Genomic DNA, 56,404 nt, shown 5'->3' with positions numbered 1-56,404 from the left:
GAGCGTAGTCGGTACCGACCACGAACAGCCACGGGTTGCCCGTACCGCTGTTCTTGAACTGTTGGTAGTAAGCCGTACCCGTCAGCGACAGAGCCGGAGTAGCTTGGTAACCCAGGCCAGCCCAGTACAGGTTCGAACGCAGGTTGCCGTTGCCAGCAACAGTTGCGTAGTTAGCCTTGTACCAACGGTAGCCAGCGTACAGCTTGGCCGGGCCGAAAGCGTACGTGCCAGCGATCGTGGCGCGTTGTTCGCGGTTGTCGCTACCAACGGTCGTCGAGTTGGTCTGGTCGTACACTGCGCCGATACCCAGCGGGCCGCCAGCGTAGTTAGCACCCAGGCTCCACTCGCGGCCGGTCTTGTTGCTGCCAGCCACTTCGTTGCCGTTGTAGTTGAACGAGTACAGACCGGAGACGCTCAGGCCACCGAACGTGCCCACGTACTTGACGGCGTTGTCAGCACGACCAGCGAAGAACGCGTCTTGCGAGGCCAGCGAGTAACGCGTGGCGATTGCCATCGGGTCATACATCAGCGAGAAGTCATACAGCAGGTTTTGCTGACGACCCAGGGTCAGTTGACCCCACTGGCCTTGCAGACCGACGTAAGCGTTACGACCGAACAGACGGCCACCTTGAGCCGACGTACCCGTGTCCAGGTTGAAGCCGCTTTCCAGGTTGAAGATACCCTTCAGGCCACCGCCCAGGTCTTCAACGCCACGCAGGCCCCAACGCGAGCCCGACAGGCCGCCCGAATCCAGGCCAAAACGCGAGCCGCTCGAACCAGCGGTTGCGCCCGGAACCTTGTTTGCGTAGGTCAGACCAGCGTCGACCACGCCGTACAGGGTCACGGAGGATTGTGCATAGGCGCCACCGGCGGCCAGAGCTGCAACAGCAGCTGCAAACAGTTTCATCTTCATATCGACACTTTCCTTGTCAACTGATTGGGAAATCTTGACTGTCCTTATGGACGACGCAGATACCTCACGTCTGACCGCATTATGTGCCAGCGTTGACTGATTCCGGAAACCCTTTCTGGCTCTGGGCCGCGATTTGCGGCCAAGTTGTTGCTCATGGGCAACACGCGCCAGACCCCGTTAAGAGGGGGGCGCGACCCGCTTTTTGCGCGGTGGCACTGGGGTTGGCGGGCGATTGTCACCCTCTCCCCACCCAACAAATTTGGGGAGTCTGTGACGGTTCTGGATTGTCGCCTTCGCACCACGTTACAGCAAAAGTGATCGCTTATTCTCTTTTTATCGACCGAGTGCTGCGTGCCATCGCTTTAGGAAATCGACACGACGGAGCTGATCTTGATGGGCGAGTAAACCCGGGCCGACGGGAATGGGCCGGTGCGTATTTCCAAGTTCGGCGAGCAGGCGCTTGGCAGTGAGCCCGGTCTCGACGTCCTGGCGCAGCGAAAACAGGAATGCGCGGTCTGCCATCACGCTCTGACCATCACGCGAAAGCATGAAGTCGAGCCAGAGGCGCGCAGCGTTCGGGCGGGCAGCACGCCGCGCGATGAAGGCGACGCGCGTAGCCACCAGCGTGTAGTCGGTGGGCATCTTGATGGCGAGCGCCGGGTTGCGATCGGCGTAGCGCGCGGCGTATGAGCCGATCACGTTGTACGCGAGCAGGCTTTCGCCGGAAGCGACGCGCTCCAGCATCGCGGCCGTGGTGATGTACAGATTGACGTTGACGCCACCCAATGCCTTGGCAACATCCCAGAACACCGGCGTGGTGCGCGCGTCTTCGGCGGCGAAGAGGAAGGCAGAGCCGGAGTGCTCGATGTCGTACGAGGCGACGCGGCCGCGCAGCAAGTCACGATGGCCATTCAGAATGCGGGCGAAGTCGGCGTGGGTGGAAGGGATCAACTCCGCCGGCAACTGGCGCGTGTTGTAGACGAAGACGACCGGCTCGTAGCTCGTGCCGTACGCCTCGTTCTTCCAGATGGCCCATGACGGCAGGTACGGCCGTTCGGGCGATGCGTACGAGAGTGCGTGGCCGTCGTTCACCAGCTTGAACTGCTCGGGCATGGCCGAACTCCAGACCACGTCGGCGCCCGGCGACTTGGCGGCGAATTCAGCGAGGAAACGCCGGTAAATGTCGTCGCTGTTTTGCTCGCGGTAGTCGACGGTGATGCCGGGGTAGCGCGTTTCGAAGGCGCGGATAAGCGGGTACGCGGCGGAGAAATCCGTCGTGGAATACACCGTGACACGGCCTTCGCGACGCGCGGCGTCGATCATCGCGCCGTAATCGCGCGGGTAGTACGACGGCAGCTCCGGCGCCGGACGGGCCAGCCACTGCGCCTGCGCCCCGCGCGCGACGACGCCGCTTGCAGCCAGCAAGGCGGCGGTCTGACATAGCCAACGGCGACGGGAATTGAGGATGGACGACATGCCTGTTGAAGCGCAACTGTGCTGCGCATCAGGTGGACGGTGTGATCGGCGATGTGGCCGAGATCAGGGCGCCACGCATTATCATGAAAAAGTAGCCAGAACGATATTGAGAGACACCCGATGCGGATTTTGCTGGTGGAGGACGAGGAAGAATTGGCCGCATGGCTGGCGCGCGCACTGGCGCAAAGCGGCTTCGTGATCGAGCGCGCGGCCGATGGCGTCATCGCGGAAGCCTTCCTCGGCTCTGGAGAATTTGACGCGGTGGTGCTGGACCTGCGCTTGCCGCGTAAGGATGGCTTTGCCGTGCTGGCCGACATGCGCGCGCGCGACGACCGCACGCCGGTGTTGATCCTCACCGCGCAGGGCGCGCTGGACGAGCGCGTGCGCGGCCTCAATGCCGGCGCGGACGATTTCCTCACCAAGCCGTTCGCGTTGTCCGAGCTGGAAGCGCGGTTGATGGCGCTCATCCGCCGCAGCCGCGGCCGGGCGTTCCCGCGTCTGCGTTGCGGGCCGCTGGAGTTCGACACCGGACGCAAGGCATTCCTGCTGTCCGGCGAGCCGCTGTCGCTCACGCCGCGTGAGCACGCCGCGCTGTCGGCGCTGTTGCACAAGACCGGCCAGCCGATCAGCAAGGTGCATCTGTTCGACAAGGTCTTCAACCTGGACAGCGATTCCAGCCCCGATGCAGTGGAGGTGGTCGTGCACCGCCTGCGCAAAAAGCTGGCGGGCACGGGCGTGCAGATCGTCACCGTACGCGGGCTGGGCTACATGCTCGAAGCCGGCGATGGTGAAACGCCTGCCGCCGGCGATAGCAGCGCATGATGCAGCGGCTCGCCTGGCTTCGGCTGCCGCGCAGCCTGAAACTCACGCTGCTCTGGTTGCTGCTGCCGGGGCTGGTGGGTGTGCTGGCCATCGACATCGTCTCCGCGTACCAGGCACTGCGTAGCGCGACCGATCGCGCGTACGACCGCGCCCTGCTCGGCTCGGTGCGCGCCATCGAGAACGGCGTGACGATCGAGCGCGGGCAGGTCCAGGTCAACGTGCCGTATGTGGCGCTGTCGATGTTCGAATCGACCGCGCAGAGCAATGTTTATTACCGCGTCGCTTTCGAGTCCCTGCCCGGCAAGGCGCCTGAAGCCGCGCTGACCGGCTACGACGATCTGCCGCTGCCCGTCACGCGGCTGGAAAACGACACCCCGCTCTTCTACGACGCGGTGTACCACGACGAGCCCGTACGCGTGGCCGCCGTGGCCAAGCCGCTCTACCAGCCGGGGCTGCCGGCACGCATCGTCATTCAGGTGGCGGAAACCATCGAGACGCGACGCGCGCTGCAACAGGCGGTGTGGCGCGGTACGCTGCTGCGCGATGCGGCGCTGGTGGCGGTCAGCGCCGCGCTGTTGTGGCTCGGCGTGACCGTCGCGCTGCGCCCACTCAATCGCCTGGCGCGCAGCATCGGCGTGCGGGCGTCGGATGACCTGCGTCCGCTCGACGCCACGGACGTGCCTGCCGAAGTGCGCCCGCTGGTCGACGCGATCAATCACCACATTCATCGCTACGCCGAACTTGCAGAGGCGCAAAGCCAGTTCCTTGCCGATGCGTCGCACCAGTTGCGCACGCCGCTGGCCGTGCTGCTCACGCAGGCCGAATACGCGCTGCGCGAAACCGACCCGGCGCGCGTGCGCGAAAGCCTGTCCGCCATCATCGCGCGCCTGCAGTCGACGAATCGGCTGACAACGCAATTGCTCGCCCTCGCCCGCGCACGACATGCCGGACAGGATGCGCCGGCCGAAATCTTTGACTTTGGTGAATTGGCGCGCGACGTGGTGGTAGACGCACTGCCGCTGGCGCGCGAAAAGCAGCAAGACCTCGGGTGGGATGACGGCGGCCTCGCCATGGCGCTGCCCGTCATCGGCTATCCGGCCTTCCTGCGCGAGGCGCTCTCCAACCTCGTGCACAACGCCATCCGCTACACGCCGGCGGGCGGACGCATCACCGTACGCGCCATGGCCGAAGGCGATGCCGCACTGGTCTGCGTAGACGACACCGGGCCCGGCATGAACGCCGACGAGCGCGCACACGCGTTCCAGCGCTTCCGCCGTGCGCACGAGGGCGGAAGTCGCTCGGGTAAACCCAAAGTCGCGCCTAAAGACGCCCGCTACGCCGCCGAAGGTTCGGGCCTCGGTCTGGCAATCGCACGTGCCTATGCTGCGCGTAGCGGCGGGCAAATCGAGCTGGCCGACGGCGAGCCGAACGAGCACGGTGGCGTCGGTTTATCGGCGCGGATTCGCGTGCCGCTGGCGACTGCGGCCGCCCCCTTTGAACATGCTGCGATGCAGCAGCCGCAATGAAAGCGTGGCGAAAGCGCGCGATTTCTATAATCCGCCGCACCTGGGGCCATCCGTCCGAGCTACGAGCAACAAGCCATAAGTAGCCGGCCTCACGCCATCACAAGCAAACAGGAGACAAACTCATGCTTCGTGGACGCTTTACGCCTGCGCACGCCGCTCTCGCTTCGATTGCAGCAACCGCCCTGACCCTCAGCGCCGCCGCCTTCGCACAAGTCCCGGCCGGCTACCCCGCCAGCTATGCCGATACCATTGCCGCCGCCAAGAAGGAAGGCAAGGTGGTGGTGTATGCGACGACCGACACCAAGGCTGCAGATCCGCTGATCAAGGATTTCGAGTCGCTCTACCCGGGTGTGAAGGTCGAGTACAACGACATGAACAGCAGCGAGCTGTACAACCGCTTCATCAGCGAGCAGGCAGCCGGCGGCGCCTCGGCTGACATGATGTGGAATTCGTCGATGGACTCGCAGCTCAAGCTCGCGCAGACCTACGCGATGAAGTACGACTCGCCCGAAGTGCCGAACCTCCCGAAGTGGGCGGTCCACAAGGGCATCGCATACGGCACGACGTATGAGCCGGCCGTGTTCCTGTACAACAAGCGCCTGATCAAGGATTCGGAAGTGCCGCAAACGCACGCCGATTTCGCCAAGCTGGTCGCCAGCCAACCCGAGCGCTTCAAGAACAAGGTCACGACGTACGACATCGAGAAGTCTGCCGTGGGCTTCATGATGGCCGCGCAAGACAATCTGGATTCGCCGCAGTACTTCGACTTCGTCAAGGCGGTGGGCCCGAACCTCGTGCTGCAGTCCTCCACCGGCACGATGATGGAGCGCGTGGCCTCGGGTGAAAACCTGGTGGCGTACAACATCCTCGGTTCGTACGCGATTGCACGCGCCAAGAAGGATCCGTCGATCGGCATCGTCTATCCGAAGGACTACACGCTGGTGGTGTCGCGCGTGGCGATGATCGCCAAGAAGGCGAAGAACCCGAACGCGGCCAAGCTGTGGCTGGACTACATTCTGTCCAAGCGCGGCCAGGAAATCCTCGCCAACAAGTCGGATCTGCACTCGCTGCGTGAAGACGTGACGGGCGAAGCCACCGCCGCCGGCCTGAAGAAGATTCTCGGCAACAGCATCAAGCCGATTCCGGTTGACGAATCGATCCTGGCCTTCCTGGAACCCAAGAAGCGTCTGGACTTCATCAAGCAATGGCGCACCGCCGCCGGCCGTTGATCTGATCCGCTGATCACCGGCACCCCTCTCATCTGACCGACCCGCCGGCGCCATCCGTATCTGGCGCCGGTTCCTCCTGGAGGCACCATGCGTTCTCTAGCGCAAGACCGTGCCGCCGCTCGCCAAGTCACCCTCAAGCGCTCGCCCTGGACGCGTGTGGGACAGGCTTTGCCGCGCGGCGTGGTCATTCTGCTTACCGCGCTGGCGATTTTCACGCCGCTGGCGCTGATCTTCTACCAGAGCTTTCTGTCCGCGCCGTTCTTCATGCCCGACGCGCTGGCGGGGCTGGATGCGTATCGCTTCATCTTTACGGATTCGGATTTCTGGCAGGCCTTTGAGAAATCCACGGCGCTCGCTTTCGGCCTGGCGGTGATCTCGGTACCGCTGGGCGGCATCCTGGCGTTCCTGATGGTGCGCTCGGACTTGCCCGGCCGACGCGTTCTCGAACCGCTGCTGATGATTCCGGTGTTCGTCTCGCCGATGGTGCTGGCGTTTGGCTACGTGGTCTCCGCCGGCCCCGTGGGCTTCTACACCGTGTGGTTCAAGAACCTGTTTGGCGGTGCACCGTGGAACGTGTATTCGTTCACAAGCATCATCATCATTGCCGGCCTGACGCACGTGCCTCACGTGTATCTGTATGTCTCGTCGGCGCTGCGCAGCCTCGGTTCTGACGTGGAAGAAGCCGCCCGTATCGCGGGGGCATCGCCGCTGTCGGTGGCGCTCAACGTGAGCCTGCCGATGGTGCGCCCTGCCCTGCTGTACGCCGCCGTGCTGGTGACGTTCCTGGGCTTCGAGGTGTTCGGCCTGGTGCTCGTGCTGGGCGATCCGGAAGGCCACCTCGTGCTGGCGACGTATCTGTACAAGCTGACGAACAAGCTCGGCACGCCGGCGTATCACCTGATGGCGGCCGTGGCGGTCTGCCTCGTGATGGTGACGTTCCCGCTCGTGCTGCTGCAACGCTACATGCTGAAGTCGGCCAACCGCTTTGTCACGGTCAAGGGCAAGGTCACGCGCAGCCGTCCGCTGCCGCTGGGCAACTGGCGCTGGCCGGCGTGGGCGGTGGTGGTTCTGTGGTTTTTCGTAACGGTGGTGGTGCCGCTCTCGGGTATCGCGCTGCGCGCCTTCGTGTCGAACTGGGGTGAAGGCGTGTCGCTGGTCGAGGCATTCTCGACCACGGCGTTCCAGCAGATCTTCGAGCAGCCGCAGTTCCTGCGTGCGATGGTCAACACGGTACTGATCGGCGTGATCGGCGGCGCGCTGGCGGTGGGCTGCTACACATGCATCGGCCTGGCCATGCACCGCAAGCCGGATGGCTGGACGCGCTTCCTCGATTACAGCGTGCTGGTGCCTCGTGCCATTCCGGGTCTACTGGCTGGCCTGGCCTTCCTGTGGGTGTTTCTGTTCGTGCCGAACTGGATCGAGACCGGCCTGACCGACAGCGGCCTGCCATTCGCCAACTGGATCATCGAGAACATCGTGCCGAGCCTGCGCGACCTGCGCAGCACGATCTTCAGCGTGTGGATCGCCTACACGGTGGTGTGGCTGGCCTATGGCCTGCGCTTGATCTCGGCCGCGCTGCTGCAAGTCGGTCCGGAGCTGGAAGAAGCCGCGCGCTCGGTGGGCGCCACCCGTGCCCGCACCACGCGCGACGTGACCGTGCCGCTCACGCGCTACGGCCTGCTGGGCGCTTGGCTGCTGATCTTCCTGATTTTCGAGCGCGAGTATTCGACCGGCGTGTACCTGCTGTCGCCGGGCACCGAGACGATCGGCTCGATGCTGGTTTCCCTGTGGGCGGGCGGCGCCATCGATATCGTTGCCGCGCTGTCCTTCGTCAATATCGTGCTGGTGGCCGTCGGCCTCGGCATCGCACTGCGTTTCGGAGTGAAGCTCCATGATTGAACTCACTGTCAACGACCTGCACCTGCAATACGGCAACAACCCGGTTCTCAAGGGTGTCTCGATGCAGCTGCAGAAGGGCGAGGTCGTCTCGCTGCTGGGCCCGTCGGGTTCGGGCAAGACCACGTTGCTGCGTGCTGTCGCCGGCCTCGAGCAAGCGAGCCAGGGCACTGTCCAGATCGGCGATCGGGTCATGTTCGACGGCGCCAAGAAGCTCGACGTGCCGGCCGAAGGGCGCAACCTGGGCCTGGTGTTCCAGTCGTACGCGCTGTGGCCGCACAAGACCGTGTCCGAGAACGTCGCCTACCCGCTCAAGCTGCGCAAGACGCCTGCCGCGCAGATCAAGGAACGCGTGCAAGCGGTGCTGCAGCAACTGGGCCTCGGCCATCTGGGCGAGCGTTTCCCGAGCCAGCTCTCCGGCGGCCAGCAGCAGCGCGTGGCCATCGCCCGCGCGCTGGTCTACAACCCGCCCGTGATCCTGCTCGACGAGCCGCTCTCGAACCTCGACGCCAAGCTGCGCGAAGAAGCCCGCGCCTTCCTGCGCGAGCTGATCGTGCGCCTGGGCCTTTCGGCCCTGATGGTCACGCACGACCAGAGCGAAGCGATGGCCATGTCCGATCGCATCCTGCTGCTGAACAATGGCGTGATCGAACAGCAAGGCACGCCCGAGCAGATGTACGGCGCGCCCGAAACACTCTTCACCGCCGAGTTCATGGGCAGCAACAACCGCATCAACGGCAAGATCGCCGAAGTGCGTGACGGCATGGCCCGCTTGGTGGACGAGACTGGCGGCTGGTCGCTGTGGGGTGTGGCGCGCGGTGATTTGAAGCCCGGTGCATCAGCGCACGGCGTGATCCGCCTCGAGCAGGTGCGCGTGGGTGTCGACAACGCCGACAACACCATCCACCTGCCGCTCGCAACACGCATGTATCTGGGCGATCGCTGGGAATGCCTGTTCCGCGCCACCGACGACAGCGGCGCGACCGGCACAGGGCTGCGCGCCTACTCCGCCAGCGCCCCGAGCGACGGCAAGTACGCACTGACCTTCCCGCGCGAACAGTTCTGGCTGTACGCGGCTTGAGGCAACAGCAGCAACTGCGGATTCATCGGCAACAAAAAAGGCAGCCTCGGCTGCCTTTTTCTTTGGCTGACGCTGGGTCGGCGAGTCAGTCCTTCACCACCGGCAAGTGCTCAGGATTGTTCTCCGCAGCCGTGGCCTGACGCAGGAAAATTGCCGCCAAGATCAGCCCCAGCTCGTACAGCAACCACAGCGGCACGGCCAACAGTAGCTGCGACATCACATCCGGAGGTGTTACGACCGCGGCAATCACGAACGCCCCCACGACCACGTATGGCCGCGCCTGCCGCAGCTTATCCAGGCTCACGATGCCAAAGCGCACCAGCACCATCACCACCACCGGCACCTCGAAGGTGATGCCGAAGGCAAGAAACGTGGTCATCGCAAAGCTCAAATACTTGTCGATGTCGGTCGACATCTCGGCTCCCAGCGGCGCGTTGTAGTGCGCCATCACCTTGAACACCGTTGGGAAGACCAGGAAATACGCAAACGCCACACCGCACAGGAACAGCACATAGGTGCTCACGACCAGCGGCATGATCATCCGCTTCTCGTGCGTATACAGCCCTGGCGCCACAAAGCGCCAGATTTGGTACAGCACCCACGGCAGTGCAATCAGGAAGGCGGCCAGCAGCGTCACCTTCATCGGCACGAAGAACGAGCCGGTGACGTCAGTCACGATCATGTGACCGTTCTTGGGCAACGCCTGGATCAACGGCCGCGAGAACAGGTTGAAGATATCCGGCGCCCAGTAGACCAGGCCCAGAAAGACCAGCAGCACGCCTGCACCTGCCTTGACGATGCGCTCGCGCAGCTCGACCAAGTGCGAAATGAAGGTTTCCTGCGCGCCGTCCTCGGGCGACTCTTGCGGATCGAGCGGAGCGGCACTCATGTCGGGTAGGAAAAAGGGAAGTCAGGACGCGGCACCGCAGAAACGGCCCGCGCCCGAAAAATCATTCGAAGAAGGAGCGCGCACGCGACTGTGCGGCAACGATGGGCGGACGATGACGCTTGACGCGTGCCGCACCCGATTGCGCCCACATGCGCACGCCTTGCTTCTGGCGGTACCACTTGGGCATCGAGAGTTGCTTGTTGCGCCAGCTGTTGCGGCCATTGCGCGACTTGCCCGGTGCCGGGCGCCAGTCTGGAGCGGAGGTCGCCGTTTGCGCGGGATCACCAAGCGCCTCGTTCAGGCGTTCGTTGATCTCGGTCGTGTGCTTGCTGACCTCCTGGTGGATGGTCTGCTCGACATTGCGCGCGGCCTGCTCGAAGTCGGTGCGCATCTTGCGCAACTCCTCAAGCTCGATTTCGCGGCTGACCTCGGCCTTCACGTCGGCGATGTAGCGCTGTGCGCGGCCAAGCAACGCGCCAGCGGTGCGCGCCACCTTGGGCAGACGCTCCGGCCCGATGACGACGAGCGCCACCATGCCAATCAGCGCCAGCTTGGAAATGCCGAGATCGATCATCGGTCAGCGCGCGCCGGTTCAGCCTTGCTTGGACTTGTCGCGCGCTTCGACGTCGATCGTCGTCGCATCGTGCAGCTCGCGCGGCGGCTGGCCGGCGGTCTGTTGCGGTTGTTGCGAATCTGCGGGCTTGTCTTCCTGCCCTTCGCGCATGCCGTCCTTGAAGCCCTTCACGGCGCTACCCAGATCCGAACCGATGTTGCGCAGCTTCTTCGTGCCGAACACCATCATGATGATGACCAGCACGATCAGCCAATGCCAAATGCTAAAGGAACCCATGTCCTACTCCCACGTAAATACGGCTGGTGGCGTCGCAACGGTGGCGGCGCCATTGGTTGATTTTACGGATTTGCGTACATCGGTTTGCTGTCATTCAGATACAGCCAACCTTTCACAATACGATACAGCATCCAGATGCCCAGAGCCCACAGGACGGCAAAGCCGATGAAGGCCACGGGAATGAGCAGCACGCCGATCACACCCCACAGTACGCACCACCAGAACGAACGGATTTGCCAACGGAAGTGCGACTCATACAGCGTGCCCCGCACATCGTCGCGCTTAACATACCCGACGATGATGGCAATCAATGCGGTGATACCGCCGGTCAGCCAAAAAATGGCGTAGAGCGCATACAGAATATGCGTCAGGCGACGCAGTCCGGCTAGGCGCTCCGCGTCGTCCGTCACCACCATTGCCGCTCCGTATTTGTCCACGCTGCCTCCCTGCGACGATTCGTCACCGTAGTCAGTCACCCGCCGCGTCGCGCGCCTGCGACTTGCGCAGCGCCTTCTCTTCCAGACCGGAAAGCCCTTCGCGGCGCGCCAGTTCACTGACGACGTCGTCCGGCGTGAGGTTGAAGTGCGACAGCAACACCATGGTGTGGAACCAAAGGTCGGCCACTTCGTAGACGACCTTGCTGCGCGCCTCGTCGGTCATGCCTGCGGCGCGGGCGTCCTTGGCGGCCATGACCGTCTCGGTGGCCTCTTCGCCGATCTTCTTGAGGATGGCATCGTCGCCCTTGTTGAACAGGCGGGCGATGTAGCTCTTTTCCGGGTCGCCGCCGTTGGCGAGCTTGCGGGATTCGAGCACCTCGCCCAGGCGGCGCAGGGTGTCACTCATGATTGTGGCCGGGCTTGCCGGCGTAGATGTCGTCGGGGCTCTTGAGCACGGGCTCGACGGTGTGCCAGTCGCCGTCCTCCACATTGCCTTCGAACTTCTGGAAAAAGCACGCGTGGCGCCCAGTATGGCAGGCGATGCCACCGATTTGTGTGACGCGGAGCAAGACTACGTCTTCGTCGCAGTCCAAACGGATTTCGTGCACCTTCTGGATGTGACCGGACTCCTCGCCCTTGTGCCACAAGCGCTTGCGCGAGCGCGACCAGAACACGGCCTCGCCGGTTTCCACGGTCTTCTGCAGCGCCTCGCGGTTCATAAAGGCGAACATCAGGACATCATTGCTGCCCTGCTCCTGCACGATCACAGGCACCAGGCCGTTGTCGTCCCAGTGGACCTTGTTCAGCCACTTCTTGCTCATAGTCCGATCCGTACTGGGATGCCATGCTCCGCCATGAATTGCTTGGCCTGGCCGACGGTGTATTCGCCGTAATGGAAGATGCTGGCGGCCAACACCGCATCGGCGTGACCTTGCTGGATGCCGTCTGCCAGATGCTGCAGGTTGCCGACGCCACCTGAGGCGATGACCGGCACCGGCACTGCGTCCGACACGGCGCGCGTGAGTTCCAGATCGAAGCCGGCCTTGGTGCCGTCCCGGTCCATGCTGGTGAGCAGGATTTCGCCGGCGCCACGCTGCGCCATTTCACGTGCCCACGCCACGGCGTCCAAGCCCGTGCCTTTGCGGCCGCCGTGCGTAAAGACCTCCCAGCGCGGCGCCTCGCCTTCGCCCGACACCTTCTTCGCGTCAATGGCCACGACAATGCACTGCGCGCCATGGCGGGCGCTGGCGTCCGAAACCAGTTGCGGATTCGACACAGCCGACGAGTTCATGCTGATCTTGTCCGCACCGGCATTGAGCAGCCGGCGCACATCTTCCAGCGCGCGCACACCGCCGCCCACCGTCAGCGGAATGAACACCTGCGAAGCGACTGCTTCGATGATGCCCAGCATCAGGTCACGCCCGTCCGACGTGGCCGTGATGTCGAGGAAGGTGATTTCGTCGGCGCCCTGCTCGTCGTAGCGGCGTGCGATTTCGACGGGGTCGCCTGCGTCGCGCAATTCGACGAAGTTGACGCCCTTGACCACCCGGCCGTTGGTCACGTCCAGGCAGGGGATGATTCGTTTGGCTAGCATGATGAGTCGGGCGCCGGAGCGCCCGTTGTGCACGGCTGGATCAACGATCAGGCCGCGCCGAGTTTGTCCGCGAGGGCTTGCGCTTCCTTGAAGTTCAGGTCGCCGGAGTAGATCGCGCGACCACAGATCACGCCCTCCACGCCATATTCTTCGACCGCGCAAAGATGGTCGATGTCCTTCAGGTTCGACAGGCCGCCACTGGCAATGACCGGAATCTTCACCGACTGCGCCAGCTTGACGGTGGCATCGATGTTGATGCCCTGCAGCATGCCGTCGCGGCCGATGTCTGTGTAGATGATGCCTTCGACGCCGTAGTCTTCGTACTTCTTAGCGAGGTCAACGACTTCGTGGCCGGAGAGCTTGCTCCAGCCGTCGGTCGCCACCTTGCCGTCCTTGGCGTCGAGCCCGACGATGATGTGGCCGCCGAACGCCGTGCATGCGTCCCGCAGAAAGCCCGGATCCTTGACCGCCGCCGTGCCGATGATCACGTACGACAAACCATCGTCGAGCCAGCGCTCGATGGTGCCCAGATCGCGGATGCCGCCGCCGAGTTGCACGGGAATCTCATCGCCCACCTCGGCGAGGATGGCTTTGACGGCCGCCTCGTTACGCGGCTTGCCCGCGAAAGCGCCATTCAGATCGACAAGGTGCAAGCGGCGCGCACCCTGCTCGACCCAATGCCGCGCCATGGCTGCAGGGTCTTCCGAGAATACGGTGGCTTGATCCATATCGCCTTGTTTGAGGCGCACACACTGACCGTCCTTCAGGTCGATGGCCGGGATGAGCAACATAAGCGTGACGACAGAGTTGAGGGGAAAAGATTAAAAAGGGCGAAAAATGGATTCGATTGCGACGCCACGGCGGGTGTCACGGATTCCAGTGCACGAAGTTCCGGTAGATCTGCAGGCCGGCTTGCGCACTTTTTTCCGGGTGAAACTGTGTTGCAAAAATATTATCCCGGGCGATGGCGGAGGTAAACCGCACGCCGTATTCGGTCTCTCCGACCGATTCGTCGGCGTTGGCAGGCCGGGCGTAGTAGCTGTGCACGAAATAGAAGTAGCTCTGATCCGCCACACCTTCCCATAGGGCGTGGGCACGACTCTGGTGCACGCGGTTCCAGCCCATCTGAGGCACTTTGTACCGTGAACCGTCCGGCTGCAACTGGCCGTCCAGGTCAAAGCGGACCACATCGCCTTTGATGAGGCCCAACCCTTCGGTGTACTGCTGCCCCGGGCGCGCCTCGGCGCTGCGCTCGAGCAGCATCTGCTCGCCCACGCACACGCCAAGCATCGGCTTGCTGCGCGATGCCTCCAGCACAGCGTCACGCAAGCCGGACTGGTCGAACGCGGCCATGCAATCGGGCATGGCGCCCTGCCCCGGCAGCACCACGCGGTCGGCCGAACGAATTTCATCCGCTTGCGCACTGATGCGCACATCGGCCTCTGGAGCAACGGCCATCAAGGCTTGCGCTACCGAGCGCAGATTGCCCATGCCGTAATCGACGATTGCGATCTTAGTCATGACTTAACTTAGGCCCTAAGTACGGGCAACAGGGTTTTCAGCCCGTCAACAATGAATTCCACGGCCAGCGCCGCCAGGATCAAGCCCATCAACCGTGTGCCGACGTTGATGCCGGTGCGACCGATCACACGGGCGATCGGCTCGGCCGCGCGCAACACGATCCAGACCACGACTGCGATCGCAACACCGACCCCAGCCAGGAGAAACAGGTCCCACCAATGCTTGGTCTTGCCGGCATAGACGATGACCGTGCTGATCGAGCCTGGGCCCGTGAGCAGCGGAATCGCCAGCGGCACAACGGCAATGCTGGCCTTGGCACCGGCCTCGTCCTCTTCTTCGGGCGTGGCCTTGGTGCGGCTGGTCTGCGCATTGAGCATGTTCAGCGCGATCATGATCATGATGATCCCGCCGCCGACCTGCAGCGAACCAACCGAGAACCCGAAAAAGCTGATGATCTGCTCGCCGAGCAACGCCGACAGACCAATCACGATCGCCACCGAAATCGACGCGACCTTGATGGTGCGGCGCTTCTCTTCATCCGTCTGGCTCTCGGTCAGGCTGATGAAGAACGGGATCGCCCCGATCGGGTTGATCAGCGCGAGCAGCGAGAAAAAGCTTTTTGTCAGATCCATCGGATCGGCGGCCGGTTTGGGAGTCGGGTAGGCGCGGCCAGGCCGACGCGGTGATTTACAGGGCGCCCTTGGTCGACGGAATCGTGCCGGCAGCGCGCGGGTCGATCTCCACCGCCATGCGCAGCGCGCGTCCAAAGGCCTTGAACACGGTCTCGATCTGGTGGTGCGCGTTGACGCCGCGCAGGTTGTCGATATGCAGCGTCACGCCGGCATGATTGACGAACCCGCGGAAGAATTCGATGGACAGGTCCACGTCAAAGCTGCCGACGCGCGCGCGCGTGAACGGCACGTGGAACTCCAGGCCCGGACGGCCGGAGAAATCGATAACCACGCGCGACAGGGCTTCGTCCAGCGGCACGTAGCTGTGGCCGTAGCGCACGATGCCCTTCTTGTCGCCGATGGCTTTGGCGACGGCCTGGCCCAGCGTGATGCCGACGTCTTCCACGGTGTGATGATCGTCGATATGGGTGTCGCCGGTGGCCGAGACGTCCAGGTCGACCATGCCGTGGCGGGCGATCTGGTCGAGCATGTGGTCGAGGAAGGGGACGCCGGTGTTCAGCGTTTGCTTGCCCGTGCCGTCCAAATCAAGGGCGACGCGGATCTGCGTTTCAGAGGTGTTGCGAGTGACCTCGACACGGCGGCTCATGGGGCTTCCTGCATCGATGCGGCAAAGGCATCGATAAATTGCGCGTTTTCTTCGGGATTGCTGACCGTCACGCGCAGACAGTTGGCCAACAACGGGTGCATTTTACTGACGTTTTTAATCAGAATCCGCCGATTGAGCAGGCGCTCGAACAAAGCGGCGGCATCGGGCACGCGCAGCAGGATGAAATTTGCCGCGCTCGGGAAGACCGTCACACCCGGTTGGGCCGACAGCGCATCGATCAACTTGGTGCGCTCGGCGCGCAGGGTCGCTGCCTGGGCATCCAGTACATCCACGTGTTCGAGCATGAACTGGGCAGTCGCCTCGGTCAGCACATTCACGTTGTACGGCGGACGCACCTTGTCCAGCTCGGCGATCCACTTCGGGTGGCCGGCCACGTAGCCAAGGCGGATGCCCGCCAGGCCCAGCTTCGAGACCGTGCGCATCACCAGAAGGTGATCGAAATCGCGCAGGCGCGGCATCCAGCTATGTTGCGCAAACGGCTGGTAGGCCTCGTCGACCACCACCAGGCTCTGGCACACCGGGCCGCGAGCGGCGCGGATGATCGCGTCCATGTCGGCCGCGTCGAACAGGTTGCCGGTCGGGTTATTCGGATACGCCAGGTAGATGACGGCGGGCTGGTGCTCGGCCATGGCGGCCAGCATGGCCTCACGGTCGAGCGTCAGGTCCGCCTTGAGTGGCACGCCGACGAATTTCAGGCCCAGCAACTGCGCCGACATCGCGTACATTACGAAACCCGGCACGGGCGCCAGCACGGTCGCGCCTGGCTTTGCCGCCGCAATGGCGATCAGGCTGATGATCTCGTCCGAACCGTTGCCGAGCAGTACCTCGGCGCCGGCCGGCACGTGCATCACCTGCTTGAGCTGCGCCTTGAGCGCGTCGGCGGTCGGCACCGGGTAGCGATTGAGCGCGACTTCGGCCAAGCGCTTGCCCAACGCGTCGCGCAGCATCGCCGGCAGCGAATACGGGTTCTCCATCGCGTCCAGCTTGACCATGCCGGTCGCGTCGGGCACGTGGTACGCACCCATGGCGCGAACGTCGTCGCGCACGATGCGGGCGAGCAGGTCATCCAAAGAGGCTTTTGCCGGAGCGGTGGCGGTCATCGTTGTGCGGCGCGTGTTATTCGGAGGCGGGGCGTTGCAGGCGATATTCAGCGCTGCGGGCATGCGCCTGCAAGCCTTCGCCGTAGGCCAGCTCGGCAGCAATCTCGCCCAGCATCTGCGCACCGGCTTCGCTCACTTCGATCAGGCTGGAGCGCTTGATGAAGTCGTACACGCCCAGCGGCGACGAGAAGCGCGCCGTGCGCGAGGTCGGCAACACGTGGTTCGGACCCGCGCAGTAATCGCCCAGCGATTCGCTGGTGTACTTGCCAAGGAAGATCGCGCCCGCGTGGCGGATGCGCTCGGCCCATTGGCGCGGGTTCTCGGCCGAAATCTCCAGATGTTCGGGAGCGATGTCGTTGGCGATGTCGCACGCCTCGTCCATGTCGCGTACTTTGACGAGCGCGCCACGGCCCGACAGCGATTCGGCAATCACGCTGCGGCGCGGCATGTCTTCGAGCTGACGGTTGATGCTGGCTTCCACCTGCGCGATGAACTCGGCGTTCGGGCACAGCAGGATCGACTGGGCCAGCTCGTCGTGCTCGGCTTGCGAGAACAGGTCCATCGCCACCCAATCCGGATCGGTCGTGCCATCGCAGATGACGAGGATTTCCGACGGACCGGCAATCATGTCGATGCCGACCGTGCCGAACACGCGACGTTTGGCAGCGGCCACATAGGCGTTACCCGGGCCGACGATCTTGTCGACGGCGGGGACGGTGTCGGTGCCATAAGCGAGCGCACCCACGGCCTGCGCGCCGCCGATGGTGAACACGCGGTCCACACCGGCAATGCAAGCCGCAGCCAGCACCAGTTCATTGCGCACGCCGCCGGGCGTGGGCACCACCATGATGATTTCCTTGACGCCGGCCACGCGCGCCGGAATCGCGTTCATCAGCACCGACGACGGGTATGCCGCCTTGCCGCCCGGCACGTAAATGCCCACGCGATCGAGCGGCGTCACTTTCTGGCCGAGCACCGTGCCGTCGGCTTCGGCGTATTCCCAGCTGTGCGTGCCGCACTCGATCTTCTGCTTCTCGTGATACGCGCGCACGCGGGCAGCAGCAGCTTCCAGCGCCGCGCGGCGCTTGGGCTCCAGGCCATCGAGCGCAGCCTGCAGCGTGGCGGGCGACAGTTCCAGGGCGGCCACGCTGTCGGCTTCGATACGATCGAAGCGGCGCGTGGCTTCCAGCACGGCGGCGTCGCCGCGCGCCTTCACGTCAGCCAGGATCTGCGCGGCGGCGCGATCAATGGCTTCGTCTTCACTCGCTTCGAAAGCGAGCACCTGGCGCAGTTGCGCCGCGAATCCGGCTTCAGCCGAATCCAGCTTACGGATGGTCAGGCTCATGCGGCTTCCCCAACGCGCGCGTCCGTCGCGGAGGCGCGCTCGAAAGCGTCGAGGATCGGCGCCAGCCGGTCGCGCTTGAGTTTCAGCGCAGCCTGGTTGACGACCAGTCGGGAAGATATCTGCACGATCTCTTCCACCTCGACGAGGTTGTTCGCGCGCAGCGTGCCGCCCGTGCTGACCAGGTCGACGATGGCGTCAGCCAGGCCCACCAGCGGGCCCAGCTCCATCGAACCATACAGCTTGATCAGGTCGACGTGCACGCCCTTCTTGGCGAAGTGCTCGCGCGCGGTATTCAGATACTTCGTCGCCACCGACAGGCGCGCACCCTGGCGCACCGCGTTGGCGTAATCGAAGCCCTTGGGCACCGCCACCGACATGCGGCAGCGGGCGATGTTCAGGTCGATGGGCGCATACAGGCCCGCCATGCCGTGCTCCATCAGCACGTCGCGGCCGGCTACGCCGAAGTCCGCCGCACCGTATTGCACGTAGGTCGGCACGTCGGACGCGCGCACGATGATCACGCGCAGCGCCGGATCCGACGTCGGCAGAATCAGCTTGCGTGAGGTTTCCGGATCTTCGGTCACCTCGATGCCGGCGGCCTTCAGCAGCGGCAGCGTCTCTTCAAAGATGCGCCCTTTGGACAGCGCCAGCGTGAGCTGGTTGGAGGCGGACTGGAATGCGTTCATGGCCGGCGGGTTCCTTACCTTACGCTTGAATGCGGCGGATCTTGGCGCCGACAGCGGACAGCTTGTCTTCAATACGGTCGTAGCCGCGGTCGAGGTGATAGATGCGGTCGACCAGGGTCTCGCCCTGCGCGATCAAGCCGGCAATCACGAGGCTGGCCGAGGCGCGCAGATCGGTCGCCATGACGGTCGCACCCGACAATTGCTCGACGCCCGTCACCACCGCCGTCTTGCCATCGATCACGATATTGGCGCCCAGGCGGTTCAGTTCCTGCACGTGCATGAAGCGGTTTTCGAAGATGGTCTCCGTCACCGTGGCAGAGCCTTCGGCAATGGCGTTGAGCATCATGAACTGCGCCTGCATGTCGGTCGGGAACGCCGGGTATTCCGACGTGCGGAAGCTCACTGCCTTGGGGCGGCCTGTCATCTGCACACGGATCCAATCGTCGCCTGTGGTGAGCGTCACTCCGGCTTCGCGCAGCTTGTCGAGCACGGCATCCAAAATGCCTGGCAGCACGCCGCGCAGCGTCACGTCACCGCCGGCCGCAGCCACGGCGCACAGGAACGTGCCAGCCTCGATACGATCGGCAATCACCGTGTGGGCGGCGCCGTGCAGCGCTTCCACACCTTGGATCACAAGGCGGTCGGTGCCGATGCCTTCGATGCGCGCGCCCATCTTCACGAGCAAGTTGGCCAGGTCTGTAACCTCGGGCTCGCGTGCGGCGTTTTCCAGCACGGTTTCGCCGTCTGCCAACGCAGCGGCCATCAGCAGGTTTTCGGTGCCCGTGACCGTCACCATGTCGGTGACGATGCGCGCGCCACTCAGGCGCTTGGAGCCTTCAGGCAGCTTGGCTTCGATGTAACCGTGCTCGATGACGATCTCGGCGCCCATCAGTTGCAGGCCCTTGATGTGCTGATCGACCGGACGCGCGCCGATGCCGCAACCGCCCGGCAGCGACACACGCGCATGGCCGAAACGCGCCAGCAGCGGGCCCAGCACCAAGATCGACGCACGCATGGTCTTCACCAGGTCGTACGAAGCTTCCGGCGTGTGGATGGTCGCGGCGTCGAGCGTGAGGTTGTGACCGTCGAGCACGCCTTCCACGCCCATCTGGCGCAGAAGCTTGAGCATCGTGCGCACGTCCTGCAGGTTCGGCACGTTGGTCAGCGCCAGCGGCTCGGCCGTCAGCAGCGCGGCACACATGATGGGCAGCGCAGCGTTCTTGGCGCCAGACACGCGGATTTCGCCCGACAACGGGCCATTGCCTTCGATCAGCAGTTTGTCCATGAGCGAGACGTCTCGTCGATCACTTTGAGAGGGGCGCTCGGCGAGCGCAAGGTCGGAATCGGTTGAAACGGTAACCGGGGTGGGATCAAGCTCGGCCATCAGGACTGCCACTCCGCCGGGGTGAGCGTCTTCATGGAAAGCGCGTGGATTTCCGCGCGCATCCGCTCACCCAGCGCTGCGTAGACGAGCTGGTGACGCTGGATCAACCGCTTGCCTTCAAATTGCGCGCTGACGATGGTGGCAAAAAAATGCTGGCCGTCGCCCTCGACTTCGAGATGCTCGCACGGCAGGCCGGTTTCGATGTACTGCTTGACTTGTTCGGGTGTGGGCAACATGGCCTTCCCTTCTCCAAAAACGTTAGGGTGGTGCGTCGTTGTTGTTTTTAGAGATCGCTGCAAAATGAAGCGAAGCGGTTCAGACGGTTCAAGGCCGATGCAGCCGCCACATGCAGTACGGCAAGGAGGCCCTGGGCCGTCAGAATCATTTTTCAGCGGTCTCTTATCGACGCATCAATGGCGCAGCTTGTAGCCCGTGCGCAGCATCTGCAGGGCCACTCCCCCCACCACGACCAGCGCGATCAGCATCACACCGAGGCTCGTCGTCACCGGCACGTCGGACACACCGAAGAAGCCGTAGCGGAAGCCGTCGATCATGTAGAAGAACGGGTTGGCGTGGGACACCGCCTGCCAAAACGGCGGCAGCGAATGAATCGAATAGAACACACCCGCCAGGAAAGTGGCCGGCACGATCAGAAAGTTCTGGAACGCCGCAAGCTGGTCGAATTTTTCAGCCCAGATGCCTGCGATGAGCCCCAGCGTGCCCAGCACGCTTGCGCCCAGCACGGCAAACACGATGATCCACAGCGGCTGCGCGAAGTGCAGATGCGCAAACAAGGTCGTCACGATCAGCACGCCCGTACCCACGGCCAGACCGCGAATCACAGACGCGCACACGTACGCACCAAACATCTCCCAGTGCGACAGCGGCGGCAGCATGATGAACACCAGGTTGCCGGTAATCTTCGACTGGATGAGCGACGACGAACTGTTTGCGAATGCGTTCTGCAGCACACTCATCATCACCAGACCGGGCACCAGGAAAGCGGTGTAGCTCACCTGGTCGAACACCTTGACGCGGTCTTCCAGCACGTGCCCGAAGATCAGCAGATACAGAAGCGCGGTCAGCACCGGCGCGGCCACGGTCTGGAAGCTCACCTTCCAGAAGCGCAGCACCTCCTTGTAAAGCAGCGTGCGGAAACCGACCCAACGGCCCGGCAAGCTCTCAGGAATGGCGTTCATGCGGCGGGCTCCAGCGCAGAATCGGGAATGGCGGGCGTTTGAGGCCCGACCGGCAAGCCACCTTCGCGGCGCATGATCTGCACGAACACATCTTCCAGATCAGCCTTGGCGACTTCCATGTCGTCGATCTCGCAGCCGGCGAGGCGGCACGTGGCGAGAATCTGTTCGACCTCGCCATAGCCCGACAGGCGCAGGCGCACACCGCGCTCGCCGTGGTTGCCCGGCAGGCGCAGGCCTTCCAGCGACGCGGGCAGCGCTCCCCTCGCAAAGCTCAGCACCAGTTGCAGTCCGGCAAATTGCGAGAGCAGATTCGCCGTGCGATCGAGCGCCACCACTTCGCCAAACTTGAGCATGGCGATGCGGTCGCACAGGGATTCGGCTTCTTCCAGGTAGTGCGTGGTCAGCACGACGGTATGGCCTTCCCGGTTCAGGCGCGAGATGAATTTCCACAGCGTCTGGCGCAACTCGACGTCCACGCCGGCGGTCGGCTCGTCCAGCACGATCACGGGCGGGCGGTGTACCAGGGCCTGCGCCACCAGCACGCGGCGCTTCATGCCGCCCGACAGCGCACGCATGTTGGCGTCGGCCTTGCTGGTGAGGTCCAGGTTGGCCATGACCTCGTCGATCCAGTCGTCGTTCTTGGTCAGGCCGAAGTAGCCCGATTGCAGGCGCAGCGTTTCGCGCACCGTGAAGAACGGATCGAACACCAGTTCCTGCGGGACCACGCCGAGCTTGCGGCGCGCCGTGCGGTAGTCGGAAACAACGTCGTGACCGAGCACGCGTACGTGGCCGGAATCGGCACGATTCAGGCCCGCGAGGATGGAGATCAGCGTGGTCTTGCCCGCGCCGTTGGGGCCCAGCAGGCCGAAAAACTCGCCCTGCTCGACAGACAGGCTCACGCCCTTGAGCGCTTGCAACGACTTGTAGCGCTTGCGGACGTCAGCGATTTCGATGGCTTTCATGGCCGACAAAGTGAACTACTCTGCGCATCTCGAGACCGTGGATCGACAAGATCATGACGGCCGCGGACGCCGCACATGGCGGCGGCAGAGCGACAAACCCAGAATTATAGGGGAACTGGACCAACTCACGTCGCCACAGCTGACGACGCCAAACCGCGAATGCCAAGGCGCGCGCGACGCCTCGGCCGGAGCGCGGCATCGCGATGACGGGTTCGGGGCAATCACCCCGCGCCCGCACCGGACGCCGCCTCAATGTCGAGCGTGATGGTCGGCTGCGGGCGCCGGCGCGACGGCCAGCAAAGACTCCACGCCGTACAGCGTGGCGAGGTTGGACAGCGCTTGCGGAGCGCCTGCGATATCGAGCGCGATACCGGCATCCTGTGCCGTGCGCTGCCACGACAGGAGCACCGCCAGCGCAGACGAATCGACCTGTGACAAGCCAGCGCAATCGACATGCAGCGCGGCAATGCCGGCTTCGCGCGCTTGGCCGAGCTGAGCCTCGCCCTCGCGCAGAACGCGCGGCGCTTCGCGGTGAGTCAGCGGGCCGGACAAGGTCAACATGGTGAAAGTGGATGCGTCAGAAAAAGAAACAGCGGCCAGAGTTGACCGCTGTGTCGATTCTACCGGAAGGCTGCTTACTTTGCCGGAGCCTTCTCGAGCTGCGTGTTGCGCTCGTTCAGGAAGCTCACCAGCCCGGCCACACCGCCCCGCTTGCTGATGACATCGGCAAACTGGTTCTTGTACGTTTCCGACAGCCACAGGCCGCTGATATTGATGTCGTACACCTTCCAGCCACCGGCCGTCTTTTCCAGACGGTAGTCCAGGGCCACCGGCTCGCCGTTGTTGTTCACGGTCGAACGCACCACCACGTCGGTGTCATCGGCGGCCGCACGGAACGGCTTGTACGAAACGGTTTGATTCTTCACGTTCGACAGCGCGCCGGCGTAAGTGCGGATCAGCAACGTTTTGAAGCTTTCCTGAATCTGCTGCTGTTGCTCCGGCGATGCCTGGTTCCAGAAGCGGCCCATGGCGATCTGCGTGGTGCGCTTGAAATCGGCGCGCGGCACGATCTTCTGGTCGACGAGCTGGTACACCTTGGTCATGTTTCCGCCACGCAGCTCCGGATCGCCCTTGATGGTGGTGAGCACGTCGTCCACAGCCGTCTTGACGGTGGCCTGTGCATCCGCTTCCTGAGCGTGGACCGGCGCGGCTGCCACGGCAGCTGTCAGCGTGAGACCGGCGAACAGGGAGCGGAGAAGCTTCTTCAACATATCGCGTCCTTATAGTGTGATTTTCGGGTCGCTTGCAGCGCATTTGCCGCAATCTTGTTGGCGATTAGAACAGACCGCCCGCAGGCAAGTTCGTGCGGGCCGGCCAGTTTTACGCCTTGTCACCTTTGAGGCGACCTTGTTACGTGTACCGATCAGCGACGGAACACCGGCCAGTTGGGGGTGAAGCGCTGGTACGGTGAGACCGTGGCGTCACCGGCATCCGGCGATGTCTTGTTGTCCTGATCTTCCGGCAGGTTGCCGTCATAGATCAGGTAGCGGCGGCGCTGCAGATAGGCATCGCGCAGGAAGGTGTACTTGTCGACAGCGGCCTGTTCGAGCACATTGCTGGCCCCAAGCAGGTTCGCGCGCACGTCAACTACGCGCAGCGCGGCCAGCGAGTAGGTGACCGCGCTGTCGTGCCAGTACGTGAGTGGATCCATCTGCCAGTCCACCAGGAACCCCACGGTGTCACGCGCGGTGCTCGGGCCGAGCAACGGCCAGACGACGTACGGACCCGACGGCACACCCCACACACCCAGTGTCTGGCCGAAGTCTTCCTTGTGCTTGGGCAGACCGGCGTCCGACGCGATGTCGATCAGACCACCCAGACCCAGCACCGTATTGATCGCCACACGCATGGTGTCTTCCAGCGCGGCCGTGCCCTTCAACTGCAGCAGGTTGTTGACGGCCGAATAGACATCGCCCGCGTTCGAGAAGAAGTTCGACACCGCCGTGCGCGCCGGCGACGGCACCACATCGACATACGTTTGCGCAACCGGCTTCAGCACGCCCTTGTCGAGGTCCTCATTGATGCGGAAGACTTCGCGGTTGAACGGCTCGATCGGATCGGCCGGATTGGCATTCGGCCCGGTGGCACAGCCGGCCAGCAGCGAGGCGCTTGCAGCCACGGCCAGCGCAAAGCCGCGCAGTGTACGGATGGATGTTGTTGTTTTCATGGTTTATTTGCTCCCACTGCCCTCGGCCGGCTTGGCTCCGCCGGCACTGCCATTAGCGCTGCCGGCACCTGCATCCGCGGCCTTGCTGTAAAGGAACTGGCTGATCAGGTTTTCCAGCACCACCGCCGACTGCGTCATCGTGATCTTGCTGCCGCTGGCAAGCATGGCCGAGTCGCCGCCCGGCTCGATACCGATGTATTGCTCACCCAGCAGACCCGAGGTCAGGACCTTGGCCGAACTGTCTTTCGGAAACTGATAACGCTGATCCATATCGAGCACAGCGATTGCCTGGTAGCTCTTGTCGTCGAAGAGGATCTGCGACACACGGCCGACGACTACCCCCGAACTCTTGACCGGAGCCCGCACCTTCAACCCGCCGATATTGTCGAAGGCCGCTTTCACCTGGTAAGTCTTGGCAAACGAGACCGAACTCATATTGCCCGCCTTGAGCGCCAGGAATAGCAGCGCAATGATGCCCACCAGAACGAACAGGCCGACCCAGAAATCGAGGACGCTTTTACGCATGATCTTTTCTCGTTGAACGCTAACGACAACCGGCGGCTCAGCTGAACATCAGTGCCGTGAGCACGAAATCCAGCGCCAGTACGGTGAGCGACGCGATCACCACCGTCCGGGTAGTCGCGCGCGAGACGCCTTCCGGCGTGGCCTTGGCCTCATAGCCCTGATACAGCGCAATGAAGGTGACCGCCACGCCAAACACGACACTTTTGATGACGCCGTTGAGCACGTCGTCCATGACATCCACGCCGGCTTGCATCTGCGACCAGAACGCGCCAGGGTCTACGCCAATCAGCCCGACCCCGACAAAGTATCCGCCCAGAATACCGACCGCACTGAAAATCGCCGCCAGCAGCGGCATGGCGATGAAGCCCGCCCAGAAGCGCGGCGCCAGCACGCGGGCCAGCGGATCCACGGCCATCATTTCCATGGCGATCAGTTGCTCGCCGGCTTTCATCAGGCCAATCTCGGCCGTGAGCGAGGTACCGGCGCGACCGGCAAACAGCAGTGCCGTCACCACGGGCCCCAGTTCGCGCACCAGCGACAGCGCCACCAGCAAGCCCAGAGCCTGCTCGGAGCCGTATCGGTTAAGTGTGTTGTATCCCTGCAAGCCAAGCACGAAGCCAACAAACAGCCCCGATACGGCAATGATGATGAACGAATCATTGCCGACGAAGCGCAGTTGCTCGATCACCAGGCGTGGGCGACGCAGCACGTCGCCAGAGGCGCCAATGAGCGAAATCAACGTGCGCGCTGCATAGCCGAAGCGGCTGATCAGCGTCAGAACAAAGCGGCCGATGGCGGAGATCATCGTGCACCTCCGCTCTTGCCCAGACCGAAGTCATCGGCCAGCGGCGCCCCGGGATAGTGGAACGGCACGGGGCCGTCCGCCTCGCCGTGCACGAACTGGCGCACGAACGGATCGGTCGACGCGGTGAGCTCAGCCGGCGTGCCCTGCGCGGCAATGCTACCGTTGGCAATGAAGTAGACGTAATCGGCGATGTGGAACGTCTCCTGCACGTCGTGCGAGACGATGATGCTGGTCGCGCCCAGCGCGTCGTTCAGCTTGCGGATGAGCGAGGCGGTCAGGCCCAGCGAGATCGGGTCCAGCCCGGCGAACGGCTCGTCGTAGAGGAGGAGCGACGGATCCAGCGCGATCGCCCGCGCCAATGCCACGCGCCGCGCCATACCACCGGAAATCTCTGAGGGCATCAGGTCGCGCGCACCGCGCAGGCCGACGGCGTTGAGCTTCATCAGCACCAGATCGCGGATGAGCAGTTCGGGCAGTTCGGTATGTTCGCGCAGTGGAAATGCCACATTGTCGAACACGGACAGATCGGTAAACAGCGCCCCGAACTGGAACAGCATGCCCATCTGGCGGCGTGCGGCGTACAGCTCACGCTTGTCCATGGCGCCGATGTCCTGGCCGTGTACGCGCACAGTACCGGCAGCAGCAGCCACCTGGCCGCCAATCAATCGGAGAATCGTCGTCTTGCCGCAACCCGAGCCACCCATGACGGCCACCACTTTGCCCTTGGGCACGCGCATGCACAGGCCGGACAGGATGCGCCGCGCGCCTGGCTGATAGGCGAAATCGACCTGATCGAGTTCGACAACGGCGTTGGAAGGCTGGGTGGACACGGTGGAGATCGGTGCAGAGGGCTCGGCAGGTTGGCGGCTTCATGCTGCCGCATCTCGTTGTCTTGGCTTCCGCGGGCTCGCCAAAAAAAGGCGGCTTCGCGCGGCCCGCCATTATAGGTGGAAACCCGCGTAGCCCGTCAGCCACGCCTTGCTTACCGACAGTTAGTGTGGCTTGTTCGCCGCGCCGCGGGTTTTCGGGCCTTGCGGGTTGCTGAAAGTGGTGCGCCTGCGAAGTTGAGCTGGCGCTGCAGACCGGCAGCGGAAGTGGTCTATTCGCCGCTATCGAGCCGTAGATCGGCTTGGCGAATCACCCCCTGCCAGTGCGCGGCATCACGGCGCACGGCCTGGGCAAATGTGTCGGGGGCATCCCATTCCGGCTCGAAGCCGCCGGCGCGCAACGTAGCGGGGACATCACCGGAAGCGACGGCGCGACGCAGCTCTGCCGCCGCGCGCATCGACAGAAGCCGGGGGGTGCGCGCCGGCATGAAGGTGCCGATCCAGGCGCTGCGATCGAATCCGGCGAGACCGCCTTCGCGCAGCGTCGGCACAGCGGGCGCGAAACGGGAGCGAGCCCCGCCGGTCACCCCGAGCAACCGTAACTGGCCATTGGCTGCAGCTGCCGCCACGCTCGGATAGCAGGCGAAACACGTCGTCATGCGTCCAGCCAGAATCTGCTGCACGAGCCCGGCTTCACCGCGAACGGCCACATGCGGCGCATGGAAAGCGTAGTCGCGCACAAACTGCTCGGCGACGAGATGCGACCACGTGCCGACGATATCCGAGCCGCAATTGACCGTGACGGACTCGCCGCGCGCCTGCGCAAGCAGATCAGTGATGGAGTAGATCGGCAAGCGCGCATCGACGGCGAGAAACAGCGGCAGCGTGGCCACCATCGCCACTGGCTGAAAATCGCGCAGCGGGTCATACGACGCCGGTTCCAGCGCGGGCTGGGCGACAAACGTGGTCTGTTGAAGCAGCAACGTATGGCCATCGGACGGCGCGCGGGCCACGGCCTCGCCGGCGGCCATGCCATTGGCTGCGGGGCGATCTTCGACACCCACGTCGCGGCCGACCTGCTGTTGCAATTGCGTCGCCAGTGCCCGGGCAAGCGCGTCAAACGCGCTGCCTTCCGCTGCGGGCACGACCAGACGCAGCGGTTGTGAGGGATACCCTTGCAGCAATGCATGCGCGGGCGACGTCAGCATTGCCGGCAGCACACCCAGCCACGCAAGCGCCAGCCGCCGCTGCCGGTCCGGCATATGCGGCACATCCGGCGCGTGGGGCACATCTGCACGCACATTGCGGGCACGAGGTCGCATGAGGCAGGTTGGGGATCACGGGGAGATCTCATTCTAGAAATCCGCCCGTCCGCCCTGCACTCATGTAAACCATGTCGACGTAAACCATGAGGCATGACGCTCGAGTCATCACACGCGCGTCACAAATAAAAAGGCCCGCCAAGGCGGGCCTGAGTCATCCGGTCAACCGCGTGGTCAGCGCGGCAGTTCCGAATGGCCCATGAGAAACGCGTCGACCGAGCGGGCAGCCTGGCGCCCTTCCCGGATGGCCCACACGACGAGCGACTGGCCGCGGCGCACGTCACCGGCGGCGAACACCTTCGGCACGTTGGTGGCGTAGGCGTTGTCGCCTTCGGTGGCGGCACGCGCGTTGTTGCGCGCATCCTTCGTCACGCCAAAGGCATCCAGCACGCCGCCAACCGGATTGGTAAAGCCCATCGCCAGCAGCACGAGATCGGCCTTGAGCGTGAACTCGCTGCCTGCAACTTCGGCCATCTTGCCGTCCTTCCATTCCAGGCGCACGGCGGTGAGGCCAGTCACCCGGCCGTTTTCACCGATAAGCGCCTTGGTGGCGACCGACCAGTCGCGCTCGCAACCTTCGTCATGCGACGACGACGTGCGCAGCTTGATCGGCCAGTACGGCCACACCAGCGGCTTGTTCTCTTCTTCGGGCGGACGCGGCAGCAGTTCGAACTGCGTGACCGATGCGGCGCCATGGCGGTTGGACGTGCCCACGCAGTCCGAGCCCGTGTCGCCGCCGCCAATCACGATGACGTGCTTGCCATCGGCGCGGATCGGGTTCGGCGCATCGCCGGCCACTTCCTTGTTCTGCGGAATCAGGAATTCCAGCGCGTAGTGCACGCCGTCCAGATCACGGCCCGGCACCGGCAGATCGCGCGGCACTTCCGAACCGCCCGTCAGCACAACGGCGTCGAATTGCTTGAGGATGTCGTCGGCAGCGATCATCTCCCGCGCGTCGTTGGTGATGCCGGCCGGAACCGTCTTCTCGCCCACCATCACGCCGGTGCGGAAGGTCACGCCTTCGGCTTCCATTTGCTGCATACGGCGGTCGATCTGTGCCTTTTCCAGCTTGAAGTCGGGAATGCCGTAACGCAGCAGGCCGCCGATGCGGTCGTTCTTTTCGAACAGCGTCACATCGTGACCGGCGCGTGCCAGTTGCTGCGCAGCCGCCATGCCAGCCGGGCCGGAGCCGACCACGGCCACGGTCTTGCCAGTCTTGTGCTTCGGCACTTGCGGCGCGACCCAACCTTCTTTCCAAGCCTTGTCGATGATGGCGTGCTCGATCGACTTGATGCCCACCGGCAGTTCGTTGATGCCCAACGTGCAAGCCGCTTCGCACGGTGCCGGGCAGATGCGGCCCGTGAACTCGGGAAAGTTGTTGGTCGAGTGCAGCACTTCAATCGCGGTCTTCCAGTCCTGGCGATACACCAGGTCGTTGAAGTCCGGAATGATGTTGTTGACGGGGCAGCCGTTGTTGCAGAACGGAATGCCGCAATCCATGCAGCGCGCGCCCTGGATCTTGGCTTCGTTGTCCGCCAGCGCGAACACGAACTCCTTGTAATGCTTCACTCGCGCTTCGGGCGCTTCGTATGCCTCGTTCTGGCGGGGAAATTCGAGAAAACCGGTCGCCTTGCCCATGGTGTCCTTCCTGACCCGATGCTGCTCTGCCGGCACAGTCGTGCCAGCCAGGCAGTCGAGCCTGTCTTGTGAGGTTGCGTTGTATTCGGTGGCGGCGAATGGCCAATCGCGCGGATCAACCACTCGCCAAATCGACGGGAATCAGGCTGCGATCTGTTCGCGGCTGGCTTCCTGTTCGCGTTCGTACATCTCGGCCAGCGCGCGCTTGTACTCGGTCGGGAAGACCTTGACGAAGCGGCGACGGGCGTTGTTCCAGTCGGCCAGCAGCTCCTTGGCACGCTCGGAGCCGGTGTAGCGGAAGTGCTTTTCCACCAGCGCCTTAAGCAGGTGCTCGTCGAGCACGCGCTCACCGTTCACCTTGTGCCAGGTCGACGGGGTATGCGCCTTCTCCTGGTCAGCTGCCGAAAGCACGGATTCCAGTGCGACCTGCGCCGTGTTGCAGCGCTTGTCGAACAGGCCGTCTTCGTCATAGACGTAGGCAACGCCGCCCGACATGCCTGCCGCGAAGTTGCGGCCGGTGGTACCCAACACGACGACGGTGCCGCCGGTCATGTACTCGCAGCCGTGATCGCCCGTGCCTTCCACCACCGTGGTGGCGCCGGAGTTGCGCACCGCAAAACGCTCGCCGGCCACGCCGTTGAAGAACGCCTCACCGGCCAGCGCGCCGTACAGCACGGTGTTGCCGACGATGATGTTGTTGGTCGGCTCACCGCGGAACTCGTGCGGCGGGCGCACGATCACGCGGCCGCCCGACAGGCCCTTGCCCACGTAGTCGTTGCCGTCGCCCACCAGGTCCAGCGTTACGCCGTGTGCCAGGAACGCGCCGAACGACTGGCCGGCCGTGCCCTGCATCTGCACGTGGATCGAGTCATCGGGCAGACCTTCATGGCCGTAGCGCTTGGCCACTTCACCCGAGAGCATCGCGCCCACGGTGCGGTTGACGTTGCGCACCGGCTGGATGAACGACACGCGCTCGCCCTTTTCCAGCGCAGCCTTGGCCTTCTCGATGAGCTGGTGATCCAGTGCGCGATCGAGACCGTGGTCTTGCACGTCGACCTGGTAGCACGGCTCGCCCTCCTTCTTGGCCGGCTGATAGAAGATGCGCGCGAAGTCCAGGCCGCGGGCCTTCCAGTGTTCGATGCCGGACTTCGTGTCAAGCAGATCCGCGCGGCCGATCAGTTCGTTGAACGTGCGGATGCCCAACTGCGCCATGATTTCGCGCACTTCTTCGGCCACGAAGAAGAAGTAATTCACCACGTGCTCGGGCTTGCCCGAGAACTTCTTGCGCAGCACCGGATCCTGCGTCGCCACACCCACCGGGCAGGTGTTGAGATGGCACTTGCGCATCATGATGCAACCCTCGACCACCAGCGGTGCAGTGGCGAAGCCGAACTCGTCCGCGCCCAGCAGCGCGCCAATCGCGACGTCACGGCCGGTCTTCATCTGGCCGTCGGCTTGCACGCGGATGCGGTTGCGCAGGCCGTTGAGCATCAGCGTCTGCTGCGTCTCGGCCAGGCCCAGTTCCCACGGCGTGCCGGCATGCTTGATCGACGACCAGGGCGAAGCGCCGGTGCCGCCGTCGTGGCCCGCGATCACCACGTGATCGGCCTTGGCCTTGGCAACACCTGCGGCCACCGTGCCGACGCCCACTTCCGACACCAGCTTGACCGACACGTCCGAACGCGGGTTCACGTTCTTCAGGTCGTGGATGAGCTGTGCCAGATCTTCGATCGAATAAATGTCGTGGTGCGGCGGCGGCGAGATCAGGCCAACGCCCGGCACCGCATAACGCAGCTTGCCGATGTAATCCGTCACCTTGTGGCCCGGCAGCTGACCGCCTTCGCCGGGCTTGGCGCCCTGCGCCATCTTGATCTGGATCTGATCAGCCGAAGCCAGGTACTCAGCCGTCACGCCAAAACGGCCCGACGCCACCTGCTTGATCTTCGAGCGCAGCGAATCGCCTTCCTGCAGTTCCAGATCGCGCTCGACCACTTCGCGGCCGATCACGTCCGACAGCTTCGTGCCCTGCTTGATGGGAATGCCGCGCAGTTCGTTGCGGTAACGGCGCTCGTCTTCGCCGCCTTCGCCCGTGTTCGACTTGCCGCCGATACGGTTCATCGCCACGGCCAGGGTGGTGTGCGCTTCGGTCGAAATCGAACCCAGCGACATGGCGCCGGTCGCAAAGCGCTTGACGATATCCTTGGCCGGTTCGACTTCTTCCAGCGGAATCGCGCGTGCCGGGTCCACCTTGAACTCGAACAGACCGCGCAGCGTCATGTGGCGCTTGCTCTGGTCGTTGATCAGGTTCGCGTATTCCTTGTACGTCTGATACGAATTCGCGCGCGTGGCGTGCTGCAGCTTGGCGATCGAATCCGGCGTCCACATGTGCTCTTCGCCGCGGACGCGGTAGGCGTATTCGCCGCCAGCGTCCAGCATGTTCGCCAGCACCGGTGCATCGCCAAAGGCGTCGCGGTGCAGGCGCAGCGCTTCCTCGGCCACCTCGAAGATGCCGATGCCGCCGACGTTCGATGCGGTGCCCTGGAAGTACTTGTCGACCAGCTCACGCGACAGACCAATCGCTTCGAAGATCTGCGCGCCGGTGTACGACATGTACGTCGAGATGCCCATCTTGGACATCACCTTGTGCAGCCCCTTGCCGATCGCCTTGGTGAAGTTGTAGATCGCTTTCTCGGCGGTCAGGCCCAGACCCGGCGCCAATTCGGCGAGGGTCTCCATCGCCAGATACGGGTGCACGGCTTCTGCGCCGTAGCCGGCCAGCAGCGCGAAGTGGTGCACTTCGCGGGCCGAGCCCGTTTCGACGACCAGACCGGTGCTCGTGCGCAGGCCCTTGTCCACCAGGTGATGGTGGATGGCGGACGTGGCCAGCAGCGCCGGAATCGCGGCCTGCTTCTCGTCGACCGCGCGATCCGACACGATCAGGATGTTGTAGCCCGACTTGACCGCATCGACGGCCTCGGCGCACAGCGAGGCCAGGCGCGCTTCGATGCCTTCCTTGCCCCACGCCACCGGGTAGCAGATGTCCAGCTCGTAAGCCATGAACTTGCCGCCGGTGTAGTGCTCGATGTTGCGGATCTTCGCCATGTCCTTGAAGTCCAGCACGGGCTGGCTCACTTCAAGACGCATCGGCGGGTTGATGTTATTCAGCTCAAGCAGGTTCGGCTTCGGCCCGATGAACGAGACGAGCGACATCACCACGTTTTCGCGGATCGGGTCGATCGGCGGGTTCGTGACCTGCGCGAACAGTTGCTTGAAGTAGTTGTAAAGCGTCTTGTTCTTGGACGACAGCACGGCCAGCGGGCTGTCGTTGCCCATGGAGCCCGCGGCTTCTTCGCCGTTGGCGGCCATCGGGGTCATCAGGAACTTGACGTCTTCCTGCGTGTAGGCGAAGGCCTGCTGGCGGTCCAGCAGCTTGGCGGCCGGCTTGGTCTCAGCGGCCACGTCTTCGGCCTTCGCGTCCAGCTCGTCGAGCTTGATGCGCACAGCATCGATCCAGCTCTTGTACGGCTTGGCGTTCGCCAGGTTGTCCTTGAGTTCCTTGTCGTCGATGATGCGGCCCTGCTCCATGTCGATCAGGAACATCTTGCCCGGCTGCAGACGCCACTTCTTGACGATGCGCGACTCGGGAATCGGCAGCACGCCAGCTTCCGAGGCCATCACGACCATGTCGTCATCGGTCACGTAATAGCGCGCCGGACGCAGGCCGTTACGGTCAAGCGTTGCGCCGATTTGGCGGCCGTCGGTAAAGCAGATGGCGGCGGGGCCGTCCCACGGCTCCATCATCGCGGCGTGGTATTCGTAGAACGCGCGGCGGTTGTCATCCATCAGCGTGTGCTGTTCCCACGCTTCCGGAATCATCATCATCATCGCCTGGGCCAACGGGTAGCCGGCCATCGTCAGCAGTTCGAGGCAGTTGTCGAACGATGCGGTATCCGACTGGCCCGGATAAATCAGCGGCCACAGCTTGGGCAGATCATCGCCCAGCACCGGCGACGAGATGCCGCCCGTACGCGCGTTGATCCAGTTGACGTTGCCCTTGACGGTGTTGATTTCGCCGTTGTGCGCAACCATGCGGTACGGGTGCGCCAGCTCCCAGGCCGGGAACGTGTTAGTCGAAAAACGCTGGTGCACCAGCGCCAGCGCCGACACCGTACGCGGGTCTGCCAGGTCCTGGTAATAGCGGCCCACCTGCTCGCACAAGAGCAGGCCCTTGTAGACGATCGTGCGCGCCGACATCGACGGCACGAAGTATTCCTTGCCGTGCTTGAGCTTGAGTGCCTGGATCGCGTGGCTGGCGGTCTTGCGGATCACGTACAGCTTCCGCTCCAGCGCGTCGGTCGTCATGATGTCGCGGCCGCGCCCGATGAAGATCTGGCGGATCACCGGCTCGGTCTTCTGCACCGTCGGCGACATCGGCATGGTCTTGTCGACCGGAACATCGCGCCAGCCCAGCACGACCTGACCTTCCAGACGGACGGTGCGCTCGAGTTCCTGCTCACAGGCCAGGCGCGAAGCGTGTTCCTTCGGCAGGAAGATCATGCCGACGCCGTATTCGCCGGCCGGCGGCAGATTGATGCCCTGCTTCGCCATCTCTTCACGGAAGAACTGATCGGGAATCTGCAGCAGGATGCCCGCGCCGTCGCCCATCAGCGGGTCAGCACCGACCGCGCCCCGGTGATCGAGGTTGTGCAGGATGCGCAAACCCTGTTGGACGATCTCGTGGCTCTTCTTGCCCTTGATGTGAGCGACGAAGCCGACGCCGCAAGCGTCATGTTCATTGGTCGGGTCATACAGACCCTGGGCCGACGGTGCGGCGGGGAAGGAATGTTGTTCCACGGCGATCTTCCGAGGTTGTGGGTACTGCGCGCCGTAGAAGGCCCTCGCGATCGTGCGGATGCGGTGGCAGACAAGCAATGGCGCGCCGCACCATGAATGCGGGGTGAAACGAATATAAAAGAGCAGCCTGTAACAGGCAAAAGTTTTTAAATGGGGTCGGAGTAAATTAATAAATGCACGACAACAGTGCGGGTTTATTAGTGGGGACAGATTAAATTCGGCTGCATTGAAACGGCTGCGCATGACGGCTCCGTTACCTCGCTAGTCGGTGCGCGCGCCGCCCTCCACGGCCACTTCTGCGGGTTGGCGAGGCGGTCGCCCCTTCGGCAATGGCGCAACGCGACGGCCGCCGGCGCGTGCCAGCGTCGCGAGAAACGCCTCGTTTCCGAGTGGCCAGCCGCTATGCACATGCTGGCGAATCTGCGCCAGCTGGTCTGGACCCAAACCTTCATGCCATAACGTTCGATAGCGAGATTGGCGCTCGAAAGGCGTGTTACCAAGGCGCCAATAGCAATAGTGGTCACTCACCCACGGGATGGATTGAATGCCCACATGATGTCGATACGTGCTCCATCGGTCGTCTTCCGGCGTGCTGACGAGACCCGCGCGCACGGCGTTGGATTCCACATACAACAGCATCGGCAGCACCCATTCGGCCGGGTCGAGTACGGTCGAGCGGAAACGCCCTTCCCATAGCGTTCCGCTGCGATCAGCGGCGGCGTTGAAGTATCGCGTATAGCGCCGTCCGACCGCCTGCAGCGTGCGCGAAAGGCTGTCCGCCACCTTGGGCGTACCCACTAGGTGGACGTGATTGGGCATCAACGAGAAACCATGGACGGCAAAGTCGTGCTCGCGCGCAGCCATGCGCAACGTGTCGAGATAGAACGCGTAGTCGTCGTCACCGCGAAAAACGATCTGGCGGTTGTTGCCGCGCTGCAACACGTGCACAGGGACGTCGGTAGGACTGAGGCGAGGCAAGCGGGCCATGGAAAGACAGTGCGGCAAAAAGCGCCATCGTAGCGTGAAGCCGGTGAACCTGTCCCCAATTTTCGGCAGGCAAACGCTTGCATGCCGGCTGTCGTCGAGAGGCAACGGCAGAGTTTGCGTGCCGTCAAATCGGCGGCCGTACGCGCCATCGACGACGGGGTGAACTTGATCCCGAGCAAATCGGCCAAGCGACTTCCCCGCGAGACTTGCTTCCATCACATCACGAGACGACACAAGAGGGAGCGATTCATGGCTTTTCACCGCCTAGCCACCGTAGCTGTAGCCGCTGGAATGCTTGCCGCCGGATTCAGCCAGACCGCCTTTGCGCAGAGTACGGATTTGGCGCCGGCCACCGGCAACTGGATGGTGCGTCTTCGCGCCGTCAACCTGACAGCCGCCAATAAATCCGACGCGGTGCCCGCACTGGCCATTCCGGCTGACGCCATTCAGATCAACAACAAGGTCCTGCCCGAGCTGGACATCTCGTACTTCTTCACGCCACACCTCGCGGCCGAGCTGATCCTGACCTACCCGCAACAACAGGACGTCACGGTCATGCAAAGCGCGCTGGGCGGCCCGACCAAGATCGGCAGCTTCCGCCACTTGCCGCCCATCCTGACGATGCAATACCACTTCACGCCCGAGTCGCGCTTCAAGCCGTACGTGGGCGCGGGCATCAACTACACCCGCATCTCGAATGTGAATCTGCAGGTGCCGGGCGTTGGTTCGCTGGACCTCAGCAAAAACAGCTTTGGCCCTGCACTGCAGGCCGGCTTCGACTATCGCCTGACCGAACGCCTCTACTTCAACGTCGACCTGAAGAAGACTTGGATCAGCGCCGACGTGAAGATGGCCGGCCAGACCATCAGCAAGGTCAAGGTTGACCCGTGGCTCCTGGGCGTCGGCCTGGGCTATCGCTTTTAAGGGAGGGCGATCAGCGAACTGACACTGTCCTGATCGACTTTTACCGACGTGCCGCAGGGGCCGTCGACGGCGGGGGCGCTCGTCGGCGGTGGTTGGCGCGTTCGGCCCGGCATGCGTTGGGGCGGCCGGGCATTTTTTTTGGGCGTTTGATTTTGATCTGGTTTCAGATCGCTTGGGAGCCAGGCGGTCGGATAGCGGCTCGACCGCTACCGCCGTTACTCAAACCGCATCCACGGCAAAGATGCGGCGATGCTCCTTGATGGCGTAACGATCCGTCATGCCAGCGATGTAATGCGCAATCCAGCGCGGCTGCTCTTCGGGGTTGGCTTTTGCCTGATACTGCGGTGGCAGCAGGCGCGGGTCGTCCATGAAGACGCGGAACAGATCGTCGATGATGCGGCGCGCCTTCGCGGCCATGCGCATCACGAGGTAATGCCGATACAGGTTGTCAAACAGGAAGCGCTTGAGCGCGCGCGCCTCTTCACGCATCGGCTCGGAGAACGCGACGAGCGCTGGCGCGGCACGCACATCATCAATACATTGCGGCGCAACGTCAGCAATGCCGGCGCGCGTGGTGCCGATCAGATCGACGATCAGCGCGTTGATGATGCGGCGAATGGTTTCGTTGATCAGGCGCCGGCCGCTGACATTCGGGAACGCGGCCTCGGCTTCGCGCCGGTGGATCGCCCACAGCGGCACGCCTTCGAGTTGCTCCAGCGTAATCAGGCCAGAGCGCAGGCCATCGTCGATATCGTGGTTGTTGTACGCAACCTCATCGGCGAGGTTGGCAAGCTGGGCTTCCAGCGAAGGCTGTTGCCCTTCGAGAAAGCGCCGCCCCAGGTCACCCAGCGTGGCGGCGTTATTGCGCGAACAATGTTTGAGGATGCCCTCGCGCGTTTCAAACGTCAGGTTCAGACCGTCGAAACCACCGTAGCGCTCTTCCAGACGATCGACCACCAACAAGCTCTGCAGGTTGTGTTCAAAGCCGCCATACGGCTTCATGCAGTCGTTGAGCGCGTCCTGGCCAGCGTGGCCGAAGGGCGTGTGACCCAGATCGTGTGCCAGCGAAACCGCTTCGACCAGGTCTTCGTTCAGACGCAGGCTGCGCGCAATCGAACGGCCAATCTGCGCGACCTCTAGACTGTGCGTCAGCCGCGTCCGGAACAGGTCGCCTTCGTGATTCACGAAGACCTGCGTCTTGTATTCGAGCCGACGGAACGCGGTGCTGTGGATGATGCGATCGCGGTCGCGCTGGAACTCGGTGCGCGAGGTGGAGGGGGGCTCGGCGTGTACGCGGCCCCGCGTCTGCGCCGAATGCGCGGCGTAGGGAGCGAGAGGGCCTTCGAGGTCGAACGGCGCGGACGGCAAATCAAATCGGTCGTTCATAGGGCCATCTCGTCTTGTCTCAGGCGACGGGCGCTTCGGTCGGTGGTCGCAGCACGGCGTGCTGCAAGGTGGCGCGCAAATCGGTATCGGGCACCGTGGTCACGAACGCCTGGCCCAGCTTGCGCAGCAGCACGAATTTGATCTCGCCGGCTTCAGCCTTCTTGTCGACGCGCATCAGCTCGATGAAGCGATCGACGCCCAGGTCCGGTGCCACCGTCGGCAGATCAGCCGCACGCGTGAGCGCAGTGATGCGGTTGCGCGTGTCGATGTCGATAAAGCCCAGGCGATGCGACAGGTCTGCCGCCATCACCATGCCGCAGCCGACGGCTTCGCCGTGCAGCCATTCGCCGTAGCCCAGGCCAGCCTCGATGGCGTGGCCGAAGGTATGGCCGAAATTGAGCGTGGCGCGCAGGCCGGTTTCGCGCTCGTCCTGCGCCACGACGGCCGCCTTGATACGAACCGAGCCCTGCACGGCTTCGGCCATCAGGTCGGTATCGCAATCGTTGAGGCCCTTGATGTTCTGCTCGATCCAGGCGAAGTAATCGGCATCGGCGATTGCGCCGTGCTTGATGACCTCGGCCATGCCGGCGGCCAGTTCGCGCGCGGGCAGGGTGCGTAGCGTATCGATATCGGCCAGCACCGCTTGCGGCTGATGGAACGCGCCGATCATGTTCTTGCCCAGCGGGTGGTTGATGCCCGTCTTTCCGCCCACCGAGGAATCGACTTGCGACAGCAGCGTCGTCGGCACCTGAATGAACGGCACGCCGCGCATGTAGCAGGCCGCGGCAAAGCCGGTCATGTCGCCGATCACGCCGCCGCCCAGCGCGATCAGCGTGGTCTTGCGGTCTGCGCCGGCCGTCAACAGCGCATCAAAGATACGGTTGAGCGTGTCCCACTTCTTGAACGACTCGCCATCGGGCAGCACAACCGTGTCGACGGCCTTGCCAAGCGCGCGAATGGCTTCTTCGACCTTGGCTGCATAGAGCGGTGCGACGGTCTCGTTGGTGACGATCACGGCACGCGCACCGCGAATGTGGGGAGCAAACAACTCGGCCTTGGACAGCAGTCCCGAGCCGATATGGATCGGATAGGCGCGATCGCCAAGGTCAACATCAACGGTAATCATGACTGAGGGGAGACTTGCGAGGAGGTGGAGGCGCCTGCGGGCGGCACCACAATGCCGGCCACCTCGAGTTGCATCAGGACCATATTAACAAGCTGGGCGACGGTGGGCTTGCCCGTTTCGATGACAAAGTGCGCCACGTCACGGTATAGCGGATCACGGATCGCATGCAGTTCTTCAAGCTTGGCACGCGGGTTTTCGGTCTGCAGAAGTGGCCGGTTCTTGTCGTGACGCGTGCGCAGATACAGGTCATGCGGATTGGCGCGCAGGTAGATCACAGTGCCGCGCTCGCGCAGGAGCGCGCGATTCTCGGCCCGCAGCACGGCTCCACCACCAGTGGCGACGACCACGCCATCGCGCGAGGTGAGTTCGTCGATCATGTGGGTTTCGCGATCGCGGAAGCCCACTTCGCCCTCGTGCTCGAAAATGATCGGCACACGCACGCCGCAGCGCGCTTCGATCTCGTGGTCAGAGTCGAAGAACGGCAGATCGAGCCGACGCGCCACCGCCCGGCCGACCGTGGTCTTGCCCGCGCCCATCAAGCCGACGAAAAATACGTTCGAAACAGACAAAATCGCGTGAAATCAGGAATTTGAGCTTGATTGTAGTGGCATTTGGTCACCATCCTGCACAAACCCGGAAGCAGGACACAAAAAAGCCCGGCGCTCCACTCAGGAGGCCGGGCTTTCAGATCGGAATACCGCCGCCGATTACTTCAGCGACAGTTGGTCAGACAGCACTCGCGGCGTCAGGAAGACGAGGAGCTCGGTGCGGTTATTGATCTTGCTCGTGCTCTTGAACAAGTTGCCCAGCACCGGAATATCGCCCAGCAACGGCACCTTGTTGATGTCGGTCCGCTCGTTCTGCGTGTAGATACCGCCGATCACGACCGTGCCGCCGTTCTCGACCAGCACCTGCGTCTGCACGTGCTTGGTATCGATGGCAAAGCCGTTGGTGGTCTGGATACCCACGCTGTCTTTGTTGACGTCCACATCCAGGAAGATATTGCCATCCGGTGTGATCTTGGGCGTCACTTCCAGCTTCAGGTTGGCCTTCTTGAACGACACCGAAGTCGCACCAGAAGAGGTCGCCTGTTGGTACGGAATCTCAGTACCTTGCTCGATCAACGCCTTGATGTTGTCGGCAGTGACCACGCGCGGGCTGGAGACGATCTTGCCGCGACCGTCAGCTTCCAGCGCAGACAGCTCCAGCGCCAGGAAACGGCCGGCACCGGCATTGAACAGGCTCACGGCCACGCTGGCTGCATTCACGCCGTTGATGCCGTTGGCGGGGAAGCTGATCGCCGGGCTGTTGTCCCACGTGGCATCTTTGGTCACAGGCGACACCACGTTGGTGTAGGTGTTGCCGTAACCAGCGCCATTTGTCTTCGACGCGAAGCCCAGCTTGGCACCCAGGTTACGGCTGAACGTGTCGTCCGCCTCAACAATGCGCGCCTCAATCATCACCTGACGAACAGGAATGTCGATCTTCTGGAGGAAGGCCTGCACCTCTTCGAGCTTGCTGGGGATGTCGGAGACGAACAGTTGATTCGTACGCGTATCCGCCGTGAGCGAGCCCCGCTTGGACAGAATCCGTGAAGTCGCGGCGCCACCAGCAGCACCGCCTGCTCCACCTGCGGCTCCAGTACCCAGCAGCATGTTGCGCACATCTCCAGCGCTCTGATAGTTCAGGCGGAACACCTGGCTGCGCAGCGGTTCCAGCTCGGTCACTTGTTGTTGCGACTCCAGCTCAGCCTTTTCCTTCGTCGCCAGCTCACCTCGCGGGGCAACCCACAGCACGTTGCCGTTTCGGCGCGACGCCAGGCCCTTCGAATCCAGCACGATCTGCAGTGCCTGATCCCAAGGCACATCCTTCAGACGCAGCGAAAGGGTGCCCGTCACGCTGTCGCTGGTCACGATGTTGAGGTTCGTGAAGTCGGCGAAGACTTGCAGCAACGAACGCACATCGATGTTCTGGAAGTTCAGCGACAGGCGCTCACCACGATAGCCCGGGCCGGAAATCAGCTTGTTCGGGTCTTCCTTGGTCGGGCGCACCTCCACCACAAACTGCGTGTCGGTCTGGTACGAGCTGTACTGCCAGTTGCCGCGCGGCTCGATGATCAGGCGTGCGCCAGTGCCGTTGTCCGTGGCACGCATGGCCTGCACGGGCGTACCAAAATCGCTCACGTCATAGCGACGACGCAGCGACTGCGGCAGCGTCGCGCCAACGAAGTCGACCACGAGGTTCTGACCTTGCTGGGCGATGTTGATCGCCGAGTTGGCAGTCGACAGGTCGACCACCACGCGGCCGGCAAGATCCTCGCCGCGGCGGAAGTCAACGTTGCGCACCGCCGGGCGCTCGGCGCCTGCGACGGGTGTCGGGGCCGAGAAGGTCGGCGCCGCGACAGCCGCTGCCACCGGCGCAGCTTCCAGCGTCAGCACATACTGATTACCGCGCACTTCCGACTTGTACTGCGTCTGGCGCGACAGATCGAGCACGACGCGGGTACGGTCGCCGATCTGCACGACGTTCGCCGAACGCAGCAGCTTGCCGCCGTATTGGTAATTGGCGCGGCCTTGCGCGAATGTCGCCCCGAAGAAGTCGATGGCGATGCGCGCAGGCTGCTGCGTGCTGAACTCCACCGGCTTCTGCGTCGGCGCGCTCTTGAGCGTGACCGTCACCACGGTGGATTCACCGGCCGTGGCCTGCTCCACCTTTTCAATCGTGTTGCCAGAGACTGCCGCCGCAGGCGCTGCCTGCTGAGCGACGGCCTGACCGGCCATCATGAACAGACACAGCGAAAGCCATGCCACCGCGCCCCCCCGGGCCACTCGGGTTGCCTGTGACAGGCCGCCCTTCACAAGACGCATCGTCATTGCGCGCTCTCCTGAACTTTCAGGGTCGTCATTTTTTCTTTCCATTCGGTCGTGCCTTCGCGCACCAGCTCACGCAGGGTGAGTTCCTGGTCTCCGATGCGGACGATGCGACCATAGTTTTGTCCGATGTACTGCCCCACATGCACATGCTGCGTCTTGTCCCCGACAGACAGGACGGCTTCCGTCTCGCCATTGCGCTTCATCGTCCCGACCAGCTTGAAGGCTTCCAGCGGATAGTCTTCCAGCGGCTCACGACGGCGATTCGGTTCCGGCGATTCGTTTTGCGCGCGCGAAAGTTCTGCCACCTTCTGCACGCTGAACGGATCAGTCTGCTTGGTGGTCGTGTATTCGCGCGGCGCGTAAGGCTTGGGCTCAGGCAGCGGCGGCACGGTCGTACTGACGCTCTGGCGCGCTTGCTGCATCCATTGCTGCAATTCATCGTCTTCGCTCGCGCCGCAGGCTGTCAGCACGACGGCCAGGCACAGCGGCGACAGACGCAGAACGTGCGACATGCGGCGACGGCTCATGGTGCGGCCCCTCATTTGGCGCCTCCCTTGGCAGCGGCATTCGCCTTGCGCTGAGCCGCCTGCTCGTCGGCGTCGAGCGCCCGGTAGGCCTCAGCGCGTGTTTCCATCACCATGCCGCCATCCTTGGTGCCCGTCAGCGAGATGTTCTGCAGCGTGACGATGCGTGACAGGGCCGCCACGTCAGCAGCAAACAGCGCCATGTCGTGATAGCGGCCGTTTACCTTCACCGCGACCGGAATCTCGGCGTAATAAGGCTTGATCACCGCGCCAGAGGGGCGAAACAGGTCGAAAGTCAGGCCACGTGCGATACCGGCATGGTTGACGTCGGCCAGCAGCGCATCCATTTCGGTCTTGTTAGGCAGTTGCAGCTCAAGCTTGGCGACACGCTGCTCCACCTCGGCCTTCTGCTTGCGCAGCGCCTCAAGGTTTACCACCTGCGCGAGCTTGCTCTGGTATGCCGACTTGAGGTTGCTCTGCTCGGTGCGCTTGGCGTCGCGCTCGTCAAACTTGCCGCTCCAGTAGAACTGCCAACCCAGTCCGATCACCAGCACGGCGGAGAGAATCATGAACAGGATGCGCGGCGCCATCGGCCACGTTTCCGGCTCATTCAGGTTCAGGCCACGGAACTGGCTGACCAGGTCTTCCAGCGAAATTTCGGTCGAGAGCGCCATGGTTATTTCCTCGCCGTGGCCGCACCCGGCTTGGCCGGCGCTGCCGGCTCAGCCTTCCATTGGAAGCGGATCGTGAAGTTGAACAGACGGCGCTGTTCCTTCAGGTTGTTGGTCATGGTGGTGGCCACCGATTCGCCCAGCTCGGCGTGATCCAGCCAGGGCACCGCTCCCAGGTTGCGCAGCAGGTCCGACACACGCTCGTTGGACTGCGCCACACCCGATACGGTGTAACGCTCGCCATCCTGCTTGAGCGAGGTCAGATAGATACCGTCCGGCACCTGGCGCACCAGTTCTTCAAGCAACTGCACCGGGCGGTTGCGCTGGTTCTGCAGACTTTCCACCGCTTGCTGACGTTGCAGCAGGTCGTCGATGTCCTTCTTGAGGGTGTTGACCTCGGCGATCTGCTTGTCCATCTCCGCGTTCTTCTGCGTGAGGATGTCGTTGATGCGTTGCGCCTCTTCGGTCTGGTGATCGATCACCATGCCACCCAGGAACACCACCGCAGCGCCCGCAACGGCAGCGCCGCCCAGGCTCATGAAGACTTTCTTGCGCTTACCGGCACGTCGCTCTGCGTGATACGGCAGCAGATTGACGTTCGGGAGCGCATTCACGGCATTCGCGCTTTCATTGGCCATCGTCTGCTCCTTATTGCAGCCCGCGCAGGGCAAGGCCCGCGCTGACGATGTAGGCCGGCAGATCGCGCTGCAGATAGCGCGCGTTGACGTTCTTGGCCGCGCCCATGTTGGCGAACGGATTGGCCAGCGTCGTATTGATCTGCGTCTGTTGCTGGATCGCGGTCTGCACGCCTAGTAACGATGCGTGGCCGCCCGAGAGCACGATCTCGTCCACGCGTCCGACGCTCGACGTTGACAGGAAATTCTGGATCGCCTGACCGACTTCCATGGCCAGCGTCTCAAGCGAGGGCTTGAGCAACTGGCTGCGATATTCGTCGGGCAACGTGTTCTTGCGCTTCTTCACCTCGGCCTTGAGCAGGTCGAGGGAGAACAGACGCGAGATGCTTTGCGTGAGTTGGTCGCCCGAGCCGGACATCGGCTGGTCGTACAACTCCTTCCAGCCTTGGTAGAACAGTGCGTGCGAGCGCGCACCGCCCAGATGGAACATCGCCACGACGGGCATGTCGCGCGTCTCGGTTTCGGTGGCGTCCGGATTGACGGCCAGCATGTGCGTCATGGCGCGCTGGATGGCGTTCTCTTCCACATCCATGACGATCGGTTTCAGCCCGGCCATCTCGGCGGCCGTCACGCGCTCGGTCACGCGCTCGGAAACCGTCGCGGTCACGCGCACGCCGATCCCGCCTTCCGTTTCGGACGGGCCGATCACGACATAGTCGAAATTGACGTTCTGCGAGGGGGGAAACAGCCGGTTGGCTTCGCTCTCGACCTGCACGAAAAGCTCGTCTTCGGTCAGGTTGTCGGGCAGGCTGACGGTTTGTGATTCCGTCAGGCTTGCGGGAATGGCAAGCACGGCTTCCTTGCCGCGAATGCCAGCCTTGGCGATGGCACGCTTGAGCGCATTGCCCACCGCATCGATATTCACCAGATTGCCGTCGGCGACGGCACTGCGTTCAATCAGCTCGCTGGCGCATTTTTCGAGACGGAAATCTCCCTGCTTGCCGTTGGCGGACAACTCCACCACCTTGACGCTGGAAGACCCGATATCTATCCCGACGATATTGCGGCGCAGCAGGCCGGACAACAAACCCCGTCGCACAGAGACACCCCACCGTTTATAGTTTTTTGAACCCTGGCGCCCGTCGCAAATCCAACGTGCGCCATAGCCTGCTTAGATTTGCTGCTGGATTCTCACAAAATCCTTTAGAACAGGCAAACGCTCAGGCGGACCGCGATGCATTTCCCGCCATGCCCTTCGGAAAGCGTTGTCAAAACCCCACGGTCGGGGGATACCCCTTTCGTCTGACTTGATTTCCGCTCCGTCTACTTCTATCGGCGGATTCTTAGCCGCCTTGAATCAAGGTACGGCGGGCGCACAATTCGCATGCCCAGTGAGCATGACGCGGCGCACAAGTGCAGCCTCGTGCGCTGAGGTGACACTGGTTACGTGCTGTTACGTCCGATGCCGCCAGACCCTTGAAGCCTCGACGATATAATCGCCGCCACGCTGACTGACACCCCCGGTGCCCACCTGTAATGGCTACTGCCCAAACCACCCCAGCTTCGCCCAAGCCGCCCAAAGCCCGCCGCCCGTTGTGGATGCGACTGCTTCTCTGGATGCTCGGCCTGTTCGTTGCCATGGGGGTCGTCGGAGCGCTGCTGCTGGGCTATGCCCTGCTCGTCGCCGCGCCCAACCTCCCGTCGCTCGACGCGATCACCGATTACCGCCCGAAGATCCCGCTGCGCGTGTACACTGCCGACAACGTCCTCATCGGTGAATTCGGTGAGGAGCGCCGCAGCTTCGTGCCAATCACCCAGATGCCCGAGGTGATGAAGCGCGCAGTGCTGGCCATCGAAGATGACCGCTTCTACGAGCACGGCGGCGTCGACTTCATCGGCGTGCTGCGCGCGGGCCTGGCGAACCTGCACGGCGGCCTGTCGCAAGGCGCGTCGACCATCACGATGCAGGTGGCGCGCAACTTCTTCCTGTCGAGCGAGAAAACGTACACGCGCAAGATCTACGAGATGCTGCTCTCGTACAAGATCGAGGCGAGCCTGACAAAGGATCAGATCCTCGAGCTGTACATGAACCAGATTTACCTGGGCCAGCGCGCGTACGGCTTTGCGAGCGCCGAGCAAATCTACTTCGGCAAGAACATCAAGGACATCACCCTGGCCGAAGCGGCCATGCTGGCCGGCCTGCCCAAGGCGCCGTCGGCGTACAACCCGGTGGTGAATCCGAAGCGCGCGAAGGTTCGCCAGGAGTACATCCTGCAGCGCATGCGCGACCTGCACTACATCACCCCGGAGCAGTACACCCAGGCCATCAACGAGCAACTGCCGGTGCGCGGCGAAGGCCATGAGTTCGACGTGCACGCCGAGTACGTCGCCGAAATGGTGCGTCAGCTCATGTACGCGCAGTACCGCGAAGAAACCTACACGCGCGGCCTGAATGTCTACACCACGCTGCGCAAGGCCGACCAGGACGTCGCCTATCAATCCGTGCGCCGCGGCATTCTCGACTACGAGCGCCGTCACGGCTATCGCGGCCCGGAAGCGTTCATCGATCTTCCCTCTGACGCGGAAGACCGCGAGCAGGCCATCGACGACGCCCTGCTCGAACATCCGAACAGCGACGATCTGCAATCTGCGGTGGTGGTGAGCGTGACGCCCAAGCTGGTGCGCGCGACAATGCTCACCGGCGAGACGATCGACCTGGCGGGCGACGGCCTGCGCTTTGCACAGGCTGCTCTGTCGAACAATGCGCAGCCGAAGATCAAGCTGCGGCCGGGTGCGGTGATCCGCGTGATTCAGGACACGAAGACGCAGAAGTGGTCGATCACGCAGTTGCCGGAAGTGGCCTCAGGCTTCATCTCGCTGGACCCGCAGACGGGGGCGATCTACTCGATGGTCGGCGGCTTCGATTTCAACCGCAGCAAGTTCAACCACGTCACGCAGGCCTGGCGCCAGCCGGGTTCGAGTTTCAAGCCGTTCATCTACTCGGCGGCGGTGGACAAGGGTTTCTCGCCGTCTACGGTCATCAATGACGCGCCGCTCTCCATCCCGACCGGCGACACCGGCGGCCAGGTGTGGGAGCCGAAGAACTACGGCGGCGGCTATGACGGCCCGATGACGATGCGCCGCGCGCTGCAGAAGTCGAAGAACCTGGTGTCGGTGCGCATCCTGCGCGCGATTGGTACGCAGTACGCGCAGCAGTACATCACGCGCTTCGGGTTCGACGCCGATCGGCACCCGGCCTATCTGCCGATGGCGCTGGGCGCAGGTTCGGTGACGATGCTGCAGATGGCGAGCGGCTACTCGGTATTCGCCAACGGCGGCTATCGCGTGAATCCGTACATCATCGATCGCGTGGTGGATGCGCGCGGCACCGTCGTACAGCAAAGCCATCCGATGACGGCTGGCAAAGACGCTGTGCGCGTGATCGATCCGCGCAACGACTTCATCATGGATTCGCTGCTGCGCAGCGTGGTGTCTGGCGGCACGGGCTACCAGGCCAAGGTCAAGCTGGGCCGCAACGACATGGCCGGCAAGACCGGCACCACCAACGACTCGTTCGACGCCTGGTTCTGCGGCTATACACCCAAGGTGGTCGGCGTGGCCTGGATGGGCTACGACAACCCGCGCAGCCTGGGCGATCGCGAAACCGGTGGCGGCCTGGCCCTGCCGATCTGGATCAACTACATGAGCTACGCGCTCAAGGGTGAGCCCCAGACCGAGCGTCAGCCGCCCGAAGGCGTCGTACAGATGGCCGGCGACTGGGCCTACGAGGAATACGCCAACGGTCAGGGCGTGGCTTCGGTGGGCCTGGGCGATGCCATGCCGGGAGCATCCGCACCGGCCGGCGACCAGCCGCAGCCTGGCGTCAATCTGGCGCCGACGCAGGAACAGGAGAAGCAGAAGATTCTCGACATGTTCCGCGGCAACTGAACTTCGCGCCCACGAAAAAGCCGCCCTTCGGGGCGGCTTTTCTTTTCGGCATCCGACGAGAACGTTGCGCTCAACCGGCGGCCAATGTCACATCCACATCGCTTTGCTGGCTGACATAGCGCGACAGCGCGACATACAGCTCTTCTTTGCTGCGCGTGTCGACCCAGCGGCCGTCGTCACCGCGGCGGAAGTGGAAACCGCCGGCACGCGCTGCCACCCACAGTTCCTGCATCGGCGCCTGGCTGTTGATGATGATCTTGGAGCCATCGTCGAATTCCAGCGTAAGCACGTTACCGGTCCGGGTGACCTCGATGTCGGCATCGGCCTCGTCGGCGGACGTTTCGACAATGCTTTCGATGCGGGTGAGTTCCGCTTCAGCCAGCGCCAGGAACTCCGATTCGCTCAGGGGGGGCATGCTACACTCCAAAATCTTGCGCGGACGTTGCGTGGCGGCCATTTCCGGCCCTTCCTGACCAGCAGGCGCCTCGTCCCATATGACTCCGATCGCCGCAAGGGTTACACCCCTGGGGCATCCTTTCTGCACCATCATCCGATGATACGAACCGCCGCCATTGTAGCCACTGTCGGCCTGACCCTGACGGTCGCAGGCCTATCCGGCTGCGGGATTCGCGGGCCGCTGTACATGCCCAAGGTGCCGCCGGCGCCAACCGCGCCGCAAACCACCGACCCCGGCATCGCCGGGCCGAACGCCGTGCCGCAACCGCCGGTGCCGGGCGCCAAACCCGCAGCCGCCGATGCCGCCAGCGCGGTACCCGCGAATCGCTGATCCGGTCCTTTTTGCTCAACCGGCGCCAACCCCATCCGGTGCGGCGCCCAGAATGTTCCCACTCATGTCCGAGTCCCTGATTCGCCAGGAAGGCGCGCTGATGATCGAAGGCGTCGCGCTGGACGCGATTGCCGCGCAGTTCGGCACGCCCACCTACGTGTACTCGCGCGCCGCGCTCACCGCCAACTATCGCGCCTACGCCGCCGCATGCGAGGGCCGCAACGCGCATGTGCAGTACGCCATGAAGGCCAACTCGAACCTGGCCGTGCTGCAGGTGTTCGCACAGCTTGGCGCAGGCTTTGACATCGTGTCCGCAGGCGAACTCAAGCGCGTGCTGGCCGCCGGTGCGCCGGCTGCGAAGGTGGTGTTCTCGGGTGTGGGCAAGAGCGCGGACGAAATGCGCTTCGCGCTGGAAGTCGGCGTGGCGTGCTTCAACGTGGAGTCGATTCCCGAGCTGCACCGCCTGAACGACGTGGCCGCCTCGATGGGCAAGGTCGCGCCCGTGTCGCTGCGCATCAACCCGGACGTGGACGCCAAGACGCACCCATACATCTCGACGGGCCTGAAGGGCAACAAGTTCGGCGTGGCGTTTGACGAAGTGCTGCCGACGTACCGCGCGGCCGCTGCGATGCCGAACCTGCGCGTGGTCGGCATCGACTGCCATATCGGCTCGCAAATCACCGAGGTGTCGCCGTATCTGGATGCGCTGGACAAGGTGCTTGACGTGGTGACGCAGCTGGACGCCGAGGGCATCCGGCTGTCCCACATTGATGTGGGCGGCGGCCTGGGCATCACTTACACAGACGAGACGCCGCCGGACATCACCGCCTTCGCGCGCACGCTGCTCGACCGCGTCGAGCAACGCGGCTTTGGCGATCGCACCGTGCTGTTCGAGCCGGGCCGCTCGCTGGTGGGTAACGCCGGCCTGCTGCTCACGCGGGTCGAATACCTCAAGCCCGGCGCGAGCAAAAACTTCTGCATCGTCGATGCGGCCATGAATGACCTCGCCCGCCCGGCGATGTACGAGGCGTATCACCACATCGTGCCGGTGCGCGAAGGCCAGAGCGCGCCGGTCGTCTACGACGTCGTGGGCCCGGTATGCGAATCGGGGGACTGGCTCGGCCGCGACCGTTCACTGGCGGTGCAGCCGGGCGACGTGCTCGCGATCCTGTCGGCCGGCGCGTACGGCTTCACGATGAGTTCGAACTACAACACGCGCAATCGCGCCGCCGAGGTCATCGTCGATGGCGACAATGTGCACCTGGCACGCGAGCGGGAGTGCTTTGAAGACCTGATCCGCGGAGAGCACCTCTTCCCGGTGTAAGCCCCCCACCGCAAAGAAAAAGCCGACGCACAAACGTCGGCTTTTTTCATGGGCGCGACCAACATCAATCGCGCACTGGCATGGCTGCTCCGGCCATCGCAGTGCGTGGCGAGCGCCACGCCCACCAGACCCGCAACCCAAGCAGCACCGCCATCACTGCCGCATAGATCGACACCTCCGCAAAGTCGTGCTTCCCGGCCTTGTGCCACCAGTAGTGCAGGATGCCGAGCACGCCCGTCACGTAGACAAGCCGGTGCAACCATTGCCAACGCTTGCCGCCGAGCCTTCGGACCATCGCGTTGGTCGAGGTGGCGGCCAGCGGAATCATCAGCACGAACGCCGCGAAACCAACGGTGATGAAAGGCCGCTTGACGATGTCCTTGAGCATCGACGCCGGATCAAGCCCGCGATCGACCAGCAACCAGATCAGGAAGTGGATCGAACCATAGAAGAACGCGTACAGCCCAAGCATGCGGCGAAGCCGGATCAACCAGTTCATACCCGTGATTCGGCGCAGCGGCGTGATGGCCAGCGTGCAGCACAGCAGCACCAGCGTCCACGTACCGGTCGAGCGCGTGACGAACTCCAGGGGATTCGGCCCGAACTGATCGGTCGTGCCCAAGAAGACGATGCGCAGGAACGGCATGAGCGCAACGACCCACACGATCGCCTTCACCACACGCAACTGCTTGGGCGGCAACATCGGCGGCAGCAGTGTCATGTCGGCCTCAGAAGTTCTTGCGCAGGTCCATGCCCGCGTAGAGCGGGGCGACCTGCTCGTAGCCATTGAACATCAGCGTCTTGCGCTTGGGCGCGAACAGGCCGCCAAAGCCGCCTTTGTCCTCGCCGATGCGGCGTTCAGTGGCCTGGCTCCAGCGCGGATGATCCACGGTCGGGTTCACGTTGGAATAGAAGCCGTATTCGTTGGCCGCAGCAAGGTTCCAGCTCGTCGGCGGCTGCTTGTCGACAAAGCGGATCTTGACGATGGACTTCGCGCTCTTGAAGCCGTATTTCCACGGCACGATCACGCGCACGGGCGCACCGTTCTGATTCGGCAGCACCTGGCCGTAGAGCCCGAAGGTGAGCAGCGCCAAGGGATGCATCGCCTCGTCCAGGCGCAGGCCTTCGCTATACGGCCACTCCAGGACGGGGCTGCTGATGCCGGGCATCTGCCGCTTGTCGGCCAGCGAGATGAACTGGATGTACTTGGCGCTGCCCTGAGGCTCCACACGCTTGATCAACTCGGCCAGCGGAAAGCCCACCCACGGAATCACCATCGACCAGCCCTCGACGCAACGCAGGCGGTAGACGCGTTCTTCCATTGGCGCGAGCTTCATCAGGTCGTCCAGGTCGTAGGTTTTGGGCGTCTTCACCAAGCCTTCCACGCTGACTTGCCACGGATGCGGGCGCAGCGTGCTGGCATAACGTGCCGGGTCGGCCTTGTCGGTGCCGAACTCGTAGAAGTTGTTGTACGTGGTGACCTGGTCATACGGGGTGGCCTTTTCCACGGTCGTGTATGCCGGATTCGGCTTGCCGGGCAACTTGGCCAGCGACGGGTTGGCGGCGAAGACCTCGCGCGACGCCCACGGCGCCAGCGTTGCGCCGGCGGCGCCCATGGCGGCAGCGGCCAAAAAGCGACGGCGCTGCTCGAAGATGTGCTGCGGTGTGATCTCGCTGGCGGGGATGTCGTCGCCACGCAGCCAGCGGTCAGTCTTGATCAACATGATTCGTGGTCCTCGTTGTGCGGGAGCGCTGTCCCATGTGCGTTGGTCGTGCCCGCGCCGCCAACCTGACAGTGCGCGGGAAAAAAATATGGCGCTATTCCTTGCGGGGCGCTGGCCCGGTGAATTCGCTGTACTGCCGATAGACCACCTGGGCCACTTCCAGCAACTGCGTCCGCGCCAGCGGGCCGGCGACCGCAAACCCCAGGCCGCGATCCGCCCAATAGAACGCCATCGGTGGCGGGTGATCCACCGCAGGATGAATCGCCTGCAGCACGCGGTTGTCGGGGGCGAGCGTCTCCAGCCGGAAGCCGGTATCGCGGTTGTTCGGCATGCGCCGCAACTGCACGGAGATACGCGTGCCGCCGGGCCCTTCGTACATCAGCATGGCCGTGGGCGCATCAGCCACCACCGTCTGGCGCCCGCCGATGAGCCGGTAGCCGAGCGACGTCAGGTCGGGAACACGCAACTGCGCATCGAGCCGCCGCGACAACCATGTGACGAGATGCGCCTCTTCATCGGCCGGCACCTCCACCATGTGTTTCGACTCGGGAGAAAAGACGACGTGCGATACGAGTGCATCGTTGGCGAAACGCTGCATGGGCATGGTGCGCTCGACGGCACTTCGTCCAAGCCAACCGGCGCCCGAGCCAATGGCCAGGCATGCAACACCCAGCGCCACGACACTCCAGCCACGCATCGCGCCAAAGCCGCTGGCCGCGGGGCGACATGCTGCCGCGAGGATCTCCGCCGGAATGCGACGCTGCGGCACGGGTTCGTTGAGCAGCGGATCGAGCGCGTGGTGCAATTGCGCGTCCGTCTTGCGCCAGCCCGCGACCTCGGCGGCGGCGCCTGGGTGCGCAGCAAGGTAGGCCTCCACGACAGCGCGTCGCGCCGCGGGCAAGCGGCCGTCGGCATAGGCGTGGAGCTCGTCGATATGAATGGAATTGGAGGACATGGCGAGCCTCACTTCACGCGGTGCAGCGCTGCGCTGCTGCCGTCGCCAGATGCCGCAGGTGCCCGCGACGCTTCGGGCGAACCGTTGAGCGCCACGCGCATCCGCTCACGCGCCCGCGACAGCCGCGACATCACCGTGCCCACAGGCACGCCCAGCACGTCGGCTGCTTCCTTGTAGGCAAACTGCTCCAGACCGACGAGCAGCAGTACCGCCCGCTGGTCTTCGGGCAGCGTCGCCAGCGCACGCAGCAGATCACGGCGCAAGCCGGGATCGTCGTCGACCGGAATCTCGGGGGGTGAGTCGCTTAGCTCGATCCGATCGGGCCGGCGGACGGCGTTCAGGTGCAGCCGATGCATGATGGTGAGCAGCCAGGCAAACAACCCGTCGCCCTCGCCCTTTGCGCCAATCTGCCCGATCGGCCCAAGCCTGGGCCGCAGCTGGAACCGCCAGCGGTAACGCCAGGCGCGTTCCAGCGTGTCCTGGACAAGATCGTCTGCACGGCTGGCGTCACGCATCAGGCCGCGCGCGTGTCGGCGCAGGCGTGGCGTGAGCGCGATCAGCCGGCTGGCCAGGTCGGACATAGGGGCGCGAGCGAAGGCGGCGTGCTTACGGTTTGGCGACGTGCCAAACGTTCATGAAACCGTCTCCGGTCTGGTCGCCCGGCATCTTGTCCTTGGTCCAGAGGTAGAGCGGCTTGCCGCGATAGGCCCACTGCTTCTTGCCGTCGTCGCGCGTGATGATGGTGTAATCGCCGGACGGCTTGTCGGCGTCATTGGCAGCCAGCGGCGGCCAGTTCTCAGCGCACTTGCCGTTGCAGGCGCTCTTGCCGGCCATGGCGTCACGGTCGAACGTGTAAAGCGCCATGCCGTGCTGATCCGTGAGCGTGCCGTTGGTCACCTTGACGGCCGATGGCGTCGACGACCCGCCCATACCCATGCTGCTGCAGCCTGCCAAACCGAATGCGGCAAGCAGCGCGGCGCCGGCCAACGCGGCGCGCGGATTAAACAACTTCTGGGAAGCTGCGGACTGGCTCATCTTGTTCTCCTTGGATGGAGGGGCGCGCCGATCGCGCCCTCACTGAGCAGTAAACACGCTAGGCGCGTCTTTATTCCAGTCCGCCGAGAATTTTTTGTGACTGACGGCTTACAGCTCGCCGTAGCTGTGCAGGCCCGAGAGGAACATGTTTACGCCCAAGAAGGCGAACGTCGTCACCAATAGGCCAATCAGCGCCCACCACGCCGCCATGCGGCCACGCAGGCCCTTCATCAGGCGCATGTGCAGCCACGCGGCGTAGTTCAGCCAAACGATCAGCGCCCAGGTTTCCTTCGGATCCCAGCTCCAGTAGCCGCCCCAGGCGTCAGCCGCCCACAGCGCACCGAGAATCGTGGCGATGGTGAAGAACGCAAAGCCCACGGTGATGGCCTTGTACATCACGTCATCGAGCACTTCGAGCGACGGGAGGCGATCGGCCAGCACGCCGCGCTCCTTCAGCAGATAAGCTGCGCCCACCATAGCCGACAGCGCGAATGTGCCGTAACCAATGAAATTGGCCGGTACGTGGATCTTCATCCACCAGCTCTGCAGTGCCGGCACCAGCGGCTGGATCTCCTGCGCGCTGCGCGACACCGTGTACCACAGCAGAAAACCCACCGCCGCCGACACCACCAGCATCACGAACGGCCCCAGCGCGCGCGTCTTGTAACGCTGCTCGTAGTACAGATAGAACAGCGACGTGATCAGCGTAAAGAGGATGAACACCTCGTACAGATTCGAGATGGGGATGTGGCCAATGTCTGCGCCCACCAGGTACGACTCATACCACCGCACCAGCATGCCGGTCAGGCCGAGCACCACGGCTGCCCAGCACAGCTTGCTGCCGATCGACCCACCCGCTTCCCAGCGCAGCAGAAAACCCGTCCAGAAAAATAGCGTGGACAGGAAGATCAGTGCGCTCATCCACAGGATGGCCGACTGGCTGGCAAGGAAATACTTGAGGAAGAAGGCGTGCTCGGCGCGGGCGAGATCCGGGCCATTGGCGCCGGCGTATTGCGAGATACTGAACAGCGCCAACACGGCGATGCCAATCATCAGCACGCGCACCGGCTTCCACGTCCAGCCCAGCCATGCGAAGGCGGGCACGGCCGCGACGAGAATGCCGCGCTCGTAGCCGTCCATGTATGCGCCATAGCGCGAGAAGGCATAACCGGCGCCGGCCGCCAGCATTGCAGCAAACAGCCAGTCAAACCAGCCTAGGCGGCGGAAATACGATGGGCGTTGCAGCGCGCCCAGATCGGCGCTCGCCATGGTCGTTTGGGGATTGCTCGCTTCCATCACCGGCTCACTTCGTTGGTTTGGGGTCGACGCTCGCTGCACCGGCGGCATCGGGGGCGCTTGGGGCTCCTGCTGCGGCGCGGATGTCGTGCTTGAGGCGCTCGAACTCGCGGTCAAAGTCGAGCGTGCGGCGCATGGTCGACATGGCGGTCAGCACATGTGCGCCGGAGGCGCTTTCATTGGCCTGACCGGATTGCGGTCGGATCCACAGCCACCAGCGGCGCTCTCGCACGTAAAACATCGAGAACACGCCCAGCACCAGCAGCAACGACCCAAGATACACGATGTTTTTGCCCGGCGCACGTGTGAGCTGGAACACGCTGGCCTGCACTTGCTGGAAGTCGGTCAGCTGCAGATACACCGGTGCACCGTAGAAGGCGTTGTCCGACAGCGCGTTGATGGCGCTTTGCAACCATTGGCTGCTGGCGGCATCCACGATGGGTGCCGGTTGGCCGTCCTGCGCGCGGGCCAGTTGCCACAACTCCCACATCGAGCTGTTGATGATCTTCATCAGCACATCGGCGGCCTTCTCGCGCTCGCCTTCGGGCACCGATTTCTGCAGGAATGTGGCAACTGCGGCAAAGCCGCCCTGTGCACTCGCGGAGCCGTCCTTTACATCGACAGCGCCAGCAAAGAGGTCGAGCGCGCGACGGGCGCTTTCCATCAACTGGTTGCGCAGTTCCGCACGCTGCTCGCCGGGCATGGAGAGCAGCGCAAACCGGCGCGCCGCTTCGCCCCGCATCGCCGGATTTTGCAGCGCGGCGCGCAGGCGCATCCAGTCGCCGACGGTGCCCTGTGCGTCCGCAGGAATGCGCAGGTAGCGGAATGGCTCGTCGGGCTGTGAGCGCATGCCGGCAAGGAACACCGACTGCCCATCCAGCGTAACCGGCTGCATGTAATTGCTGAACTCGTGCGCCTGGCCGTTGGCGTCGCGCAGCTTGTACTGCACCGAAGGGCCGACGTTGCGCAGGTCGCGGTCGCGCGTCATCTTGGTCACGTTGCCAAGCTCCGTGCGCAGACCACTTTCCGCACCGCCCTTCTTGCCAACGCCGCGAGCGTCCTGCTTGCCCGAGGCGTCCGTCACCGTTTCGACATTCATCAGGCGGAAGTCGGAGAACTCGACCGTGTAGTCGCCACCCTTGCCGGTGAGCTTGGAGCTTTCGCCCACGACGCCCGACATGTCGAACGTCTTGGCGTTATCACCTTGCATCGGGAAGCCGGTCAGCTTGAGTTTCGAGCCGCCATCTTCGAAGCTAGACTGGTAGATCGCCACGCCGTCATACACGAACGGCTTGTTCACCTCCACGCGCGCGGCGGTCTGCTTGCCGGTACGACGGTCGGTCACGACGATGTCGCTGGCGAACAGCTTTGGCATGCCCGTCGAATAATGCTCAACGGTGAACTTCTTGAGCGTGATCATGAACGGCAAGTCCTGGATCAACGCGCCATCGGCGATGTTCAGGATGGCCGTGCTGACGCTCGAACCTTCCGGCACGAACGCATTACCGCGGAAACCCGGGTTCGACGTCGAGAGCCGATGCTCCGACCCAATGTCGCTGATGACTGCATTGCCCTTGATGGGCGATTTGCCGCCAAACCACATCTGCGCGCGGATCATCATGTCGCCGTCCAGCAGCCCGCCGATGCAGATTACGACGATGGCCGTGTGCGCCAGGATGTAGCCGATCCTGTTGCCCGCCCCCGCCTTTGCGGTGATCAGCGTCGCACCACCCTCGCGCGCGAACGCCTTGATGCGGAAGCCGCGGTTCTGCGCGAGCGCGGCCAGGCGTGCGGTCACGGTT

The 56,404-nt window shown here is 63.6% G+C and carries 55 protein-coding genes (2 of these 55 only partly in view); 9 read left to right on the top strand and 46 right to left on the bottom strand.

All coding sequences use genetic code 11. From position 1 onward, the window contains the following. Both NKG59_RS23355 and NKG59_RS23350 read right to left on the bottom strand, forming a co-directional pair. Positions 1-913: the 5' portion of a porin gene (locus tag NKG59_RS23355; protein WP_045203059.1), read on the bottom strand. 194 nt of this gene lie to the left of the window's left edge; the window shows 913 of its 1,107 coding nt (coding positions 1-913); its start codon is at positions 911-913; the stop codon falls past the left edge of the window. 333 nt (positions 914-1,246) lie between these two features. Continuing rightward, positions 1,247-2,389, bottom strand: a complete 1,143-nt coding sequence (locus NKG59_RS23350) for an ABC transporter substrate-binding protein (protein WP_253541910.1) — start codon at positions 2,387-2,389, stop codon at positions 1,247-1,249. Between the two features lie 120 nt (positions 2,390-2,509). Between NKG59_RS23350 and NKG59_RS23345 the strand changes: the two genes are divergently transcribed. The 5 genes from NKG59_RS23345 to NKG59_RS23325 all read left to right on the top strand — a co-directional run bounded on the left by NKG59_RS23345 (position 2,510) and on the right by NKG59_RS23325 (position 8,943). Next, positions 2,510-3,211, top strand: coding sequence for a response regulator (locus NKG59_RS23345; RefSeq protein ID WP_045203057.1), 702 nt, complete (start codon positions 2,510-2,512; stop codon positions 3,209-3,211). Continuing rightward, positions 3,208-4,737, top strand: a complete 1,530-nt coding sequence (locus tag NKG59_RS23340) for a sensor histidine kinase (RefSeq protein ID WP_253541908.1) — start codon at positions 3,208-3,210, stop codon at positions 4,735-4,737. The genes NKG59_RS23345 and NKG59_RS23340 overlap by 4 nt, the downstream gene beginning before the upstream one ends. A gap of 122 nt (positions 4,738-4,859) precedes the next feature. Continuing rightward, entirely contained in the window at positions 4,860-5,966 is a 1,107-nt protein-coding gene (locus NKG59_RS23335) for an ABC transporter substrate-binding protein (RefSeq protein ID WP_045203055.1), read from the top strand. Positions 5,967-6,053: 87 nt separating this feature from the next. Further along, entirely contained in the window at positions 6,054-7,865 is a 1,812-nt protein-coding gene (locus NKG59_RS23330; protein ID WP_253541906.1) for an ABC transporter permease, read from the top strand. Continuing rightward, positions 7,858-8,943 carry an ABC transporter ATP-binding protein gene (locus tag NKG59_RS23325; RefSeq protein WP_045203053.1) on the top strand — a complete coding sequence of 362 codons (1,086 nt, stop codon included), beginning with the start codon at positions 7,858-7,860 and terminating at the stop codon, positions 8,941-8,943. Before NKG59_RS23330 ends, NKG59_RS23325 begins: the two co-directional genes overlap by 8 nt. A gap of 85 nt (positions 8,944-9,028) precedes the next feature. On the opposite strand, the gene tatC is transcribed toward NKG59_RS23325, so the two are convergent. From tatC to NKG59_RS23185, 28 genes are all read right to left on the bottom strand, one after another. After that, positions 9,029-9,832: a twin-arginine translocase subunit TatC gene (tatC, locus tag NKG59_RS23320; protein WP_045203052.1), complete on the bottom strand. Its 804-nt coding sequence runs from the start codon at positions 9,830-9,832 to the stop codon at positions 9,029-9,031. Positions 9,833-9,893: 61 nt separating this feature from the next. Beyond that, complete coding sequence (tatB, locus tag NKG59_RS23315; RefSeq protein ID WP_045203051.1) at positions 9,894-10,406, bottom strand: Sec-independent protein translocase protein TatB; 513 nt, start codon at positions 10,404-10,406, stop codon at positions 9,894-9,896. A gap of 18 nt (positions 10,407-10,424) precedes the next feature. Next, on the bottom strand, positions 10,425-10,682 hold the full coding sequence (gene tatA / locus NKG59_RS23310; RefSeq protein ID WP_253541904.1) for a Sec-independent protein translocase subunit TatA: 258 nt from the start codon (positions 10,680-10,682) through the stop codon (positions 10,425-10,427). Positions 10,683-10,744: 62 nt separating this feature from the next. Further along, complete coding sequence (locus NKG59_RS23305; RefSeq protein WP_092975887.1) at positions 10,745-11,119, bottom strand: DUF4870 family protein; 375 nt, start codon at positions 11,117-11,119, stop codon at positions 10,745-10,747. Positions 11,120-11,150: 31 nt separating this feature from the next. Beyond that, entirely contained in the window at positions 11,151-11,525 is a 375-nt protein-coding gene (locus NKG59_RS23300; RefSeq protein WP_024977831.1) for a phosphoribosyl-ATP diphosphatase, read from the bottom strand. Beyond that, entirely contained in the window at positions 11,518-11,940 is a 423-nt protein-coding gene (gene hisI, locus NKG59_RS23295) for a phosphoribosyl-AMP cyclohydrolase (protein ID WP_253541903.1), read from the bottom strand. Before hisI ends, NKG59_RS23300 begins: the two co-directional genes overlap by 8 nt. After that, positions 11,937-12,713, bottom strand: a complete 777-nt coding sequence (hisF, locus tag NKG59_RS23290; RefSeq protein WP_045203049.1) for an imidazole glycerol phosphate synthase subunit HisF — start codon at positions 12,711-12,713, stop codon at positions 11,937-11,939. Before hisF ends, hisI begins: the two co-directional genes overlap by 4 nt. A 47-nt stretch (positions 12,714-12,760) precedes the next feature. Continuing rightward, complete coding sequence (gene hisA, locus NKG59_RS23285; RefSeq protein WP_045203048.1) at positions 12,761-13,504, bottom strand: 1-(5-phosphoribosyl)-5-[(5-phosphoribosylamino)methylideneamino]imidazole-4-carboxamide isomerase; 744 nt, start codon at positions 13,502-13,504, stop codon at positions 12,761-12,763. 76 nt (positions 13,505-13,580) lie between these two features. Next, entirely contained in the window at positions 13,581-14,234 is a 654-nt protein-coding gene (gene hisH, locus NKG59_RS23280) for an imidazole glycerol phosphate synthase subunit HisH (protein WP_045203047.1), read from the bottom strand. 8 nt (positions 14,235-14,242) lie between these two features. After that, a complete protein-coding gene (locus NKG59_RS23275; protein ID WP_004634603.1) occupies positions 14,243-14,866 on the bottom strand; it encodes a MarC family protein in 624 nt (207 codons plus the stop codon). Between the two features lie 55 nt (positions 14,867-14,921). Continuing rightward, positions 14,922-15,512 (bottom strand): imidazoleglycerol-phosphate dehydratase HisB, encoded by a 591-nt coding sequence (gene hisB, locus NKG59_RS23270; protein ID WP_045203046.1) that lies wholly within the window; start codon positions 15,510-15,512, stop codon positions 14,922-14,924. Then, on the bottom strand, positions 15,509-16,633 hold the full coding sequence (hisC, locus tag NKG59_RS23265) for a histidinol-phosphate transaminase (RefSeq protein ID WP_253541902.1): 1,125 nt from the start codon (positions 16,631-16,633) through the stop codon (positions 15,509-15,511). Before hisC ends, hisB begins: the two co-directional genes overlap by 4 nt. Before the next feature lie 16 nt (positions 16,634-16,649). Further along, positions 16,650-17,978 carry a histidinol dehydrogenase gene (hisD, locus tag NKG59_RS23260; protein WP_253541901.1) on the bottom strand — a complete coding sequence of 443 codons (1,329 nt, stop codon included), beginning with the start codon at positions 17,976-17,978 and terminating at the stop codon, positions 16,650-16,652. Further along, entirely contained in the window at positions 17,975-18,664 is a 690-nt protein-coding gene (gene hisG, locus NKG59_RS23255) for an ATP phosphoribosyltransferase (protein ID WP_009241938.1), read from the bottom strand. The genes hisD and hisG overlap by 4 nt, the downstream gene beginning before the upstream one ends. 19 nt (positions 18,665-18,683) lie before the next feature. Beyond that, positions 18,684-19,949: a UDP-N-acetylglucosamine 1-carboxyvinyltransferase gene (gene murA / locus NKG59_RS23250; RefSeq protein WP_253541900.1), complete on the bottom strand. Its 1,266-nt coding sequence runs from the start codon at positions 19,947-19,949 to the stop codon at positions 18,684-18,686. A 98-nt stretch (positions 19,950-20,047) separates the two neighbouring features. Further along, complete coding sequence (locus NKG59_RS23245) at positions 20,048-20,284, bottom strand: BolA family protein (RefSeq protein WP_024542178.1); 237 nt, start codon at positions 20,282-20,284, stop codon at positions 20,048-20,050. A gap of 174 nt (positions 20,285-20,458) precedes the next feature. Continuing rightward, positions 20,459-21,247, bottom strand: a complete 789-nt coding sequence (locus NKG59_RS23240) for an ABC transporter permease (RefSeq protein ID WP_253541899.1) — start codon at positions 21,245-21,247, stop codon at positions 20,459-20,461. Beyond that, positions 21,244-22,209 carry an ABC transporter ATP-binding protein gene (locus NKG59_RS23235; protein ID WP_253541898.1) on the bottom strand — a complete coding sequence of 322 codons (966 nt, stop codon included), beginning with the start codon at positions 22,207-22,209 and terminating at the stop codon, positions 21,244-21,246. The genes NKG59_RS23240 and NKG59_RS23235 overlap by 4 nt, the downstream gene beginning before the upstream one ends. Positions 22,210-22,458: 249 nt before the next feature. Further along, positions 22,459-22,770, bottom strand: coding sequence for an STAS domain-containing protein (locus tag NKG59_RS23230; protein ID WP_024977844.1), 312 nt, complete (start codon positions 22,768-22,770; stop codon positions 22,459-22,461). A 74-nt stretch (positions 22,771-22,844) separates the two neighbouring features. Beyond that, positions 22,845-23,480 (bottom strand): MlaC/ttg2D family ABC transporter substrate-binding protein, encoded by a 636-nt coding sequence (locus tag NKG59_RS23225; RefSeq protein WP_045203040.1) that lies wholly within the window; start codon positions 23,478-23,480, stop codon positions 22,845-22,847. A 152-nt stretch (positions 23,481-23,632) separates the two neighbouring features. Continuing rightward, positions 23,633-24,436 carry an MlaA family lipoprotein gene (locus NKG59_RS23220; protein ID WP_253541896.1) on the bottom strand — a complete coding sequence of 268 codons (804 nt, stop codon included), beginning with the start codon at positions 24,434-24,436 and terminating at the stop codon, positions 23,633-23,635. A gap of 3 nt (positions 24,437-24,439) precedes the next feature. Then, positions 24,440-24,961 carry an outer membrane lipid asymmetry maintenance protein MlaD gene (gene mlaD, locus NKG59_RS23215; protein ID WP_253541894.1) on the bottom strand — a complete coding sequence of 174 codons (522 nt, stop codon included), beginning with the start codon at positions 24,959-24,961 and terminating at the stop codon, positions 24,440-24,442. A 37-nt stretch (positions 24,962-24,998) separates the two neighbouring features. Further along, complete coding sequence (mlaE, locus tag NKG59_RS23210; RefSeq protein ID WP_253541892.1) at positions 24,999-25,766, bottom strand: lipid asymmetry maintenance ABC transporter permease subunit MlaE; 768 nt, start codon at positions 25,764-25,766, stop codon at positions 24,999-25,001. Continuing rightward, positions 25,763-26,596 (bottom strand): ABC transporter ATP-binding protein, encoded by an 834-nt coding sequence (locus NKG59_RS23205; RefSeq protein WP_253541890.1) that lies wholly within the window; start codon positions 26,594-26,596, stop codon positions 25,763-25,765. The genes mlaE and NKG59_RS23205 overlap by 4 nt, the downstream gene beginning before the upstream one ends. Before the next feature lie 269 nt (positions 26,597-26,865). Next, a complete protein-coding gene (locus NKG59_RS23200) occupies positions 26,866-27,915 on the bottom strand; it encodes a Bug family tripartite tricarboxylate transporter substrate binding protein (RefSeq protein ID WP_420804049.1) in 1,050 nt (349 codons plus the stop codon). A 174-nt stretch (positions 27,916-28,089) separates the two neighbouring features. Continuing rightward, positions 28,090-29,553, bottom strand: coding sequence for a glutamate synthase subunit beta (locus NKG59_RS23195; RefSeq protein WP_253541889.1), 1,464 nt, complete (start codon positions 29,551-29,553; stop codon positions 28,090-28,092). 141 nt (positions 29,554-29,694) lie between these two features. Continuing rightward, entirely contained in the window at positions 29,695-34,407 is a 4,713-nt protein-coding gene (locus tag NKG59_RS23190; RefSeq protein WP_253541888.1) for a glutamate synthase-related protein, read from the bottom strand. 261 nt (positions 34,408-34,668) lie between these two features. After that, positions 34,669-35,394 (bottom strand): transposase, encoded by a 726-nt coding sequence (locus NKG59_RS23185; protein ID WP_253541887.1) that lies wholly within the window; start codon positions 35,392-35,394, stop codon positions 34,669-34,671. A 249-nt stretch (positions 35,395-35,643) separates the two neighbouring features. On the opposite strand from NKG59_RS23185, the gene NKG59_RS23180 reads away from it, so the two are divergent. Continuing rightward, positions 35,644-36,318 carry an OmpW/AlkL family protein gene (locus NKG59_RS23180; RefSeq protein WP_232041176.1) on the top strand — a complete coding sequence of 225 codons (675 nt, stop codon included), beginning with the start codon at positions 35,644-35,646 and terminating at the stop codon, positions 36,316-36,318. A gap of 219 nt (positions 36,319-36,537) precedes the next feature. Here the strand turns inward: NKG59_RS23180 and NKG59_RS23175 are convergent, their stop codons facing one another. From NKG59_RS23175 to pilM, 8 genes are all read right to left on the bottom strand, one after another. Beyond that, the gene (locus NKG59_RS23175) at positions 36,538-37,704 is read right to left on the bottom strand and encodes a deoxyguanosinetriphosphate triphosphohydrolase (protein ID WP_253541885.1); all 1,167 of its coding nucleotides are present in this window, start codon (positions 37,702-37,704) and stop codon (positions 36,538-36,540) included. Positions 37,705-37,723: 19 nt separating this feature from the next. After that, complete coding sequence (gene aroB / locus NKG59_RS23170) at positions 37,724-38,830, bottom strand: 3-dehydroquinate synthase (protein ID WP_253541883.1); 1,107 nt, start codon at positions 38,828-38,830, stop codon at positions 37,724-37,726. Beyond that, on the bottom strand, positions 38,827-39,399 hold the full coding sequence (locus tag NKG59_RS23165; protein ID WP_253541881.1) for a shikimate kinase: 573 nt from the start codon (positions 39,397-39,399) through the stop codon (positions 38,827-38,829). The genes aroB and NKG59_RS23165 overlap by 4 nt, the downstream gene beginning before the upstream one ends. A 138-nt stretch (positions 39,400-39,537) precedes the next feature. Continuing rightward, positions 39,538-41,697, bottom strand: a complete 2,160-nt coding sequence (pilQ, locus tag NKG59_RS23160; RefSeq protein ID WP_301288250.1) for a temperature dependent type IV pilus secretin PilQ — start codon at positions 41,695-41,697, stop codon at positions 39,538-39,540. 2 nt (positions 41,698-41,699) lie between these two features. Beyond that, positions 41,700-42,245 (bottom strand): pilus assembly protein PilP, encoded by a 546-nt coding sequence (locus NKG59_RS23155; RefSeq protein ID WP_045203028.1) that lies wholly within the window; start codon positions 42,243-42,245, stop codon positions 41,700-41,702. After that, the gene (locus NKG59_RS23150; RefSeq protein WP_045203027.1) at positions 42,242-42,901 is read right to left on the bottom strand and encodes a type IV pilus inner membrane component PilO; all 660 of its coding nucleotides are present in this window, start codon (positions 42,899-42,901) and stop codon (positions 42,242-42,244) included. The genes NKG59_RS23155 and NKG59_RS23150 overlap by 4 nt, the downstream gene beginning before the upstream one ends. Positions 42,902-42,903: 2 nt before the next feature. Continuing rightward, positions 42,904-43,536, bottom strand: a complete 633-nt coding sequence (locus NKG59_RS23145) for a PilN domain-containing protein (RefSeq protein WP_045203026.1) — start codon at positions 43,534-43,536, stop codon at positions 42,904-42,906. Positions 43,537-43,546: 10 nt separating this feature from the next. Then, complete coding sequence (pilM, locus tag NKG59_RS23140) at positions 43,547-44,617, bottom strand: type IV pilus biogenesis protein PilM (protein ID WP_253541876.1); 1,071 nt, start codon at positions 44,615-44,617, stop codon at positions 43,547-43,549. A gap of 452 nt (positions 44,618-45,069) precedes the next feature. Between pilM and NKG59_RS23135 the strand changes: the two genes are divergently transcribed. Beyond that, entirely contained in the window at positions 45,070-47,481 is a 2,412-nt protein-coding gene (locus NKG59_RS23135; RefSeq protein ID WP_045203024.1) for a penicillin-binding protein 1A, read from the top strand. A 70-nt stretch (positions 47,482-47,551) separates the two neighbouring features. Here NKG59_RS23135 and cyaY read toward each other — a convergent pair whose 3' ends face one another. Next, positions 47,552-47,896, bottom strand: coding sequence for an iron donor protein CyaY (gene cyaY / locus NKG59_RS23130; protein WP_253541873.1), 345 nt, complete (start codon positions 47,894-47,896; stop codon positions 47,552-47,554). 138 nt (positions 47,897-48,034) lie between these two features. Here cyaY and lptM point away from each other — a divergent pair, with 138 nt between their 5' ends. Continuing rightward, positions 48,035-48,268, top strand: a complete 234-nt coding sequence (gene lptM / locus NKG59_RS23125; protein WP_004634541.1) for an LPS translocon maturation chaperone LptM — start codon at positions 48,035-48,037, stop codon at positions 48,266-48,268. 64 nt (positions 48,269-48,332) lie between these two features. Next, on the top strand, positions 48,333-49,592 hold the full coding sequence (gene lysA, locus NKG59_RS23120; RefSeq protein WP_253541862.1) for a diaminopimelate decarboxylase: 1,260 nt from the start codon (positions 48,333-48,335) through the stop codon (positions 49,590-49,592). A 64-nt stretch (positions 49,593-49,656) separates the two neighbouring features. Here lysA and msrQ read toward each other — a convergent pair whose 3' ends face one another. From msrQ to NKG59_RS23085, 7 genes are all read right to left on the bottom strand, one after another. After that, positions 49,657-50,313: a protein-methionine-sulfoxide reductase heme-binding subunit MsrQ gene (gene msrQ, locus NKG59_RS23115; protein ID WP_253541859.1), complete on the bottom strand. Its 657-nt coding sequence runs from the start codon at positions 50,311-50,313 to the stop codon at positions 49,657-49,659. Positions 50,314-50,320: 7 nt separating this feature from the next. Then, positions 50,321-51,316 carry a protein-methionine-sulfoxide reductase catalytic subunit MsrP gene (gene msrP, locus NKG59_RS23110; RefSeq protein ID WP_253541856.1) on the bottom strand — a complete coding sequence of 332 codons (996 nt, stop codon included), beginning with the start codon at positions 51,314-51,316 and terminating at the stop codon, positions 50,321-50,323. Positions 51,317-51,410: 94 nt separating this feature from the next. Further along, on the bottom strand, positions 51,411-52,271 hold the full coding sequence (locus NKG59_RS23105; RefSeq protein WP_253541852.1) for an anti-sigma factor family protein: 861 nt from the start codon (positions 52,269-52,271) through the stop codon (positions 51,411-51,413). An 8-nt stretch (positions 52,272-52,279) separates the two neighbouring features. Further along, positions 52,280-52,852 carry an RNA polymerase sigma factor gene (locus NKG59_RS23100; protein WP_045203020.1) on the bottom strand — a complete coding sequence of 191 codons (573 nt, stop codon included), beginning with the start codon at positions 52,850-52,852 and terminating at the stop codon, positions 52,280-52,282. A 25-nt stretch (positions 52,853-52,877) separates the two neighbouring features. Beyond that, on the bottom strand, positions 52,878-53,306 hold the full coding sequence (locus tag NKG59_RS23095) for a COG4315 family predicted lipoprotein (protein ID WP_253541849.1): 429 nt from the start codon (positions 53,304-53,306) through the stop codon (positions 52,878-52,880). Between the two features lie 108 nt (positions 53,307-53,414). Continuing rightward, the gene (gene ccsB, locus NKG59_RS23090; RefSeq protein WP_394373673.1) at positions 53,415-54,575 is read right to left on the bottom strand and encodes a c-type cytochrome biogenesis protein CcsB; all 1,161 of its coding nucleotides are present in this window, start codon (positions 54,573-54,575) and stop codon (positions 53,415-53,417) included. A 34-nt stretch (positions 54,576-54,609) separates the two neighbouring features. Continuing rightward, positions 54,610-56,404 carry the 3' portion of a cytochrome c biogenesis protein ResB gene (locus tag NKG59_RS23085; RefSeq protein WP_253541846.1) on the bottom strand. It continues 410 nt past the right edge of the window, so the window shows 1,795 of its 2,205 coding nt (coding positions 411-2,205); the start codon falls outside the window, past its right edge; it ends in the stop codon at positions 54,610-54,612.

Origin of the sequence: Ralstonia chuxiongensis (assembly GCF_024158925.1) — a bacterium.
GTDB classification, from domain to species: Bacteria; Pseudomonadota; Gammaproteobacteria; order Burkholderiales; family Burkholderiaceae; genus Ralstonia; species Ralstonia chuxiongensis.
The sequence above is the reverse complement of the archived record's forward strand: the minus strand, read 5'-3'. Positions and strand labels throughout refer to the sequence as shown.

Excerpts from the sequence above, each read along its gene's own strand:
- NKG59_RS23105 (WP_253541852.1), bottom strand. The coding sequence starts at position 52,271 with ATGTCCTCCAATTCCATTCATATCGACGAGCTCCACGCCTATGCCGAC.
- murA (WP_253541900.1), bottom strand. The coding sequence starts at position 19,949 with ATGGACAAACTGCTGATCGAAGGCAATGGCCCGTTGTCGGGCGAAATC.
- hisF (WP_045203049.1), bottom strand. The coding sequence starts at position 12,713 with ATGCTAGCCAAACGAATCATCCCCTGCCTGGACGTGACCAACGGCCGG.
- NKG59_RS23345 (WP_045203057.1), top strand. The coding sequence starts at position 2,510 with ATGCGGATTTTGCTGGTGGAGGACGAGGAAGAATTGGCCGCATGGCTG.
- mlaE (WP_253541892.1), bottom strand. The coding sequence starts at position 25,766 with ATGATCTCCGCCATCGGCCGCTTTGTTCTGACGCTGATCAGCCGCTTC.
- NKG59_RS23330 (WP_253541906.1), top strand. The coding sequence starts at position 6,054 with ATGCGTTCTCTAGCGCAAGACCGTGCCGCCGCTCGCCAAGTCACCCTC.
- NKG59_RS23235 (WP_253541898.1), bottom strand. The coding sequence starts at position 22,209 with ATGAAAGCCATCGAAATCGCTGACGTCCGCAAGCGCTACAAGTCGTTG.
- msrP (WP_253541856.1), bottom strand. The coding sequence starts at position 51,316 with ATGTTGATCAAGACTGACCGCTGGCTGCGTGGCGACGACATCCCCGCC.
- hisH (WP_045203047.1), bottom strand. The coding sequence starts at position 14,234 with ATGACTAAGATCGCAATCGTCGATTACGGCATGGGCAATCTGCGCTCG.
- NKG59_RS23135 (WP_045203024.1), top strand. The coding sequence starts at position 45,070 with ATGGCTACTGCCCAAACCACCCCAGCTTCGCCCAAGCCGCCCAAAGCC.
- NKG59_RS23155 (WP_045203028.1), bottom strand. The coding sequence starts at position 42,245 with ATGAGGGGCCGCACCATGAGCCGTCGCCGCATGTCGCACGTTCTGCGT.
- NKG59_RS23230 (WP_024977844.1), bottom strand. The coding sequence starts at position 22,770 with ATGTTGACCTTGTCCGGCCCGCTGACTCACCGCGAAGCGCCGCGCGTT.
- NKG59_RS23225 (WP_045203040.1), bottom strand. The coding sequence starts at position 23,480 with ATGTTGAAGAAGCTTCTCCGCTCCCTGTTCGCCGGTCTCACGCTGACA.
- lptM (WP_004634541.1), top strand. The coding sequence starts at position 48,035 with ATGATACGAACCGCCGCCATTGTAGCCACTGTCGGCCTGACCCTGACG.
- pilQ (WP_301288250.1), bottom strand. The coding sequence starts at position 41,697 with ATGCGTCTTGTGAAGGGCGGCCTGTCACAGGCAACCCGAGTGGCCCGG.
- hisI (WP_253541903.1), bottom strand. The coding sequence starts at position 11,940 with ATGAGCAAGAAGTGGCTGAACAAGGTCCACTGGGACGACAACGGCCTG.
- NKG59_RS23195 (WP_253541889.1), bottom strand. The coding sequence starts at position 29,553 with ATGGGCAAGGCGACCGGTTTTCTCGAATTTCCCCGCCAGAACGAGGCA.
- mlaD (WP_253541894.1), bottom strand. The coding sequence starts at position 24,961 with ATGCGTAAAAGCGTCCTCGATTTCTGGGTCGGCCTGTTCGTTCTGGTG.
- hisB (WP_045203046.1), bottom strand. The coding sequence starts at position 15,512 with ATGAGCCGCCGTGTCGAGGTCACTCGCAACACCTCTGAAACGCAGATC.
- NKG59_RS23350 (WP_253541910.1), bottom strand. The coding sequence starts at position 2,389 with ATGTCGTCCATCCTCAATTCCCGTCGCCGTTGGCTATGTCAGACCGCC.
- NKG59_RS23325 (WP_045203053.1), top strand. The coding sequence starts at position 7,858 with ATGATTGAACTCACTGTCAACGACCTGCACCTGCAATACGGCAACAAC.
- NKG59_RS23200 (WP_420804049.1), bottom strand. The coding sequence starts at position 27,915 with ATGCGACCTCGTGCCCGCAATGTGCGTGCAGATGTGCCCCACGCGCCG.
- tatA (WP_253541904.1), bottom strand. The coding sequence starts at position 10,682 with ATGGGTTCCTTTAGCATTTGGCATTGGCTGATCGTGCTGGTCATCATC.
- NKG59_RS23145 (WP_045203026.1), bottom strand. The coding sequence starts at position 43,536 with ATGGCCAATGAAAGCGCGAATGCCGTGAATGCGCTCCCGAACGTCAAT.
- NKG59_RS23275 (WP_004634603.1), bottom strand. The coding sequence starts at position 14,866 with ATGGATCTGACAAAAAGCTTTTTCTCGCTGCTCGCGCTGATCAACCCG.
- lysA (WP_253541862.1), top strand. The coding sequence starts at position 48,333 with ATGTCCGAGTCCCTGATTCGCCAGGAAGGCGCGCTGATGATCGAAGGC.
- NKG59_RS23185 (WP_253541887.1), bottom strand. The coding sequence starts at position 35,394 with ATGGCCCGCTTGCCTCGCCTCAGTCCTACCGACGTCCCTGTGCACGTG.
- NKG59_RS23335 (WP_045203055.1), top strand. The coding sequence starts at position 4,860 with ATGCTTCGTGGACGCTTTACGCCTGCGCACGCCGCTCTCGCTTCGATT.
- NKG59_RS23150 (WP_045203027.1), bottom strand. The coding sequence starts at position 42,901 with ATGGCGCTCTCGACCGAAATTTCGCTGGAAGACCTGGTCAGCCAGTTC.
- NKG59_RS23245 (WP_024542178.1), bottom strand. The coding sequence starts at position 20,284 with ATGTTGCCCACACCCGAACAAGTCAAGCAGTACATCGAAACCGGCCTG.
- NKG59_RS23100 (WP_045203020.1), bottom strand. The coding sequence starts at position 52,852 with ATGTCCGACCTGGCCAGCCGGCTGATCGCGCTCACGCCACGCCTGCGC.
- NKG59_RS23180 (WP_232041176.1), top strand. The coding sequence starts at position 35,644 with ATGGCTTTTCACCGCCTAGCCACCGTAGCTGTAGCCGCTGGAATGCTT.
- hisD (WP_253541901.1), bottom strand. The coding sequence starts at position 17,978 with ATGAGCCTGACCATCCGTAAGCTGGATTCGGCTGAAGCCGGATTCGCG.
- hisG (WP_009241938.1), bottom strand. The coding sequence starts at position 18,664 with ATGAACGCATTCCAGTCCGCCTCCAACCAGCTCACGCTGGCGCTGTCC.
- hisA (WP_045203048.1), bottom strand. The coding sequence starts at position 13,504 with ATGTTGCTCATCCCGGCCATCGACCTGAAGGACGGTCAGTGTGTGCGC.
- NKG59_RS23220 (WP_253541896.1), bottom strand. The coding sequence starts at position 24,436 with ATGAAAACAACAACATCCATCCGTACACTGCGCGGCTTTGCGCTGGCC.
- NKG59_RS23095 (WP_253541849.1), bottom strand. The coding sequence starts at position 53,306 with ATGAGCCAGTCCGCAGCTTCCCAGAAGTTGTTTAATCCGCGCGCCGCG.
- msrQ (WP_253541859.1), bottom strand. The coding sequence starts at position 50,313 with ATGACACTGCTGCCGCCGATGTTGCCGCCCAAGCAGTTGCGTGTGGTG.
- NKG59_RS23340 (WP_253541908.1), top strand. The coding sequence starts at position 3,208 with ATGATGCAGCGGCTCGCCTGGCTTCGGCTGCCGCGCAGCCTGAAACTC.
- NKG59_RS23300 (WP_024977831.1), bottom strand. The coding sequence starts at position 11,525 with ATGAGTGACACCCTGCGCCGCCTGGGCGAGGTGCTCGAATCCCGCAAG.
- hisC (WP_253541902.1), bottom strand. The coding sequence starts at position 16,633 with ATGACCGCCACCGCTCCGGCAAAAGCCTCTTTGGATGACCTGCTCGCC.
- tatC (WP_045203052.1), bottom strand. The coding sequence starts at position 9,832 with ATGAGTGCCGCTCCGCTCGATCCGCAAGAGTCGCCCGAGGACGGCGCG.
- tatB (WP_045203051.1), bottom strand. The coding sequence starts at position 10,406 with ATGATCGATCTCGGCATTTCCAAGCTGGCGCTGATTGGCATGGTGGCG.
- NKG59_RS23240 (WP_253541899.1), bottom strand. The coding sequence starts at position 21,247 with ATGAACGCCATTCCTGAGAGCTTGCCGGGCCGTTGGGTCGGTTTCCGC.
- ccsB (WP_394373673.1), bottom strand. The coding sequence starts at position 54,575 with ATGGCGAGCGCCGATCTGGGCGCGCTGCAACGCCCATCGTATTTCCGC.
- aroB (WP_253541883.1), bottom strand. The coding sequence starts at position 38,830 with ATGATTACCGTTGATGTTGACCTTGGCGATCGCGCCTATCCGATCCAT.
- NKG59_RS23175 (WP_253541885.1), bottom strand. The coding sequence starts at position 37,704 with ATGAACGACCGATTTGATTTGCCGTCCGCGCCGTTCGACCTCGAAGGC.
- cyaY (WP_253541873.1), bottom strand. The coding sequence starts at position 47,896 with ATGCCCCCCCTGAGCGAATCGGAGTTCCTGGCGCTGGCTGAAGCGGAA.